This is a genomic window from Falsiroseomonas sp. (assembly GCF_030695085.1).
GTDB lineage: Bacteria > Pseudomonadota > Alphaproteobacteria > Acetobacterales > Acetobacteraceae > Falsiroseomonas.
The window spans coordinates 1-55,083 of record NZ_JAUYTS010000018.1 but is presented as its reverse complement, the minus strand read 5'-3'; the positions used below and the strand labels follow the sequence as shown (position 1 = coordinate 55,083).

The following is a 55,083-nucleotide window of genomic DNA, read 5'->3' as shown; positions in this document are numbered from 1 at the left end:
TCGACCCGGCGGCGAAGGGGGCGCTGGACGGGGTGCGGGTGGTGGATCTGTCCCGCCTGGTGGCAGGCAACATGCTCACCAAGGTGCTGGCCGACCATGGGGCGGAGGTGGTGAAGGTGGAGCCGCCGGCAGGCGACAGCCTGCGCGCCTGGAAGGTCGGCGGCATCGAGACCGCCTGGAAGACCTGCTGCCGCAACAAGCGCAGCCTCTGCCTTGACCTGCGGCAGGCGGAGGCTGTGGCGGTGGTGAAGCGGCTGGTGGCGGATGCCGCGATTTTCGTCGAGAGCTTCCGTCCCGGCGTGCTCGAGGAGATGGGTCTGGGGCCGGAGGAGTTGCTGGCGATCAACCCGGCGCTGGTCATCATCCGCGTCTCCGGCTGGGGCCAGACCGGGCCGTTCCGCCACAAGCCGGGTTTCGGCACATTGGTTGAGGGCTATGCCGGCTTCGCCGCGCTGAACGGCTTCGCGGACCGCGAACCGGTGCTGCCGCCGATGTTCATGGCGGATGCCTATGCGGGCCTCTACGGCGCCTCCGCCGCCATGATCGCGCTATGGCATGCGAAGGCGACGGGGCAGGGGCAGGTGGTGGACCTGTCCCTGTTCGAGCCGATCTTCGCGGTGCTGGAACCGCAGATGGCGAATTGGCGGATCAGCGGCCAGGTGAAGCCGCGCACCGGCAGCCGCAGCACCAACACCGCCCCGCGCAACGCCTATCGCACCCGGGATGGCGGCTGGCTCAGCCTGTCCACCAGCACCCAGGCGGTGTTCGTGCGTCTGATGGCCAGCATTGGCCGGCCCGAACTGGTGGACGACCCGCGCTTCCGCACCAACCCGGACCGCCTGGCGAATATCGAGGTGATCGACGGCGTCATCCGCGACGCCATCGCCGGCATGGATCGCGCCGAGGCGCTGGCGCAATTCGACCGGGATGGCGTGACCATCGGCCCGATCATGGATGTCTCGGAACTAGACCAGGATGCCTACATCGCGGAGCGGGAGGCGCTGATCGAGGTGCCGGATGAGGACATGCCGGATGGCTGGCTGCCCATGCATGGCGAGGTCCCGCGCCTGTCGGTGACCCCCGGCATCCTGCGCAACCCCGCCCCGAAGCTGGGGGCGGATAATGACGCGCTGCTCGGCCCGCTGCTGGGCGCGGCGGAACTGGCCCGGCTGCGGGCGGCCGGGGTTGTGCTGCACGGCAATTAGGCCCGCGCGGGGCTGCCATGCTGCGCCGCGGCGAGGGAGTTGGTGCGGAATCGCGCCGCCTGCGCTAGACACCCGTCACAATGCCCTTTCCCGATCTCCCCGAACGTCTCGCCCAGGCCCTGGCCGAGCGCGGCTACGCCGAACCCACCCCCGTCCAGGCCGCCGTGCTGGACCCCGCAACCGCTGGGCGAGACCTGCTGGTCTCGGCCCAGACCGGCTCCGGCAAGACCGTCGCCTTCGGCCTCGCCATCGCCGAGCAGGTGCTGGCCGGCGGGCGCAGCCAGGCGCCGCTGGCGCTGGTGATCGCGCCGACCCGCGAACTGGCCATGCAGGTGCGGGAGGAGCTGGCCTGGCTTTATTCCGGCACCCATGTCCGCGTCCTCGCCTGCGTCGGCGGCACCGATGTGCGGGCCGATCGCCGCGCGCTGGGCATGGGCGCCGAGATCGTCGTCGGCACGCCGGGCCGGCTGCGGGACCATCTCGACCGCAACAACATGGACCTGTCCCAGCTCCGCGCCGCCGTGCTCGACGAGGCGGATGAGATGCTGGACATGGGCTTCCGGGACGACCTGGAAGCCATCCTCGAAGGCGCACCTGAGACCCGGCGTACCCTGCTGTTCTCGGCCACCGTGCCGCGGGAGATCGTGGCGCTCGCCGCCTCCTACCAGCGCGGCGCGCTGCGGATCGCGGCGACGGTGGAGGGTGAGCGCCATGGCGACATCGCCTACCGCGCCATGCTGGTCGGGCCGCGGGAGGTTGAGGCCGCGGTTGTCAACGCGCTGCGCTGGTACGAATCCGGCGGCGCGCTGGTGTTCTGCAACACCCGCGAACAGGTGAACCGGCTGCATGGCAGCCTCTCGGAACGCGGCTTCTCCGCCGTGGCGCTTTCGGGCGAGCTGACCCAGGCGGAGCGCAACCGCGCCCTGCAGGCGCTGCGCGACCGCCGCGCCCGGGTCTGCGTGGCGACCGACGTGGCCGCCCGCGGCATCGACCTGCCGGATCTCGGGCTGGTCATCCATGCCGAATTGCCGCGCGACAAGGAAACGCTCCAGCACCGTTCCGGCCGCACCGGCCGGGCCGGGCGCAAGGGCGTTGCCGTGCTGCTGGTGACCCATGCGCGCCGCCGCCTGGCCGAACGCCTGCTCTCCAATGCCCGCATCCAGGCCGAATGGTCCGGCCCGCCCTCCGCCGAGGATGTCCGCGCCAAGGACCGTGAGCGCCTGGCCGCCCAGGCCCGCACCGCCGTGGATGCGGTGGCGGATGAGGACGACATGGAACTCGCCCGCGCTTTGCTGGTGGACAAGACGCCGGAGCAGGTGGCCGCCGCGCTGTTCCAGGCGCTCCGATCCTCCCTGCCCGCGCCGGAGGAGCTTTCCGCCCCGCCGCCCGCCGCCCCGCGCCCGCCGCGCGAACAGGGTGCGGAGGGTGTGTGGTTCCGCCTGTCCATCGGCCGCCACGACCAGGCCGATCCGCGCTGGATCCTGCCCTTCATCTGCCGCAAGGGCGACCTGACGCGCAAGGAAGTGGGCCGGATCGAGGTGATGGACCGCGAAACCCGCGTCGAGATCGCGCCCTGGGCCGCCGCGCGCTTCGCCGCCTCCGCCCAGCGCGTCTCCGGCGACGATGACGATCGCATCCGCATCGAGGCGATGCCCAATGCCCCGGCGCCGAGCCGCGCCCCGCCGCGGGAGCCGCAGCGCGACCGTCCGGCGCCGCCCCGGCCGGACCGGCCGGCTGGTCCCCCGCGGCCGGACCGGGCGCCGCGCGCCTATGCCGGACCGCCGCGTGGCGACAAGCCCCGGGCGCCTTATGCGGGTGACAAGCCTCGCGCGCCCTATGCCGGGGCAAAGCGCCGCCCGCAGAGCTGACCCTTCCTGCCCTTCCCCGAATGCGGGGAAGGGTTGGGTGGGGGCTCTTGGTGGGCCCCCTCAGTTCACCTGGATCCGTGCTTCCCGCACCACCCGGCGCCAGCGGGCCAGATCATCCGCGATCAGCTTGCCCAGCGCCTCGCGCGATGTCGCATCCACCGCGAAGCCGACATTGGCCAGGCGCTGCGTCACCTCCGGCGTCTTCAGCGAGGCCACGATCACCTCGTTCAGCCGCGCGAGCGCCGGCTCCGGCGTGCCGGTCGGGGCGACGATGGCGGTCCAGGAGCCGGAGACGTGGTCCGGCAGGCCCTGTTCGGCCATGGTCGGCACATCCGGCAGTTGCGGGAAGCGGTTCGGTCCGCAGACGGCGATGCCGCGCAGCCGGCCCGCCTGCACATGGATGCCCACCGTCGCCGCGTTCAGCACGGCGAAGGGCGCGGTGTTCTGGATCACGGCGGTGGCCGCGGCCGGGCCGCCGGCGAAAGGCACCGGCAGCGCCTCCGTCTGCGTCAGCAGCTTGAACAGTTCCATGCCCAACTGCTCCGAGGACCCGACGCCCGAGGAGGCATAGGCCGGGCCACCCGGGATGGTCTTCATCCAGGCCACCACCTCCGCCACCGTCGTCGCGGGGATGGAGGGGTGGACCACAAGCATGTTCGGCGCCGTCATCACCAGCGTGACCGGTACGAAATCCTTCTCCACATCGTAGCCCGGAGTCCGCAGCACCACCGGATTGATGGTCAGCGTGCCGCTGGCGGCCACCAGCAGCGTATGGCCATCCGCCGGCTGCTGCGCGACGTAGCGGGACCCGATGGCACCCGTGGCACCTGGTCGGTTGTCCACCACCACCGGCTGGCCGAGCGCCGCCGACATGCCCTGCTGCACCACCCGCGCCGCCAGGTCGGTCGGCCCGCCGGGCGGGAAGGGCACCACCATTGTCACCGGTCTGGTCGGGGCCCAGGCGGGTTGGGCGTTGGCTGCGCGGGGCAGCAGGAAGGGGGCGGCGAGCATGGTCAGGGCGTGGCGACGCAGCATGTTCTACCTCTGGAGCCTGTTTGACAGGACAATCTGGCCCGAACCGTACCGATGACGCCAGCCCCGTCGGCTTGACCACCCCGGCGCGCCTTCCGACACTCGCCGCATGGACAGATCCCCCGATGATGTTCGCCACGCATTGGAACAGATCCGTGCGGCGCGCGGCTTCGTGCTGCCGCATCACGGCGCCATGGCCGCCGCCCTGCCGGAACTGCACCAGTCCTATGAGGCGATGTACCGCGCGCTGACCTTGGAGCAGCGCCATCTGGCGCCGCTGGAGAAGGAGGTGGTGTGGCTCGCCATCCTCGCTGGCTGCGATGAACCGGTCGGCACCCACCACCTGCACAAATTCCGCCAGGCCGGCGGCGATGATGCGCTGGCCGCGGCGGTGTTTCGGCTGGCGGGCTGGGCCGCGGGTTCGGCGCGCTATGCCTGCATCGCCACGCATTGGCAGGCGCAATTCCCGGACCTGCCGGCAGCGCGCGAATATCTGCAGGGCTGCGATGCGCTGCTCCAGGGCACGCCACTTTCCCCCAGCCTCGCGCGGATCGCGCTGATCGGCGTGCACACGGCCTGCGAGGAGATGTGGGGCCTCGGCGCCGCACTCGAATCCGCCTATGCGCTGGGGGTGGAGGAGCCGCTTATGGCGGAGGCGATGAGCCTGGCGATCTGGCCGCGCGGCGTGAACCGCTTCGTCAAGGCGACTTCCGCCTGGCTCGACCTGCTGCGTTCCGGCCGGGTCACACCCTCGCCTTCCTTCCGGGCCTGGGCGGACGTGGCGGGGCAGGGGGCCTTCAAAACGCCGGTTTGACGCGGCGCGCCACGGCTTCCTATGCTCGCCCACAAGGAGTGCCCGATGGCCGAGGCTTTGCAGGTTCCCACGCACCTGACCGTGGCGAACGCGGATTTCAGCCGCGCCCTCGGCTATATCGACGGGGCGGTGGTGCCGCTGGCCGAGGCGAAGATCCCGGTCCGCGACCTCGGCCTGATGTATGCCGACATGACCTATGACGTGGTGCATGTCTGGCGGGGCGGCTTCTTCCGGCTGGAGGATCACCTGGACCGCTTCTTCGCCTCGATGGCCGGGCTGCGGCTGGATGCGGGGATGGGCCGGGATGCCATGCGGCGGCTACTGGCGGATCTGGTGCGGCAGAGCGGCCTGCCGGATGCGCTGGTCTATTTCGCCTGTACCCGCGGCATGACGGTGCCCGGCACGCGCGACCCGACCAAGGCGACCAACCGCTTCTTCGCCACCGTCACGCCGCTGATCCTGCGCGGCCAGCCGGCGGAGATGCAGCGCGGCCAGAACGCCATGCTGGTGCGCGACGTGGCGCGGATTCCGGCCAGCGCGGTGAATCCGGTGTGGAAGAACACCCATTGGGGCGATTTCATCCGCGCCGCCTTCCTGGCCAAGGATGCCGGCTGCGACGTGCCCATCCTGTGCGCCACCGATGGCGCGGTGGCGGAAGCGCCCGGCTTCAACGTGGTGGCGGTGATCGATGGCGGGCTGCTGGCGCCGGATGCCGGCGTGCTGGAGGGGATTTCCTGCCGCAGCATGTTCGAGATCGCGGCCGATCTCGGCATTCCCGCCCGCTATGGAAGGCTGATGCCGGAGCAACTGGCCGGGGCGGAGGAGGCCTTCCTGACCGCCACCTCCTGCGGCCTGTTCCCGCTGACAAGGCTGGATGGCGCGCCGATCGGGGATGGCGTGCCGGGGCCGATCACGACGCGCTTGCTCAATACCTACTATGCCCGGAAGAATGCCGGCTGGCACATCACGCCGATATCCGACATCCCGCCCATCTGACGATCGGAGACCCAGACAATGCGGCGCCTGCTCGCCCCCCTAGCCGCCCTTATCCTGGCTGCAACGCCCGCAATGGCGCGCGACCTGACCATCGTGGCCGGCGGCGGCGCGCTGCAGGACCATATGCGCAGCACGCTGTTCGCAACCTTCCCCGGCGGGCCGGTGGTGGATACGGCGTATGACTACAATGTCGGCCCGATCCGCGCGATGGTCGCCGCCCGCAACGTCACCTGGGATGTGGTGATGGTCGAGGCGCCGGACCTGGTGCGCGGCTGCGAGGATGGCATCTTCGAGCGTATCGACTGGTCCGTTGTCGATCGTTCGAAGTTCATGCCGGGTGGCGCCACCACCTGCGGCGCGGGCGCCATCGGCTGGGGTGTCTCGGTCTTCTACGACGAGGCGCGGCACCCGAACGGCCCGTCCAATTTTACCGAGTTCTTCGACACCGCCCGCTTCCCCGGCCGCCGTTCCATGCGGCGCGGCGCGCGGATGACGCTGGAGATCGCGCTGATGGGCGATGGCGTGGCGCCAGCCGATGTCTACAAGGTGCTGGCGACCCCACAGGGCCAGCAGCGCGCCTTCGCGGCGCTCGACCGGCTGCGCCCGCATCTGACCTTCTGGACCGGCGGGCAGCAGCCGATCGAGCTGGTGAACAGCGGGGAGGTCGCCTATGCGGTGGGCTTCGTCGGCCGTGTCGCCAACGGCATCCGCGCCGGGGCGCGCTACAATCTGCGCTGGTCCACCTTGCTGTATGCCTATGACAGCTGGGCGGTGGTGCGCGGCTCGCCCAATGCGGCGCAGGGCATGCGGCTGATCGAGCACATCACCAGCCCCGGGCCGCTGCTGGAATTGACGCGGCTGTGGCCGATCAACCCGGCGGTGCAATCCGTCGCCGACGACCCGGATGTGCGCGCGCGCAACCCGCTGATGATGACGAACCACCAGGCCGGCGGCCTTGAGATCGATACCGAGTTCTGGCTGGAGAACGGCCCGGATCTGGAGCAGCGCTTCGCCTCCTGGCTTAATCGTTGAGGCGCACGAACTGGCTGGCGGCGCTGCTGATCGCGCCGCTGCTGCTGTTGATTATCGGCAGCTTCCTGATGCCTGTGGGCCTCACGTTGTTCCGCGCGGTGGCGGACCGGGAGGTGGCGGCGGCCTTGCCGGACACCAGCACGATACTGGCGGCGTGGGACGGGCAGCGGCTGCCGCCGGAAGCAGCCTTCGCGGCGGTCGCGCGGGAACTGGCCGCGGCGCTCGAGGAACGCCGCATCGGCGATGTCGCGCAGCGGATGAATTTCGAACGCACCGGGCTTCGCACGCTGCTGCTGCGCACCGCGCGGGCCGGAGACCGGCTCCAGGCGCCCTACGTCGCCTCGCTGGTCGCGCTGGATGCGCGCTGGGGCGAAAGCGAGACATGGCTGATGCTGCAACGCGCCGGCGGGCCGACCACCTCGCTGTACCTGCTGCGCGCGATGGATCTGACTCGCGGGCCCGATGGCGCGGTGATGCAGGTGCCCGACGACGAAAAGCTGTTCCAGACGCTGTTCATCCGCACGCTCTGGGTCAGCCTGCTGGTCACCGCCATCTGCGTGCTGCTGGCCTATCCGGTGGCCTACACCATCACCCGGCTGCGCGCGCCCTGGTCCTCCGTGGCGCTGACCCTGGTGCTGATCCCGTTCTGGTCCTCCGTGCTGGTGCGCACCACCGCCTGGTTCGTGCTGCTGCAACGGGAAGGGCCGGTGAATGATGCGCTGATCGGCATCGGGATTCTGGAGGCGCCGGCGCAGATCCTCGGCACGCGCATCGCGGTGTTGCTGGCGCTGGTGCATGTGCTGCTGCCCTTCGCCATTTTGCCGATGCACAGCGTGATGACGCGGCTGGACGCCACCTATCTGCGCGCCGCCGCCTCGCTCGGTGCTAATGGGGTGCAGCGCTTCTTCCGTGTGTGGCTGCCACTCAGCCTGCCGGGTGTGGCGGCGGGCGGGGCCATGGTGTTCCTGTTGTCGGTCGGCATGTACACCGCGCCGGCGCTGGTCGGTGGCGACCGGGACCAGATGGTGACCTGGTTCATCGCCAATTTCATGACGCGCGACGTGAACTGGGGCATGGCCGCCGCGCTCTCTGCCTACCTTCTGGCAATGAGTGGCGCCGTCATCGCGCTGACCCGCATCCTGACCGGCGGCACCATCCAGGCCGGGGCGCGCGCCTGATGCGCGACCATCCGCTCGCGCGCCTGCTGCTGCGCGGCACCACGGTGCTGGTGCTCGGTTTCCTGATGGCGCCGATGCTGGCCGTGGTGGTGCTGTCCTTCTCCCCCACAGAGCTGATGGTGCTGCCGCCGCGCGGCTTTTCCCTGCGCTGGTATGAGGATTTCCTGACCGCCGGGCGCTGGGTGCTGGCCACGCGCAACAGTTTTGTCGTCGCCATCGCCACCACAATCCTGGCCACGCCGCTCGGCACGGCGGCGGCCATCGGGCTGCAGCTTGGGCGGTTTCGCGGCAAGGCGCTGCTGGTCACGCTGCTGACGCTGCCGCTGGTCACGCCCTACATCGTCACCGCGGCCTCCATGTATTTCGCCTATTCGCTGGCGGGCCTTTCCGGCTCGCTGCTCGGGCTGGTGCTGGGGCATACGGTGGTTGCGGTGCCCTTCGTGGTGATGGCGGTGCTGGCCACCTTGCAGACCTTCGATGCCAATCTGCTGCGCGCCGCCGCCTCGCTCGGCGCGGCGCCGCTGCCGGCGATCCTGCGCGTGGTGGTGCCGAACACCTGGCCGGGCATCGCGGCCGGCGCCGTGTTTGCCTTTGCCACCTCGCTCGATGAATTCGTCATCACGCTGTTCCTGGCCGGACCCGGGCAGTTCACCCTGCCGCGGCAGATGTATGCCTCGGTCCGCGAATTCCTCACCCCCACCATCCTGGCCGCCGCCACGCTGCTGTTCCTGTGCTCGCTGATCTTCCTGCTGGTGAGCGAGGCGCTGCGGCTGCGTGCCGCGCGGAAGGTGGTGCGATGACCGCCCCGCTGGTGCGCTTCCGTGACGTGACGAAGACCTATGACGGCCATACGCAGGTCGTGGCCGCGCTGAACCTCGATGTGCAGCGCGGCGAGTTCCTGACCCTGCTCGGACCCTCCGGCTCCGGCAAGACCACCACGTTGATGATGCTGGCCGGCTTCGAGGACCCATCCTCCGGCCGCATCGAGCTGGATGGCGCGCGCATCGACACGGTGCCACCGCATCGCCGCGGCATCGGGGTGGTGTTCCAGAACTACGCGCTGTTTCCGCATATGACGGTGGCGGAGAACCTCGCTTTCCCGCTCTCCATCCGCCGGATGCCGCGCGCCGAGATCGCCAGCCGCACGCAGCGCGCGCTGGAAATGGTGCGTCTGCCCGGCTTCGGCGATCGCCGCCCGCAACAGCTATCCGGCGGCCAGCAGCAGCGCGTGGCGCTCGCCCGCGCGCTGATCTTCGAGCCGAAGCTGGTGCTGCTGGATGAACCCCTCGGCGCGCTGGACAAGCAGTTGCGGGAGGAGTTGCAGACCGAGATCCGCCGCATCCACGCGCAGCTCGGCGTCACCATGGTCTATGTCACGCATGACCAGGCGGAGGCGCTGACCCTGTCGGACCGCATCGCCGTGTTCAACGAAGGCCGCATCCAGCAGCTCGGCACGGCGGAGGCGGTGTATGAGCACCCGGCCAACCCCTTCGTCGCCGGCTTCATCGGGGAGAATAACCGCCTTGCCGCGCGCGTGCTGGATGCGACGCGGCTGCGACTTGGCGATGGCAGCGTGCTGACCGCCACACCGCACGACCTGCCGGCGGGCGCTGCCGCGCTGCTCTCCATCCGGCCGGAGCGTGTGGCGCTGGGGGCGGCGGCGCAAGGCATGACGAATGCCGCCACCGCGCGGGTGGAGGAGGTGGTGTATCTCGGCGACCATTCGCGGCTGCGCCTGGCGCATGCCGGCCGCACGGATTTCATCGTGAAACTGCCGCGGCAGGATGCGGTGCCGCAGCCGGGCACAATGGTCGAGCTCGGCATTCCCGAGGCGGCCGTCACGGTGTTTCCCGCGGATTGAGCCAGATTGCGCTTGACAGGCGACGTCTTCCCGCGTGGCATTCGAGGTGAATTTGCTGCATCGCACCCGCCGAAGGGAAAACCCATGCCCCATCTGACCCGACGCACGCTGTTCGGTGCCGCAGCCGGCCTGGGCGCGGCACCGATGCTGACCAATCCGGCGCGCGCGCAGCAGCGGCCCGGCGTGATCCGCATGGGCCTCTCCGCCTGGCCGCCCAATCTCCAGCCCTGGCCCTCCACCGGCGCCTCCGCCGGCACGGTGAAGATGCTGATCCATCGCCGCCTGATGCGCTTCGATGAGAAGGGCGAATTGCAGGGCGAACTCGCCAGCGAATATTCGCGCGATGCCGAAGGGGCCTGGGTCTTCAAGCTGCGGCCCGACGCCGTCTTCCACAACGGGGAGAAGGTGACCGCGGAGGATGTGAAGTGGTGCATCGAGCAGATCGCCGCTGAACGCTCCACGGCCTACTACCGTACGCAGATGCAGCAGATCGAGCGTGTGGAGACGCCGGATCCGCACACGGTGCGGCTTGTGATGAAGGCGCCGAACGTCACCGCGCCGCTGTGGTTCGCCAATTACAACATGGCGATCGTCTGGCGCGGCTCCCGCGACATGGCGAACGCCATTGGCTGCGGCCCGTATCGCGTGGCGTCGCAGGAACGCGGCACCTGGATTCAGCTTGAGAAGGCGAACAACTACTGGGTGCCGGGCCTGCCGCGCACGCCGGTGATCCGCATGGTGGTCTATGCGGATGAGAACCTGCGCCTTGCTGCGCTGCAATCCGGCGATGTGGACATGGTCGAATATGTGCCCTGGTCCGGCATGGCGGCGGTGGAGAATGACCCGCGGCTGAAGCTGGACGCGCAGATGGGTCCGTTCATGGACATCCTGTTCAACGGCACCCGCCCGCCCTTCAACAACCCGCTCGTCCGCCGCGCCGTCGCCCATGCGGTGAAGCGTGAGGATATCGTGCGCGTCGCTTTCTCCGGCCGCGGCAAGCCGATCGAGGGCATGCCGATCGTCGAGGGGACGCCCTGGTACGACGCCGAACTCGCCAAGGGCCACGCCTATGATCCAGAACGTGCCAAGGCGCTGCTGACGCAGGCAGGTTTTCCGAACGGCTTCTCCACGACGCTGCTCGCGACCTCGCAATTCGGCATGCACAAGGACAGCGCCGAGATCAGCCAGCAATACCTCGCCGCCATCGGCATTCAGGCGGAGCTGCGGCTGACCGACTGGTCCACCCGCGTTTCCGCCGGCATCCGCGGGCAGTACGACATCGCGGTGCATGGCGTCTCGGCCGATTTCAACGATCCGGATGGGCTGACGGTGGTACTGGACACCTCGCTGTCCGACGCGCATGGCCGTTCCTTCCGCCTGTCCACGCCGCGCACGGTGGAGCTGCTGGCCAAGGGCCGCACCGAGTTCGACCAGGCGAAGCGCATCGAGATCTACAAGGACATGCAGCGCGCGGCGCTGGAGGAAGTGCCGGTGGTGGCGCTGGCCTGGCGTGAACAGGGTTACGGCTTCGACCGCCGCATCACCGGCTTCACCAACCTGCCGGGCGCGCTGACCACATCCTCGGGGGCGTTACTGGAGTTCGCGGCGTTCGGCTGATGTGGTGGCTGGCAAGACGGGTTGGGTTGTCGCTGCTGCTGATGTGGGTGGTGGCGAGCATTGTCTTCCTGGCGCTGCACATGGTGCCGGGCGATCCGGCGGAGATGCTGCTCTCCACCGGCGGCGCCATGCCGGATGCCTATGCCATCGCGGAGCTGCGCGAACGGCTCGGCCTGAACCGGCCGATCCTGGAGCAGTATGGCGCCTTTCTCTATGGCCTGACGCAGGGCGATCTTGGCACCTCCCTGGTCGATGATTATCCGGTCTCCGCCGAGATTGCGCTGCGCCTGCCGCGCACGCTGGAGCTGATCCTGGCCGGCACGCTGCTGGCCGTGCTGGTCGCGCTGCCGGCCGGCACCTTCGCCGCGGTGCGGCAGGGTGGCGCCTTCGACCGCATCGCGTCGTCGCTCGCCGCGGTGTTGCAGGCGGTGCCGGTCTTCGTGCTCGGCACGCTGCTGATCCTGGTGCTGGCGCAATGGCTGCGCTGGATGCCCGCGGGCGGCTATGTGCCGCTCGCGGAGGATCCGATGCGGCATCTGGTGCTGCTGTCGCTGCCCGCCATCGCGGTCGCCAAGGGGCTGGCGGCCACCATCTTCCGCATGACGCGCGCCTCCGTGCTGGATGCATTGTCGCGCGACCATGTCCGCACGGCGCGGGCCAAGGGGCTGACGCCACAACGGGTTCTGCGAAGGCATGTGGTGCGAAACGCGCTGATCCCGGTCACCACCGTGCTCGGCCTGCAGATGGGCACGCTGCTCGGCGGCACGGTGCTGGTGGAATATGTCTTCAACTGGCCCGGCCTCTCCACGCCGCTGCTGCGCGCGGTGGAGGCGCGGGATTATCCCATGGTGGTCGGCATCGTCATCACCGTCTCCGGCCTGTTCCTGCTGATCAACCTGGCGATGGATCTGATCTACGCCGCGCTCGACCCACGGATCACCCGCTCATGAGGCGGCTGTGGCTGCCTGCCGGATTCGTCGCGCTGATCGTGCTGATCGCGGCCGCCGCACCTTTGCTGCCGCTGATGGATCCGGTGCGGCAGGATGTGGCGAACCGCCTCGTCGCCTATCTGCCCGGCAGCCCGATGGGGCGCGATGAATTCGGCCGCGATGTGATGTCCCGGCTGATCTGGGGTGCGCGATCCTCGCTGGCCGTCGCCTTCGCCTCCGCCGCCATCGCGGCGGTGATCGGCACGGCGCTCGGCCTGCTGGGCGGCTGGTTCCGCGGGCTGGCGGAGGTGCTGGCGATTCGCGGTGCGGATGTGGTGCTGTGCTTTCCGCCGGTGCTGCTGGCGCTGCTGGTTGTCACGCTGCTCGGCCCGGGTACCGGCACGCTGATCCTGGTGCTGTCCGTGCTGTATCTGCCCGGCTTCATTCGCGTGAGCTTCGCGGAGGTGCTGTCGGCGCGCAGCCAGGATTATGTCGAGGCGGTGCGCGCCCTCGGCGCCCGCACACCGCGCATCCTGCTGCGCACGGTGCTGCCGAATATCGCCGGGCCGGTGCTGGTGCAGGTCTCCCTGGCGGTGGCCTCGGCCGTCGTGCTGGAAAGCGGTTTGTCGTTTCTCGGCCTGGGTGTAGTGCCGCCGACGCCGAGTTGGGGGCTGATGATCCGCGGTGCGCGTGCCACGATGGAACAGGCGCCGATGCTGCTGCTGTGGCCCTGCCTGGCGCTGACGGCGACCATCCTGGCCATGAACCTGCTGTGCGATGCGGTGCGCGACGTAGCGGACAAGCGCGGCGGCGGCGGCGCACCGAAGCTGCGGCTGGTGGACCGCCTGCTGCCCGGCCTGTTCCCGGCGCCGGCCGCGCCGCGGCCGCTGCTGGATGTGCAGGGGCTGACGGTGGAGATCGCGGTGCCCGGCGGCATTATCCGGCCGGTGGAGGACATGTCCTTCCGCCTCGATACCGGGCGCACGCTGGCGATCGTGGGTGAAAGCGGTTCCGGCAAGTCCATGGCCGCCACCGCCATCATGGGGCTGCTGCCACCAGCCGCGCGCGTGGCGGATGGCGTGGCGCGCTTCGATGGTGAGGATCTGCTGCGCATGCCCGAAGCCGCGCGGCGCAAGCTGCGCGGCGGCGCCATGGCGATGGTGTTCCAGGACCCGATGAGCAGCCTGAACCCGGTGCATCGCGTCGGCGATCAGGTGGCGGAGGCGATTCGCGCGCATCGCGACGTGCCGGCGGCGAAGGCGAGCGCGGAGGCGGTGGGGCTGCTCAAGCGCGTCGGCATCGCGGATCCCGATCGTCGCGCGCGGGCCTATCCGCACGAACTCTCGGGCGGCATGCGCCAGCGCGTGATGATCGCCATGGCGATCGCCAACAAGCCGCGCCTGCTGATCGCGGATGAGCCCACCACGGCGCTGGATGTGACGGTGCAGGCCGCGATCCTGGACCTGCTGGCGGATCTCAGGCGCGAGGAGGGGATGGGCCTGGTGCTCATCACCCATTCGCTCGGCGTCGTCGCGGAAGTGGCGGAGGATGTGGTGGTGATGTACGCCGCGCAGGTGGTGGAACGCGGCCCCGTTTCGCAGGTCTTTGCCAATCCGCTGCACCCCTATACGCGCGCCTTGCTGGCTGCGGTGCCAGATGGGGATATCGAGCCGGAGGGTATTCCGGGCGTGGTGCCGCGCCCCGATCGCTGGCCGCCCGGCTGCCGCTTCGCGCCGCGCTGCACCTTCGCGACCGAAGCCTGCGAGACGCCGCCGCCGCTGGAGGAGGTGCAGGGCCAGGCGGTGCGCTGCGTGCGCTGGCGGGAGCTGCGCGCATGAGTGAGCCGCTGGTGGTTGCCGAGCGCGTCGAGATGACCTTCGCGCCGCGCGGCATCTTCGCGCTCGGCAAGCCGGTGCGTGCCGTGGCTGGCGTGGATGCGACGGTGGCGCGGGGGGAGGCGCTGGGCGTCGTTGGCGAAAGCGGCAGTGGCAAGTCCACGCTGGGCCGCGTCCTGCTCGGCCTGCTGGCCGCCACGGGCGGTGCTGTGCGGTTCGATGGCATGGTGCTGCCGAAACCCGGCAGTGCCGCCTGGCGGGCGCTGCGCGCGCGCATGGGTATTGTCTTCCAGGACCCGTTCGGAAGTCTCGATGCACGGCGCACCATCGGCGCACAGGTGGAGGACGGGCTGGCCATCCACACCAGCCTCTCCGCCGCCGAACGCCGCGCGCAATTGACGGAAATGTTCGTGCGCGTCGGCCTCGATCCGCAGCGGCTGGATGCCTATCCGCATGAATTCTCCGGCGGCCAGCGGCAGCGACTCGGCATTGCGCGCGCGCTGGCCACCAATCCGGATTTCCTGGTGGCGGATGAGCCGGTCTCGGCGCTGGATGTCTCGATCCAGGCGCAGGTGGTGAAGCTGCTGGCGGAACTGCGGCGCGACCTCGGCCTCGCGATGCTGTTCATCAGCCACGATTTGCCCGTGGTGCGGCATCTGTGTGACCGGGTCATCGTCATGTATCTGGGCCGCGTCATGGAAGAGGGCCCGGTGGCGGAAGTCTTTGCCCGCCCGTTGCACCCCTATACGCGGGCGCTGCTGTCGGCCACGCCGATGCTCGACCCGGCGCGTCGGCTGACGCGCGAGATCCTACCCGGCGAGCCGCCCAGCCCCTCCGACCCGCCCTCCGGCTGCGTGTTCCGCACACGCTGCCGGCATGTGCGGCCGGAATGCGCGGAGACCGTGCCACCCCTTCGCGAATTCGGCAGTTTGGCCCACCGTGTCGCCTGCATCCGTGCCGATGAGATCAACTGAGGAACCGCCAGCATGACTGAGATATCGCCGACGAAAGTCCGCATGGGCGAGATCACGGGCGATGAGGCCCGCACGCTCTATCCGCAGAACCCGGTGATCCTGCTGCCGATGGGCAGCCATGAGGATCAGGGCCCGCATGCGCCAATGGGCGACTATTTTCTGGCCGAGAAGATGGCCGAGCTGATCGCGCTGCGCGCCACGGCGGAAGGCACGCGCACCGTGGTGGCGCCGGTGCTGCCCTTCGGCAAGGGGGATTTCTTCGGCCCGATGCCCGGCGGCATCGCGCTGTCCGCCGCCACCTTCCGCGCCGTGCTGGACGAGATGTTCGGCGAATTGCTGCGGCACAAGCTGACGAAGCTGGTCGTCATCAACGGCCATGGCGGCAACGTCAACGTCATCAACGAGGCGACGCGCGCGGTGATGCACAAGACGGGGCTGGTGATCCCGGCGCTGTATCTCTGGCGAATCGCCTATGCGGAAATGCCAAAGCTGCTGGGCGCGGAGAAGGCGAAGGCTGTCTCCAGCCACGGCGCCGATCCGCTGACCAGCCTCGGCATGCATCTGTTCCCGGAGCGCATCCGCACGGACCTCATTCCCGAACCGCGCAGCGGCAACCCCGAGGCGCTGGGCCTGCCCTTCCAGGGCTGGGGCTCGCTGAGCTTCCAGGGTGCCGAGGTGACGGTGCCGATCGAGTATGACGCCGTCAGCCCGAACGGCCTCGGCACCGGCGACCCGCGGCTGTGCAGCGCCGAATCCGGCAAGCTGATCGCGGACCGGCTGACGGAAATCGGCGCAGGCTTCTGCCACCACTACGCGAAGCAGTAGCTGCAGAAATTCAGGGCCGCGTCACACGACGCGGTCCTGCTCCGGAATCGGCTCGCCCTTCGAAACGCGCACCATGTTGCCCAGCCAATGCTGGATGCTGCGGCGGCTGTTCTCATAGGCCGTGCTGGCGCAATGCGGCGTGACGATCACATTGTCCATATGCAGCAGCGGGTGGTCGGCGGGCGGCGGTTCCTGGTCGAACACATCCACTGCCGCGGCGCGGATCGTGCCGGATTTCAGCGCCGCCACCAGATCCGCCTCCACCACCACCCCGCCGCGTGCGACGTTGATGATCATCGCGCTGGGCTTCATCTTCGCCAGCGCCGCGGCATTGATCATGCCGGCGGTCTCCGGCGTCAGCGGGCAGTTCAGTGAGAGGAAATCAACCTCCGCCAGCAGATCATCCAGCGCGCGATACTCCACGCCGAGTGCCTTCGCCTGATCCTCGGGCAATTGCGTACGGGAGTAGTACAGCACGCGGCAATCGAAGCCCTGCAGCCGCTTCGCCACGCCCTTGCCGATGGCGCCAAGCCCGATGATGCCGACGGTCTTGCCGGAGACCATCACCGATTGCTTCCACACCTCGTTCTTCGCCCAGCCGCCGGCCGCGGTGCTGTTATGTGCGGGTACGATGCGCCGTGCGAGGGCCAGCATCAGCCCGATGGTGAAGTCCGCGACCGGCGCGGCATTGCTGCCCGTGGTGCGCGCCACCTGGATGCCGTGCTTGCGGCAGTAATCCAGGTCGATGTTGTCGATGCCGACACCCCATTTGTGCAGCAGCTTCAGCTTCGGCCCGGCCGCCAGCACCTCCGCCGGCACCGGCACATCCCACCACAGCGCGTAATCGGCATCGGCGACCTCCGCCTTCAGATCCTCGACGCTGCGGCCCTTCACGGCGGTGGCGGAAAAGCCTTCGGGCAACAGGGACTGGATGATTTCGGCCATCTCGCCGGCGATGGGCTGCAACAGGGCGATCTTCTGGGTCATGTCCTGGTCCTGGGGAGGTTCAAGCAGGTTTGCCGGTTTCGAGCACGAAGCGCACGCCGGCGCGTGCCAGCCCGCCACCCAATGCCACCACCGATCCATCGGCGCGCCAGCAGGCCGCGCCGGTCATCGTGCCGTCGCCGTTGAAGGCGATGCCGTTCATGCCGCCGCCGATGGTCGCCACGCGCCGCACCGCATGGCCGCGCGCCGCGAGCGCGGCGGTCACATCCTCCGGCACCGCCGGCTCCAGCTCCAGCGCCAGGCCCTGCGTCCAGATGCGCGGCGCCTCGACAGCCTGTTGCAGCGTCATGCCGTGGTCGATCAGGTTCAACACGGCCTGGAAGGCAGACGGGAAAATCTTCAACCCGCCGGGCAGGCCGAGCGCGAAGGCGGGCCTGCCGTCCTTCAGCGCGATGGTCGGCGCCATGGAGGTATAGACGCGCTTGCCCGGCTGCACGGACAAAGCGAGGCCCGGGCGCGGGTCGAAATTATGCATGTAGTTGTTGGCGATCAGCCCGGTGCCGGGGATCGCGATGCGGGCGCCGAACAGCGCGTTGATGGTCTGCGTCGTGGCGACGATGTTGCCTGCCGCATCCGCCACCGTCACATGCGTGGTGCAGTTCGATTCCCCCAGCGAGGGATGCGCCGTCCAGGCCTGCGCCCGCGCCATGTCGATCTCGGCCCGGCGCAGATCGGCATAGGCGCGCGACGTCAGCTTGCCGACCGGCACGGTGACGAAATCCGGGTCGGCCGTGGCCACCGCGCGATCGGCGAAGGCCATCTTCAGCACCTCCGCCACCAGGTGCCAGGACTCGACCGTGCCGAAGCCCATGGCGGCGATATCGAAGCCGTCCAGCACGTTCAGCATCTGCGCCACATGCACGCCGGCCGAGGCCGGCGGCGGCGGCGCGAACACCTCAAAACCGCGATACTGTGCGCCGATCGGCGCACGCTCGATCGGGCGGCTGGCGCGCAGATCGGCGCGGGTGATGATGCCGCCGCCGGCCGCCAGCGCATCCGCCACCAACCCACCCAGCGCGCCGTCATGCAGCGCATCCGGGCCATGCCGGGCGATGGTCCGCAGCGTCTCCGCATAGGCGCCCTGCACCAGGCGTTCACCCGCCGCGCGCTTCACCCCACCGGGCAGGAAGCGCGCCGCCAGATCCGCATCGCGCGCCAAATCCGCCGCTGCATCGCCGATGCAGTCGGAGAGATAAGGCGTCACGCGAAAACCATTGGCGGCCAGGTGGATGGCCGGCGCCATCACATCGGCCAGCGACCAGGTGCCGAAACGCTCCAGCGTCTGCGCCCAGGCGCGCAGCGAGGCCGGCACGGCGACGGAGAGCGGGCCGATCGCATTGGCGCGGCCCTCCACCTCCCGCTCCTCCGGCGGCACATCCGTGCGGGGGCGGTACATGTCGGGCATGGCGGCGGCGGGCGCGGTGGACAGGCCATCCATCACCGCGTGCCGGCCATCGGCCATGCGGATATGGCCGACGCCGCCGCCCAGCACGCCGACCATCATCGGCTCCACCACCGTCAGCGCGAACAGCGTGGCGATGGCGGCATCCACCGCATTGCCGCCCTCCAGCAGCACCTGCGCGCCGGCGGCGGATGCCATCGGGTGATTGCTGGTGACCACGCCGCGGGACCCGGTGGCGGGCGTCTTCTCCAGCTTCAGGGGAAAGCCGTTCTGCCCTACGGAAACCGATGCCATCGCCGGACCAATCTGCTGCACGAAGCGCAGTCTGGTCCGCGATGGCCGATGCGGGAAGGGGGGCTACAGTGCCAACTGGACCTTCATGGCGCGCGTACGGTCCGCGGCCAGGTCGAAGGCGGCCACGGCGTCCTCCATCGGCACCACCTCGGTCAGCAGCTTCATCGGGTCGATCGCGCCGCGGGCGAGCGCATCGACGGCGAGAGCGAATTCCTCATGGAAGCGGAATGTGCCGCGCAGCGTGATCTCCTTCGCCACCAGCGTGTTCAGCGGCACGGAGGCATCGCCGCCGATGCCGACCTGCACGATGGTGGCGCCCGGCCGTGCCGCGGCAATGGCGCCGGCCAAAGCCAGGCCGCTGCCGGCACATTCGAACACCACGTCGAAGCTGCCCTTGTCTGCACCATAGGGCGCCAGCGCCTCCGGCTCCGCCCGCAGATCATGCGCGGCATCGGCGCCGAGTTCACGCGCCAGGGCCAGCGGCTTCGGTGCGAGGTCGGTCATCACCACCTGCCGCGCCCCGGCATGGCGCGCCACCAGCAGGCACAGCATGCCGATGGGGCCGGCGCCGGTGATCAGCACCCGCGCGCCCAGCAGCGGCCCGGCCTGGCGTGCGGCATGCAGGCAGACGGCGAGGGGTTCGGCAAAGGCGGCGCGTTGCAGGTCCATACCGGCGGGCAGCTTCACCGCCTGGGCGGCATCGCAGACAAGATGCTGCCGGAAGCCGCCATCGACATGCGGCATCCGCATCGCGCTGCCGTAGAAGCGCATGTCCAGGCAATGCTGCGCCTGCCCCGCCAGGCAGTAACGGCAGGCGCCGCAGGGGCGGGACGGGTTCACCGCCACCTTGTCCCCCACCACCAGCCCCGTCACGCCGCTGCCCAGGGCGGAAACCTCGCCGGCAATCTCATGCCCCAGCACCATCGGCTGGCGCACCCGCACCACGCCGAAGCCGCCATGCAGGTAATAATGCAGGTCCGACCCGCAGATGCCGCCCTGGCGGATCCGAACCGCGACCTCGCCTGGGCCGGGCGGCGCGGAGTCCCGTTCCTCCACGCGCAGATCGCGCGCGGCGTGGATGATGATGGCTTTGGCCGCCTGCATGTCCGGTCCTCCCGATGCCTGATGCTTGGCGCTTTCCCGGGCCGCGATCAAGCGTGGCCCGCATTGACGCTGCCGGGGGCAGGCGGCAGGTTCGGCGCAACACGCCAGCGCAAAACCCTCGATGCCAGGAGAACCGCGCCATGTCGCGTCCCGTCCTTTCGCTTCTCGCCGCCGCCCTGCTTGCCGCCACCCCCGCGATGGCGCAGCAGCCGGACCGCGCGCGCACCCTGCGCGTGGCGCCGGAGACGCTGACCACGGTGCTGGACCCGCATTTCACCACCAGCTTCACAACCCGCGACTTCGCCTATCTGGTCTTCGACACGCTGGTCGCGGTGAATGACCAGTGGCAGCCGACGCTGCAGATGCTGGAGCGGTGGGAGCGCAGCGATGACGGCATGACCTGGACCTTCGTGCTCCGCGACGGCCTCGCCTGGCATGATGGCAGCGCCGTCACCGCGGAGGATTGCGTGGCATCCCTGCGCCGCTGGGGCGCGCGGGATGCGCTGGGCGGCGCCATGATGCGCGCCTCCGCCAGCCTCGACGTGGTGGATGCCAGGACGTTCCGCCTGGTGCTGCGGGAGCCGTTCGGTCTGGTGCTGGAAGCGCTCGGCAAGCCCGGCGCCATGGTGCCGATGATGATGCCCGCCCGACTGGCCGCCACGCCGCCGACACAGCAGGTGACGGAGGTGATGGGCAGCGGCCCCTATCGCTTCGTGCGCGAGGAATACCGCCCCGGCGATCGCATTGTCGTCACCCGCAACGCAGCCTACCGCCCCCGCCCGGAACCCGCGGTCTGGGCCAGTGGCGGCAAGGTGGCGCGGATGGAGCGGGTCGAGCTGATCGCGATGCCCGATGTCTCCACCCAGGTCTCCGCGCTCACCACCGGGGAGATCGATTATGTCGAGCGCCTGCCCGCCGACGTGCTGCCGATCCTGGAGCGCAACCGGTCGGTGACCGTCGCCACCGTCTCCCCCTATGGCTACCAGGGCATCCTGCGCTTCAACCACCTGCACCCGCCCTTCGACAATCCGCAGGTGCGGCGCGCGGTGATGCTGGCGGCGAACCAGGCGGACTACCTGGCCGCCGTGGCCGGGCGGCCGGAGTATGCCCGCGAATGCCGTTCGATGTTCGGCTGCGGCACGCCGCTGGAGACCACCGCCGGCATGCCGCCGGCGACCGACCTCGAAGCCGCCCGCCGGATGCTGCGCGAAAGCGGCGCGGACCTGTCGCGGCCCGTCGCCATTATCCACCCGGCCGATGCGCCGGGCATCGCCGCACTCGGGCTGATCTCGCAGGGCCTGCTGACCCAGCTCGGCTTCAATGTCGATCTCCAGACCATGGACCTGAACACCTATTTCGGCCGCCGCGCCCGGCAGGAAGGCTGGAACCTGGCGCACACCACCAACACGGTGCCGGACATGCAGTCCCCGCTGCTGAACCCTTTCGTGAATGGCGCCGGCCGCACCGGCGGCTTTGCCGGATGGCCGGAGAATGCGGAGGCGGAGCGCCTGCGCCGGGAATTCGCCCGCGCGCAGGATGATGCGGCGCGCAAGCGTATCTCGGACGAGATCCACCGGCTGGCGGCGGAGGATGGATTCTACATGCCGCTCGGCCAGTTCACCGCCGCCAGCGCCTGGCGGTCCGACCTCAACGGCGTGCTGCGCGGCCCGGCGATGTTCTTGTGGAACCTGGAGCGCCGCTGATGCTGTCCTTTTCAGACTATCTCGACGCCGTGCCGAAGGTGGAGTTGCACCTGCACATTGCCGGCGCGATCCGGGCGGCGACGCTGGATGAGCTTGCGGCCAGGAACGGCGTGCGCCTGCCGAAGCCTGCGGCCGAGATGTACCGCTTCGAGACTTTCTATGAGTTTCTCGACATCCTGCGCCTGGGCGCGCTGGCGGTGCGGACGCCCACGGAATTCGCCCGCATTGCCTTCGAATGCATCGAGGATCTGCACCTTCACGGCAATGTCCGTCACACCGAGATCTTCTTCAATCCGCACTACTTCACCCCGAATGGCGTGACCTATCCGGAAATTGTCGATGGGTTGCTGGAAGGGCTGGCGCGCGGGCGGGCGCAGTACGGGGTGTCCTCCGCGCTGATCGCCTGCATCGACCGCAGCGTCTGCCTGCCCTCCGAATCCCTGCAGATGGTGGAATGGATGGCGAAGTGGCAGCGGCCGGAGGTGATCGGCATCGGCCTGGACGGCGCCGAACGCGCCGGCCCCGCGCATCTCTGGGTCGAGGCCTGGCGCCAGGCAGGCCGGGCCGGCTACCGCCGCACCGCCCATGTCTGCGAGGACAACCAGGCGCAGTTCGAGGCGCCGCCGATGCATTACAGCCTGTGCCGGGACATGCTGGGCTGCGACCGGCTGGACCATGGCTACAACATGCTGGCCGACCCTGCCGTGGTGGCCCGCGCGGCCAAGGACCAGACGCCCTTCACCATGGCCTGCTGGTCCGGCATGTCCTGGAACCGCGCGCCACGCCGCCAGCGCATCAAGGCGATGTTCGACGCCGGGCTGAACATCAGCCTCGGCACCGACGACCCGACCATCTTCGGCACCACCATGGGCCATAGCTGGCGCACGGTTTTCGCCGATCTCGGCTGGGGCGTGGCGGAGGCCCGCAGGCTGAGCCTGGCAGGGCTGGAAGGCTCCTGGCTGCCGGAGCCGGAGAAGGCGGCGATGCGGGCCGAATTCACCGCGACTCTGGATGCGCTGGAGCGGGATCTGGACCCGGCGGATCGCGCGCTGGACCTCGCCGTCACCCGTCGCTGACGGGACGCCACCAGCGGTTGATGGTCTCGGCCGTGATCTCGGCGCCGCGGCCGCTGGCATAGGCGGCGGTCAGCGGCACGCGGCGCTGCTCCTCCCCCAGAACCAGGACAGGGCGATGGGTACTGCCGGCACCTTTCCGGGAGCCGCGCCGTGTCTCCACCTCCACGCGGTGCAGCGCGTCCAGGGGAAAGCTCTGTTCCGTGGTGCCGCTGGCCTTGATCCGGCGCAGCCGGATCAGCCCCTCGGTCCGGTCGAGACGCAGCTGGGAAACCTGGATCAACACGCCGAAGGCCAGGGCGGCGACCGCGATGGCGATCGCCAAGGCGCCGAAGCCGCTGGCCAGGTCACCGGCGAGCAGCGCGGAAATGCCATTCCAGGCGAAGGCCAGGATGAAGAAGCCCGCCATGAAGCCGAGGAAGACCGGACGGTCTTCCAGAGTCAGGCGATCGGCTGTCTGCTCGATGACCTTCATGCGGCGCCGCGCCCGCGGAACGGGCGGCCCGCCTGGCCACCCACCCGCGGCTGCTTGCCAAACATCAGTCGGCGTACTGGCCCGCCGCCTGGATCAGCGGCCGCCACTTGGCGATGTCCGCCTGCCAGAATTCGCGATGCGCTTCCGGCGTGGCGCGCGCCACAGGCACCGGCGCGGTGCCCAGCGCGGCGAAGCGGGTGCCGACATTGGCATCCTGCAGTGCCGCCACCAGCGCCCGGTTCAGACGGGCGATGACCGGTGCCGGCGTGCCCTTCGGCGCATACAGCCCGTGCCAGACGCTGACCTCGAAGCCCGGCAGGCCGCCCTCGGCGGCGGTTGGCAGGTCGGGCAGCGCGGCGATGCGCTCCGGCGTGGTCACGGCGAAGCCGCGCACGCTGCCGGCCTTGATCTGTTCCGTCGTGTTGGTGGTCTGGTCGCACATCAGGTCGACCGTGCCGGCCAGCAGGTCGTTCATCGCAGGCCCGGTGCCGCGATAGGGTACCGTGGTCATGCGGGTGCCGAGGGCCTGTTGCAGCAGCAGGCCACACAGATGGCTGGCCGCGCCGATGCCGGCATTGGCGTAGTTCAGCTTCTCACCCTCGCGGCGCACCAGCGCGATGAGTTCGGCCATGTTCTGCGCCGCCAGGCTGCTACGGCCGACCAGCGTCATCGGCACCTCGGTCACCAGGCCGATGGTCTCGAAGCCGTTGATCGGATCATAGGCGACGCGGCGATACAGCGTCGGGATCGTCGCCATGCCGATATGGTGCAGCAGGATGGTGTAGCCATCCGGCCTCGCCTGGGCGGCACGCTGCGCGCCGAGCGTGCCACCGGCGCCGCCGACATTCTCGACCACCACGGTCTGACCGAGAGAGGTGCTCATCGCCTGGGCGATCAGCCGCGCCACCGTATCGGTCGGCCCGCCGGCGGCGAAGGGTACGATCATGTTGATCGTGCGCGACGGAAATGCCGCTTGCGCGAAGGCGGGTGCGGCGAGCGCGGCGCCGGCGAGGCCGAGCAGGCCCCGCTTTCCAATCCTGGTCATCTCGGTCTGTTTCCTCAGGCGTCCATTTTCAGCGCAGCGATGAAGGCGCTTTGCGGAATTTCGACCTTGCCGAACTGCCGCATCCGCTTCTTGCCTTCCTTCTGCTTGTCCAACAGCTTGCGCTTGCGGCTGATGTCGCCGCCATAGCACTTTGCCGTGACATCCTTCGACATGGCGCTGATCGTCTCACGCGCAATCACGCGCCCGCCGATCGCGGCCTGGATCGGGATTTTGAAAAGCTGGCGCGGAATCAGCTCCTTCAGCTTCTCGCAGATCTGCCGGCCGCGGCGGTCCGCCTGGGTGCGGTGCGCCATGAAGGACAGCGCATCCACCGGTTCCGCATTCACCAGGATGGAGATCTTCACCAGGTCGCCCGGCTGGTAGCCATCCACCGTGTAGTCGAAGCTGGCATAGCCGCGGGAGACGGATTTCAGCCGGTCGTAGAAGTCGAACACCACCTCATTCAGCGGCAGGCGATAGACCGCCATCGGGCGGGTGCCGACATAGGTGAGTTCCACCTGTTCGCCGCGCCGTTCGTTGCACAGCGTCAGGACGGAGCCGAGATACTCCTCCGGCACCATGATGGTGGCCTTGATCCGGGGCTCGCTGATTTCCTCGATCACGCTGGGGTCCGGCATGTCGGCCGGGTTGTGCAGCTCGGTCTCCTCGCCGTTCGTCTTGCGGATCTTGTAGACGACGGACGGCGCCGTCGCGATCAGGTCGAGGTCGAACTCGCGCGAAAGCCGCTCCTGCACGATTTCCAGATGCAGCAGCCCGAGGAAGCCGCAGCGATAGCCGAGGCCGAGCGCGGCGCTGTTCTCCATCTCGTAGTGGAAGCTGCTGTCGTTCAGCCGCAGCTTGCCGACCGATTCGCGCAGCTTCTCGAAATCATCCGCATCCACCGGATACAGGCCGCACCAGACCACGGGGATGGAGGGCTTGAAGCCGGGCAGGGCCTCGGTGGCCGGGTTGCGGTCATCGGTCAGGGTGTCGCCGACATTGGTATCGGCCACGGTTTTGATCGCGGCGGTGACATAGCCCATCTCGCCCGGGCCGAGGCTTTCCACCGCCACCATCTTGGGGGTGAAGACGCCGACCTGCTCCACCGTGTGGGCGGTGCCGTTCGACATCATGCGGATCTTCATGCCCTTGCGCAGATGGCCGTCCCGCACGCGCACCAGCACCACCACGCCGAGATAGGCGTCGTACCAGCTATCCACCAGCAAGGCGGTCAGCGTCTTCTCGGCATCGCCGGTCGGCGGCGGCAGGCGGGTGACGATGGCTTCCAGCACACCCTCGATGTTCAGGCTGGTCTTGGCCGAGATCATCACGGCGTCCGAGGCGTCGAGGCCGATCACATCCTCGATCTGCTGCTTCACCCGGTCGGGCTCGGCGGCAGGCAGGTCGATCTTGTTCAGGATCGGCACGATCTCGTGCCCGGCGTCGAGCGCCTGGTACACATTGGCCAGTGTCTGCGCCTCGACCCCCTGGGAGGCATCGACCACCAGCAGCGAGCCCTCGCAGGCGGCGAGCGAACGGCTCACCTCATAGGCGAAGTCCACATGGCCGGGCGTGTCCATCAGGTTGAGGATATAGGTCTCGCCGTCATTCGCCTTGTATTGCAGGCGGACGGTCTGCGCCTTGATGGTGATGCCGCGCTCCCGCTCCAGCTCCATATTGTCGAGGAGCTGTTCCTTCATCTCGCGCAGCGCGACCGTGCCGGTGGTCTGGATCAGCCGGTCGGCGAGCGTGGACTTCCCATGGTCGATATGGGCGATGATCGAGAAGTTGCGGATGCGGGAGAGGGGTGTGTCGGTCATCTGGTTCCGGGCGCCGGCCATGGCGGAAAGGCCCGCCTGCGTTACCCGGGAGATAGGGCAGAACCCGCATAAGTCCAAACTTTTCCGGGCACGGCGCGTGCCCTGGCTGTTCGGTCCGGGTTACTCGATTCGGGCGCCGCTGATCTCCACCATCTCCCGCCACCTGGGGCGGTCGGCCAGGATGCGGGCGCGGGTGGCGGCCGGGTCCAGCGGCGGCAGCGGCAGCAGGCCATTGGCCCGCAGCCGGTCCTCCAGCCCCGGATGGGCGGCGGCGCGGCGCAGGAGTTCGACGGTGCGTTCGGCCAGCTCCGGCGACAGGCCGGCGGGGCCGGCCAGGATGTTCCAGCTTTGCAGGTCGATCTCGCCAATCCCGTGGCTGGCGAATTCGCCGAGGCCCGGCACATCCGGCAGGAACGGCACCCGGGCGCGGGACCCCACGGCCATCGGCTTCAGCGTGCCGGCGGCGACATGCGGCAGCAGGGCGGGCATGAAGTCGAAGGCCATGTCGATATTGCCGGCCAGCAGATCATTCAGCGCCGGCGCGCCGCCCCGGTAGGGCACCACGAGGATGGAGGCCCCGCTGCGCCGGGCGATGGTCGCCGTCAGCAGATGGGATGCGCCGCCGCTGCTGGCCGCGCCATTGGTCAGCTCATTCCCCGGCCGCCTGGCCCAGTCGAGCATCGCGCCGAAATCCGTCCAGCCGCGCTGTTCCGCCCGGTCCGCCCGCACGCAGCACAGCGTGGTGGAGGTGACGACGCTGGTTATGGGCAGGACGTCCTGGTCCACATCCAGCGGCATCCGCGTCATCATGGCGGGCAGGGAGGTGAACAGGGTGATGCTGAACAGCCCCGTGGTCAGCCCATCCGGCGTCGCCTTGGCCACCGTATCCATGGCGATCAAGCCATTGGCGCCGCTGCGATTTTCGATGACGACGGCCTGGCCGGATGTGGCCTGGATCGCCTCCCCATACAGCCGGGCGATGGTGTCGGATTGCCCGCCCGGCGGGTTCGGCACGATCAGCCGCAGCGGCCGGCTGGCCGAGATCTGGGCGAGAGCCGGGGCTGCCAGAGGCAGGGCGGCGGCGGCGAGCAGCGTGCGGCGGGCGATCATGTCGAAAAGGTGCCGTGTCTATCGCGGCCGCGAAAGAGCAAATATCAGACCTGTCGGATCAGCCCGAAGGAGCCAAACGCCATGCCCAAACGCGCCATCGCATCCCCCAAGGTGTTCAAATCCAGCCGCCCCTTTGCCCAGGCAACCATCGCCGGCGGCTTCATGTTCGTCTGCTCCACCGGGCGGGATGTGCAGGGGAACTTCGCCGTTGGCGACGTCCGTGCCCAGACCCAGCAGACGCTGGACAATATCCGCGCCCTGATCGAGGAGGCCGGCGGTACCATGGATGATGTGGTGAAATGCACCGTCTACGTGACGGACCGCGCCAATTGGGAGCCGATGAACGAGGTCTACTTCGCCAATTTCGTCGAGAACCCGCCGCACCGCGTATCCTGCATCGTCAGCGGGCTTGGTTCGGTCGATTGCCTGGTGGAGATCGACGCGACGGCCTATCTCGGCAAGGACTGATGGCGCGCCCGGTCCCGCAGGCTGCGGGACCGGGCTCGATCCTCACCCCCGCAGCACGGCGCCGGTCGCCTTTGCCACCGCGGCGACGATCTTTGCCGTCACGGCCTCGATCTCCGCATCGGTCAGGGTGCGTTCCCTTGGCTGCAGGATGGCCTGGATCGCCAGGCTGATCTTGCCTTCCGGCAGTTTTTCGCCGGCGTAGCGGTCGAACAGCACCACATCCGCCACCAGTGTCTTCTCCGCGCCACGGGCGGCACGCAGCAGTTGTTCGGCCGGCACGGTCGCATCGACGATGAAGGCAAAATCGCGCCGCAGCGGCTGGAAGGCGGGCAGGTCGGGCAGGCCCTTCTTGCGGCGCTTCGGCTCCGCGATCGCGTCCAGGAACACCTCGAAGGCCACCACCGGCCCGGCCAGGCCGAGCGCCTTCACCGCCTGCGGGTGCAACTCCCCGAAGGTGGCCAGGATGGTCTTCGGCCCCTGGCGCAGCACGCCGGAGCGCCCGGGGTGGTAGAAACCGGGCGCATCCGTGGTCAGCATGATGGCCGCCATCGGCACGCCGAGCGCTGCCAGCACCGCCAGCGCATCCCCCTTCGCATCCAGCGCATCCACCGGCCGCGCGGGGGCGGCCCAATTGGCCGGCGTCTGACCCGCCCGGACGCCGGCCGCGACGGCCAGCTGGCTCGCCCCCGCCGACGGGTCGCGATAGGCGCCGCCGATCTCGCCCAGCGCCACATCGGCAAAGCCGCGCGCGGCATTGCGGGCGGCTGCCATGGCGAGCGAGGCCACCGGCGTCGGCCGCATCTGGTCCAGGTCGCTGGCGATGGGGTTTTCCAGATGCAGCCCTGCGGGCGTTTCGCCGAACAGCGCCGCCGTGGCGCGATCCAGGAAGCCGTAGGTCACGCAATCCTGCATCCCGCGCGCGGCCAGCACCCGCCGCGCCAGCGCCGCGCGTACCTGCTTCGGCGACAGCGCCGGGCGCGGTACCGCGGAGGTCACGGGCAGCGACACCGCCGGCACCGCATCCAGCCCGCCGAGGCGCAGCACTTCCTCCACCAAGTCGCATTCCGGCTCGATCTCGGCGCAGCCCTCGGCGGCGATGCGGGCGCGGTCGGCGGGCAGGGAAGGGTCCTGCGCCAGCGCGCCATGGCCGGCGATGTCGTTGCGCCAGGACGGCACGGCCACCGTGACGCGGTTCGCATCGCGCTGCGTCACGGTGAAGCCGAGCCGTTCCAGTCGGCCCACAACCTCCGCCTCGTCCAGTTCCAGCCCACCGAGGTCGCGCACCCGGGCGAAGCGCAATGTCGCCTCGCGCTGCCAGGCCGGTGCCGCGCCGGCTTCGGAAATCTCGGAGGCCTCGCCCCCGCACAGCTCCTGGATCATCCGCGTCGCGGCTTCCAGCGCCGTGGGCAGCAGCGCCGGGTCGATGCCGCGCTCGAAGCGGGACCGCGCATCGGTCCGCACATCATGCCGGCGGCCGGACAGCGCGATGCGCACCGGGTCGAACAGCGCGCATTCGATGAAGCATTCGGTGGTGGTCTCGTCGCAGCCGGAATGCTCGCCGCCGATGACGCCACCCAGTGCTTCCGCGCCATTGGCATCGGCGATGACGCCGTCATCCTCGGTCAGCGCGTAGGTCTTGCCGTTCAGCGCCAGCAATTCCTCGCCCGGCCGGGCCATCCGCATGGTGAGTTCGGTGCCCGAGACCTTCGCCACGTCGAAGACATGCAGCGGGCGGCCGATGGCGAAGGTGAAGTAGTTGGTGATGTCGACCAGCGCGCTGATCGGTCGCAGCCCGATCGCCACCAGTCGGTCCTGCAACCACTGCGGCGAAGGCCCATTCTTCACGCCGCGCACGGCGCGCCCGAGCACCCAGATGCAGGCGCGCGGATCGGCGATGCGCCAATGCAGCGGCGCCGGATAGGCCGCCGTCACCGGCGCCACATCCCACGGCTTCAGCGTGCCCAGCCCCGCCGCCGCCAGATCCCGCGCAATGCCGCGGACGGACAGCGCATCGCCACGGTTCGGCGTGACCTTGATCTCGATCACCGGATCATCGAGGCCGGCCCACTTCACATAGCTCTCGCCGACCGGCGCATCCTCCGGCAGGTCGACGATGCCCGAATGGTCGTCGCCGAGGCCCATCTCACGCGAGGACAGCATCATCGCCTCGGACTTCACGCCGCGGATTTCGCCCAGCTTGAGCGTGATGCCGGTGCCCGGGATGAAATCGCCCGGCACCGCCAGCACGCCCTTCATCCCCGTCCGCGCATTCGGCGCGCCGCAGACCACGGAGAGTTCGCGTCCATCGCCGACATCGACGCGCAACTGCCGCAGCCGGTCCGCATTCGGGTGCTGCACCGCCTCGATCACCCGGGCGATGCGGAAGCTGGAGAGCGCCGCGGCCTTGTCCTCGATCCCCTCCACCTCGATGCCGATGGCGGAGAGGGTGGTGGAAATGGTTTCCAGCGTCGCATCCGTCTCCAGATGCTCGCGCAGCCAGCTCAGGGGGAATTTCATCGGATCAGATTCCCTCGTGCAGGCTGGCCGGGGCGAGCGGGTCGGCGGCCCAGTGGCGCAGCCAGCGCAGGTCGCTTTCGTAGAAGGGGCGCAGATCGGGCATGCCGTGCTTCAGCATGGTGATGCGCTCGATGCCCATGCCGAAGGCGAAGCCCTGCCATTCGCGCGGGTCCAGCCCGCAATTGGCCAGCACCTTCGGGTGCACCATGCCGCTGCCCAGGATCTCCAGCCAATCGCCGCCGCCGCCGAGTTCGCCGGTCTTCTTGTTCCAGCCGATATCCACTTCCATGGAAGGCTCGGTGAAGGGGAAGTAGGACGATCGGAACCGCACCGGCAGGTCGGAAATGCCGAAGAAGGCCCGCAGGAAATCCGTCAGGCAGCCCTTCAGATGGCCGAGCGTGATGCCACGGTCGATCACCAGCCCCTCCACCTGGTGGAACATCGGGCTGTGCGTCGCGTCATGGTCGGCGCGATAGGTGCGGCCCGGCGCGATGATGCGGATCGGCGGCGCCTCGCCCAGCATGGTGCGGATCTGCAAGGGCGAGGTCTGCGTCCGCAGCACCAGGCGCTGGCCTGCGGCATCCGTGCCCGGCATGTAGAAGGTGTCGTGGTCCTGCCGCGCCGGGTGATGGTCCGGGATGTTCAGCGCGCCGAAATTATACCAGTCGCCCTCGATATCCGGCCCCTCGACCACCCGGAACCCCATGGTGCCGAAGATCGCCGTCAGCTCCTCGATGGTCCGGCTGATCGGGTGGATGCCGCCCTCGGCGGCCGTGCCCGGCGCGAAGGGGCGGGGCGGCAGGGAGACGTCAAGGCGTTCCGCCTTCAGCCGGGCCGTCAGCGCCTCCGCCTCCAGCGCCGACTTGCGGGCTTCCAGCAGCGCCTCGACCTCGCCCTTCAGGCGGTTCAGCGCAGCACCACGCTCCTTGCGCTGGTCGGGCGGTACGGCGCCCAGCCCCTTGAGCAACCCGCTCAGGCTGCCCGCCTTGCCGAGCACCGCCACCCGCACCGCATCGAGCGCCCGGAGATCCGCGGCGCCGGCCAGCGCCGCCTCCGCCTCTTGCCGCAGCGCCGTCAAATCGTCCGTCATCATGCCAGCATCCGGATACGGAAAAGGCCGCCCCCTGCGGGACGGCCCTCCTGTGTCAGTCTCAGTCCGAACCGAAAGGTTCAGGCCTGCGCGGGGAGGGCGCCCTTCGCCTTCTCGACGATGGCCGCAAAACCTGCCGCGTCGTCGAAGGCGAGCGCCGCCAGCATCTTGCGGTCGATCTCGATGTTCGCCGCCTTGATGCCCGCCATGAAGCGGGAATAGGTGATGCCGTGCTCACGCACCGCGGCATTGATGCGCTGAATCCACAGACCGCGGAAATCACGCTTCTTGTTGCGACGGTCGCGATAGGCATACTGCAGCGCCTTCTCGACCCGCTCGAGCGCGGGGCGATAGGCGGTAGACGACCGACCGACATAGCCCTTGGCGAGCTTGAGGATCTTCTTGTGACGGGCGTGCTTGGTTACGCCCCGCTTCACACGTGCCATGTTTCAGATCCTCCCTTACCGGCTCGAACCGTAAGGCATCCACTGCTTCACCGTGTCGCTGTCCTGCTTCTCCAGCAGGAAGGTGCCACGGTTCTGCCGCTTCATCTTGTTCGTCTTCGCCGTCAGCATGTGGCGCTTGTTGCCAACACCGGCCTTCACTCGGCCGGACGCCGTCAACGTGAAGCGCTTCTTCACGCTCGACTTGGTCTTCATCTTGGGCATTTGGACCTCCAAGGTCTGGCCGGTCCCACCTCACCCCAACCCCCCTCTCGAGAAGTCAGACCGCACCATGCGGCAGGGACACGTATCCGCGGCCAGGCATGCCCAACCAGAGGCCATGACACGCGGAGCGCGGCTTGTAGCGGCGCGAGGGCGGCGGCGCAAGTTGCGGTTGCGCTTGGTGATTGCAGGAGGGGCGCTGTCCCTCTCCACTCCTGCTCATGATTCAAGGGTGCCAAGGGTCCACTGACCCTTGGCAGGGATCGGACGCATGCGTCCGATCGGGGACAGCGTCCCCCTGCAGGCCACCCGCGCCAAACCCTCACGCTGCCGCCGAAAGCGCCTCGCGACGCAGCAGGGCGGTCAGGTGGGCGGCGATGGCGCCCATGCCGGTTTGGGTGCCGGTGCGGCCGGCGCGGGTTTCGGCTTCGGCGTTGTAGTTGGTGTTGGTGTTGACGTCGTAGGCGAAGGTGTTGCCGTGCACATCGGTGATGAATTCGATGGCACCGACGCCGATGCCGTTGGCCAGCAGGAAGGCTTCCATGCGGTGGATCAGCGGGTGCTGGAAGCCTTCCTGGATGCTGAACTTATGGGTGGCCGCGACGGCGGGGCAGGCGGCGCCTTCCTCGATGTTGCAGGCATCCGCCGGGCAGAGTTCGAAGCCTTCGGAGGTGTCCACCTTCACCGCATACAGGAAGCGCCCGCCGACGAATTCGGCGCGGGTGATGAAGGGGTCCGCCGCTTCGATGTAGCGCTGCACCAGCCAGATGCCGTCGCGCGGATGCGCCTCCGAGTCCGTGGTGATGTCGAGCAGCGCCAGCGCCTCTCGCAGCCCGGCCTCGCTGCGGACCAGACGCACGCCGAGGCCCTTGCCGGCACGGTTGTGCTTCAGGATCAGCGGATAGCCGAGTTTTTGCGCGGCCTCGGGGATATTCTCCCGCCCCACCACCGCCAGCGTCGCGGGCACCGGGATGCCGTGGATCGCCAGCGCCTGGTACTGCGCGACCTTGGAGAGTTCGAGTTGCAGGGCGCGGCGCCCATTCACCAGCGGGCGCTTGTGCCGCTCCAGCACCTCGATCACCGCGCCGGCATATTCCGGGGCATAGACATGCCCGCGGGTGTGGGAGGAGGCGCTCATCCGGTTGTAGAACACGCCGGGCGGCGGCGGCCGGTTCAGATCCAGCACACCGCGATCGAGGAACCACTCCTCGAAGGGCGTGCCCAGGCTGTCGAAGGCGGTGCGCAGCGGCGCCACCCAGGCGTCGTTTTCATGGATCACATGGACCTTGGTCATGGCAGCGGCCCCTCTCGGCAGGCTGATTTGTCGCCGAAAGAAGAGGATTATTCCATGTCAAGGCAATAGAGTCGGGACAGAAAGATTTTTTATCTACCATTCGGCAAAAAATAGCAAAAATTGTTCTCCATCCCGTGGCGTCGCCGAGCACGGCCTGCTGCATCTCCGGCGGCTGTTCCGGTTCAGGGGTGGCGATCGGGCTCGACCGGACCGGCTGGCGGGCCGGCGGCATGGGCGGGACTTCCCTGGTTCGCGCCGCAGGCCGGGACGGCTCGGCGCCTGACCCATCTGCCGGTGCTGCCCGCGGGTTTCACCGCGCTGGCGCGCGCTCTATATCCAGGGGGTGACCATTCCCTTCCGCAAGATGCACGGCCTGGGCAACGACTTCGTCGTGCTCGATGCGCGTGCCCACCCGCTGCCCATCACCGCAGCCGGTGCGGCCGCGATCGCCGACCGGCATTTCGGCATCGGCTGCGACCAGTTCATCGTCATGGAGCCCGGCACGGATGGCGCCGATGTCTTCATGCGCATCCGCAACCCGGATGGCTCGGAGGCCGGCGCCTGCGGCAACGCCACGCGCTGCATCGCCTCCCTCGTCGCGGATGAGGCCGGGTCGGACCGCGTGGTGGTGCGGACCATCGCGGGCGATCTGCCGGTGGAACGCCTGGCCGGTGGGCTGTGGCGGGCGGATATGGGGCGGGCCAGGCTCGGCTGGCAGGATGTGCCGCTGGCGCGGGAGATGGATACGCTGCACCTGCCGCTGGCCCGCGGCGATGTCGCGGACCCGGCGGCATGCTCCATGGGCAACCCGCACGCGACCTTCTTCGTGCCGGAGCTGGACCGCGTGCCCATGGCCGAGATCGGCCCGGGGCTGGAGACCGACCCGATCTTCCCCGACCGCGCCAATATCGGCTTCGCGCAGATCCTCTCGCCCGAGCATATGCGGCTGGTGATCTGGGAACGTGGCGCCGGCATCACGCTGGCCTGCGGCTCCGGCGCCTGTGCCGCCATCGTCAACGCGCATCGCCGCGGCCTGACGGGGCGCCGCGCCACCATCACCATGCCGGGCGGCGATCTGCAGATGGAATGGCGCGCCGATGGCCATGTGCTGATGACCGGGCCGGTCGCCACCGCCTTCACCGGGACGCTGCCCGCCTCGGCCATCGTATGAGTGTCCGGACGCTGAATTTCGGCTGCCGGCTGAATGCCTATGAGACCGAGGCGATGCGCGGCCTGGCCGATGCCGCCGGCCATGATGCGACCACCCTCATCGTCAACACCTGCGCCGTGACGGGCGAGGCCGAGGCGCAGGCGCGCCAGGCGATCCGCCGCGCGGCGCGCGAGACCCCGAACGCCCGCATCATCGTCACCGGTTGCGCCGCGCAGATCGCGCCCGAGGCCTGGGCCGCGCTGCCCGGCGTAGCGCGGGTGGTGGGCAATGCCGACAAGCTGCGCCCCGAGGCCTGGGCGCCGGATGCGCCGGCCGGCCCGGTCTCCGACATCATGCAGGCGGAGGCCGCACCGCCTTTGCCCGTGACGGAATTCGCCGGTCGTGCCCGGGCGCTGGTGCAGGTGCAACAGGGTTGCGACCATCGCTGCACCTTCTGCGTCATCCCCTATGGCCGCGGCCCCTCCCGCTCCGTGCCGCTCGGTGTGGTGGTGGAGCAGGTGCGGGCGCTGGTGGCGCAGGGGTACCGGGAGGTGGTGCTGACCGGCGTCGATATCGCGAGCTATGGCCCGGACCTGCCCGGCCAGCCGCGCCTCGGCCAGATGGTGCGGCGGCTGCTGGCGCTGGTGCCGGAATTGCCGCGGCTGCGGCTGTCCTCGCTGGACCCGGCCGGGATGGATGACGACCTCTGGCGGCTGCTGGCGGAGGAACCCCGGCTGATGCCGCATCTGCATTTGTCCCTGCAGCATGGCGCGGACCTGATTCTGAAGCGCATGAAGCGCCGCCATTCGCGGGCGCAGGCCCTGGCGCTCGCCGCCCGCGCCCGCGCCCTGCGGCCCGACATCGCGCTCGGCGCCGACCTCATCGCCGGCTTCCCGACGGAGGAGGAGGCGCATTTCGCCGAGATGCTGGCCCTGGTGGCGGAGGCCGGGCTGAGCTTCCTGCACGTCTTTCCCTTCTCCGCCCGCCCCGGCACGCCCGCCGCGCGCATGCCGCAGCTTCCGGTGGCTTTGCGCCGCGAACGCGCCGCAAGGCTGCGCCAGGCCGGTGCGGCGGCGCGCCAGGCGCTGTTCGCCAGCCGGCTCGGCCGGGTGGAATCGGTGCTGCTGGAACAAGGTGGCCGCGGCCATACGGAACAATTCGCCCCGGTCCGGGTGGCGGGCCACGCGCCCGCCCCCGGCAGCCTGCGCCCGATGCGGGTGCTGGCCGCCGACGACCAGGGCCTGATCGCGGAGGCGGCCTGACCATGGCACTCAAGGGATTCTGGGACCGCCTGCGCGGCCGCGAGCCAACCCCCGAGCCGGCCCCGGAGCCGCCCCCCCAGCCAGCGCCGCCACCGGAACAGGTCGCGCCGGCGCCGATGCCGCCGCCGGTCGCCCCGCCTCCGATCGCGTCACCGCCGGTCGCGCCACCCCCGGTCGCGCCACCCCCGGTCGCGCCGTCGCCCGCGCCCGAGCCGGTTCTGCCGGCCCCCGTCAGTCTCGATCCGGCGCCGGAGGCCCCAGCCAGCGAGCCGGAAACGGCCGCGCAGGCCTCCGGCGGCTGGTTCTCCCGCCTCAAGACCGGCCTGTCCCGCTCCACCGCGCGGCTGACCGATGCGCTGACCACCGTCTTCCGCAAGCGCCGCCTGGATGACGCGGCGCTGGAGGAGCTGGAGGATACGCTGATTGCCGCCGATCTCGGCGTCGCCGCCGCGCGCCGCATCGTCGAGGGCTTCCGCAAGACCCGCTTCGGCAAGGAAGTCTCGGATGAGGAGGTGAAGGCGGCGCTGGCGGAGGCGATCGCGGAGATTCTGGCCCCCGTCGCGATGCCCCTGGATATCCAGCGCGATCGGGCCCCGCATGTGGTGCTGGTGGTCGGCGTGAACGGCACCGGCAAGACCACCACCATTGCCAAGCTGGGCCAGCAGTATCGTGCCCAGGGCCTCAAGGTGATGTTCGCGGCGGGGGACACCTTCCGCGCCGCCGCGGTGGAACAGCTGCAGATCTGGGGCGATCGCACCGGCTGCCCCGTGGTGGCACCCGCCAAGATGGGCGCCGATGCCGCGGGGCTGGCGCATGACGCGTTGGCCCGGGCGCGGGCGGAGGGGATGGACCTTCTGCTGATCGACACCGCCGGCCGCCTGCACAACAAATCCGCCCTGATGGAGGAGCTGGCCAAGATCATCCGCGTGATCCGCAAGCTGGACCCCTCCGCGCCGCATTCCGTGCTGCTGACGCTGGATGCCACCACCGGTCAGAACGCGCTGCAACAGGTGCGGACCTTCAAGGAGATGGTGGCGGTCTCCGGCCTCGCCGTCACCAAGCTGGATGGCAGCGCCAAGGGCGGGGTGGTGGTGGCGCTGGCGCAGGAGATCGGGCTGCCGGTGCATTTCGTCGGCGTCGGCGAGAAGGCGGCGGATCTGCGGCCCTTCACCGCGGCGGACTACGCGCGGGGGTTGGTGGGGCTGGGCCAGTAACCCCCACCGCGGGTTGCGCGATTGCTGTCAAGTTTTGCGACGCGATCATCTGGATACGGTTTCTCAACTTTTTGTCATACGTTTTACCCTTCTTGTAGGGTTCGGTCGCGTCTAGTTTCCTTGTCGTGAGCGCAATAATTTCGCCGGCGCGACGCAGGAGACGACGCAAGATGCGCCGAACGTGGTTTGCTTTCGCCCTTCTGCTTCTTCTGCCAACTGTCGCGCAGGCACAGTCGGGCAACCCGCTGCATGATCAGGTCACCAACCTGACGGAACAGGCCCGGCAGGCGGAGGTCTTCCGCGTGCTCTCCGGCGGCGGCATGGGCTGCCAGGCGGTGATCGCAAGCTATTTCGCCGGGTTCGACCAGGGCCGCACCGCCTATTGGGATTTCCGCTGCCGCGAGGGCGCGCAATACCGGATGTCGCTGCCGCCCCAGCGCTTCGCACGGCTGAGCGTTTCGGTCTGCGGTGCGCTCGGCGGCGGCGTCGCGGCCGGCCCGTGCTTTCAGCCTGTGGGGCGCGCGCCGGCGGCGCCGGGCGGTACCGGCATGGGGGTGCAGGTGGCCGGCGGGCAGGCGGCCGCGCCGGCCAATAGCCGCTTCGGCGCCGTCTATGCCACGGATGCGCCATTGCCCGCCTTCGGCTTCGGCAATGGCTCCGCCGACCGGCTGGCGGTGAACACCGCCGCGGTGCGCGCCTGCCAGGCCCAGGCCGGGCGCGTTCCCTGCAAGTTCCAGGGCGAGATCGTCAATCGCTGCGGCGCCCTGGTGCAGGCTGTCACGCGGCATCCGAATGCGGTGGTGATGACCGGCGACATCAGCACCATGGTGCTGGCCCGCAACTTCCCCGGCCTCGGCGAGACGGTACAGGCGGCGGAGGCGGAGGCGATGGAAGCCTGCCGCGGCCTTCCGGGCGTTACCTGCCGCCTTGCGGCCTCCGGCTGCTAGGCGGACATGAAAATGCGCAACCTCCTCTCCGCCACCCTCCTTGCCGTCTGCCTGGTGGCGCCTGCCATCCAGGCGCAGCCCGCCGGCGACGCACTGGCCAGCATCCGTGCCCGGGGCGAACTGGTCTGCGGCGTGAACGGCGCACTGCCCGGTTTCTCCGCGCCGGACGCGCAGGGCGCCATGCGCGGCTTCGATGCCGATTTCTGCCGCGCCGTCGCTGCCGCCGCGCTGGGCGATGCTGCCCGCGTGCGCTTCGTGCCGATCGAGACGCCGGAGGTCGGCATGACGGCACTCGGCGCGCGGCAGATCGACCTGCTGGCCCGCAACACCACCTTCACCTACTCGCGGGAGACGATGCACCAGGTCGCCTTCGCCGGCCTGACCTTCTTCGACGGCCAGGGCCTGCTGGTTGGCCGCGATTCCGGCATCGCCGGCCTGTGGCACCTGGATGGCAAGCGGGTCTGCGTCACCGGCATCACCGGCACCGCGGGGCGGGAGGTGGTGGAGAGCGAGGCCGCGCGGCGCGGGATCAGCGTCACCGTCATCGAGGCCGGTGGCGGCCCGGCACTGCTTCAGGCCTTGGTCGATGGGCGCTGCGAGGCGGCCTCCACCGATGCCTCCCAGCTTGCCATCCGCCGCGTGACGGAACTGCCGAACCCGGATGACTTCATCCTGCTGCCTGAGATGCTGAGCCGCGAACCGCTCGGCCTGCTGGTGCGGGAGGGGGAGGAGAAACTGCGCCAGGTGGTGTTCTGGGTGGTGCAGGCGATGCTGGAGGCCGATGAGTTCGGTGTCACCAGCACCAACCTGATCGACATGGTGCAGTCGAACGACCCGGTGCTGCGCCGGCTGATCGGGGTGGATGAGGGGCTGGGCCGGAATATCGGCCTGGACGGCGACTGGTCGCAGCGCGTGCTGTCGCAGGTCGGCTCCTATGCCGAGGTGTTCGACCGCAACCTGGGCGCGGGCAGCCGTTTCGGCCTGGATCGTGGCGCCAATGACAATTGGCAGCGCGGGGGGCTGATGTTCCCCCTGCCGCTGCGCTGAGGAGCAAGCCGATGCGACAGACGCTGATCCTCGGCCTGCTTGCCGCCCTCACGGCCCTGCCGGCCACCGCACAGACCACGCTCGAACAGGTGCGCGCGCGGGGTGAATTGCTGTGCGCCACCAATGCCGGCCTGCCCGGCTTCGCCCAGGCCGATGTTCAGGGCATCGTCCGTGGCCTGGATGCGGATACCTGCCGCGCCATCGCGGCCGCCGCGCTGGGCGATGCGAACAAGGTGCGCTTCATCGGGCTGACCACGCCGCAGGCCCTCGCGGCGCTGCGTGAGGGAAGCGTGGATGTCGCCAGCCGCAACCTGACCCAGACCATGGGCCGGGATACAGATCTCGGCCTGGCGCCGGCCGGAACCAACTTCAATGATGGCCAGGGTTTCCTGGTGCCGGTCGCCTCCGGCATCACCGATCCCAAGGCCCTGGATGGCAAGCGCGTCTGCGTCGTCGCCGGCAGTTCGAACGCACAGGCGCAATCCGACGTCGCGCGCCGCCTGGGAATCCGCACCACGCCGGTGGAGGCCCCCGCCTTCACCGGGCTGCGGGATGACTATGCCGCCGGGCGCTGCGATGCGGTCAGCGCCGACATGTCCGGCCTGATCGTGCTGCGCCAGACCGGCACCGCGGACCCCGCGGCGCATCGCCTGCTGCCGGACATCATCAGCCGCGAGCCGCTGGGCCCCCTGGTGCGCGATGGCGACCCGCATTGGCGCAGCCTGGTGTTCTGGGTGGTGAATGTGATGCTGGAGGGCGAGGCGCAGGATATCGGCACCACCAATGCCGCCGCCCGCCGCGCCGATCCATCCCCGCTGGTGCGCCGCATCCTCGGCGTGGAGCCTGGTCTGGGCGCGCCGCTGGGCCTGCCGGATGATTGGGCGTTTCAGGTATTGAGCCAAGTCGGCCATTATGGCGAGGTGTTCGAGCGCAGTCTTGGCCAGGGTTCGGCGCTGAAGCTGGATCGTGGGCTGAACGCGCTGTGGAACCGCGGCGGGCTGATGTACCCGATCCCGATGCGCTGAGGCCCGTCGTTACTCGATCGGGATTCTGAGCCGCGCGCCGGGCGCCAGGTCCTTCAGCAGCACATCCTGCCGGTCCGACAGATGTTCGCGGCCGAAGGTGAAGCCCCGCTGCTGTTCACGCTCGTCGATGATCATCGGCTCCAGCCGCGGCCCGACCGGATTGCCGAAGATGTCGGGTGGGGCCTGGATGTTCCGGTTGGGCATCGGCGCCAGGTCGCCCAGCACCACCGGGGGGCGCATCATGCCGGGCAGGGGCGGGGCCGGAGGCGGTGGTTCCGGCAGGGGAAGCGCATCCGCCGCGCCGCGCCGCTGCGCCAGCGCCGATGCCGGCGCCAGCAGCGCGAGGCCGGCGCTCAATAGGAAACGGCGCCTCATAGCGCCGCTTCCGCCAAGGGCGTGATACCGCGGCGGTCCTCCGGCGGGTTGCCCCGCGGCGCGCCAAGCGGGCCGTCCCCGGCCTCCCGCCACGCCCGAAGCACCCAATGGACCGAGGGGAAGGCCAGCTCCGCCCAGGGGATTTCGTCCCAGGCGAACAGTCGCACCTCCAGGCTCTCCGGCCCCGCGGCGAAGCCGGGGCTGGCGAGGGCCGCGCGGAACAGGATCTGCACCTGGCCGATCCGGGCGATGGAATAGACCGCCAGCACGCCATCCAGCCGCAGATCGGCGCAGGCTTCCTCCTGCGCCTCGCGCCTTGCGCCTTCCTCCACCGTCTCGCCGAGTTCCATGTAGCCGGCCGGGATGGTCCAGAAGCCACGGCGCGGTTCGATGGCGCGGCGGCAGAGCAGCACCTTGCCCTCGACCCCGACAACGGAGCCGACCACGATCTTGGGATTTTCGTAGGCGATATAGCCGCAATCGCCGCAAGTCAGCCGTTCACGGTCTTCCCCTGGGGGCGTTATGCGGGTGAATCGGGCCGTGTCATGCGCCATGGCACAAGGGTGGCGCTGGCCGGGCCGCTTCGCAAGCCGTGGCGGATCACGCCCTGGCTAGCCTAGCCTTTTCGCGCCAGCAGCACGAAGGCCAGCGAATCCTCCGGCCCGGCGCGGCGGCCCAGGCGGCGGGCGGCCTCGATGAATTCCGGGTCCTCCTCCAGCGCCGCCAGGCCGGGCGCGGCACCGGGCAGGGACCAGCCGGGGGACAGGAAACAGCCATCGCTGCGCGTCACCACCAGCCCGGCGGCGCGCAACATGCCGGTGACCTCGCCCGGCGTGAAACCCAGCGGTGCCACCTCCGCCCCCAGGCGGCGCAACGCGCGCAGCGCCAGGCTGTCGCGGTTCATGGCGGAGAGCATCAGGCGGCCACCCTGGGCCAGCACGCGGGCGGCTTCGGCGAAGGTGGCGGCGGGGTCGGCCAGCGTCTCCAGGCTGTCCAGCAGCAGGGCGGTGTCGAAGCTGGCATCGGGGAAGCTGAGCCGCGCGGCATCCATGCGGGCGAAGTCGAAGCGTGCATCGCCGCCATGGCGAATCGCGGCCGCATCCAGCGCGGCCTGGGAGATGTCGATGCCGGTGATGCGCGCCGCGCCCGGCAGCAGCCCACCGAGGCGACCCGCCCCGCAGGCGATGTCGAGCACCGCTTCCGCCCGCGCCTCACCCAGGTATTCCGCCACCAGCCGGTCCAGCTCGGCCTGGAAGGCGGCCTCCCGCGCCGGGCCGGGGGTGCCGCCGGGCAGCAGCCAGGGGCGCGGCGGCACTTCGCTCCGCCGTGGCGGGGTGCGCGGCGGGCGCGGCCGGGCAGGGGGGATGAGCGCGGGCAGGGGGCGTGGGGCGGACGCCTCGGCCACCATGGGCGCGGGTTCCGGTTCCGGCTCCGGCTCCGGCTCTGGCGGCAAGGCGAGGCGGTTCACCTCGAAGGCGCGGACATGGTCGGTTTCGGTCAGGTCGGGCAAATCCGGGCTGGCGGTGGGGGCGAAGACGACGAAGACCGGGTTGGCGAAAACCGGCACGCCCTGCCGCGCCAGCGCATCGAGGAAGCCGCGCGGTATGCGGTCCAGCTCGCCCTTATGCGCCACGACCCAGGCAAAATCGGCCGGCGCCCGGCCGGTGGCTGCGGCGAAGGGCTCGGCGCGGGGGATCGCCCAGCGGAACGGGTCCGGCGCCACCACGCGGTCCGCCGGCGCGAGGCGGCCGCGCAGGAACTGGGCCGTCTCGGCCCAGACGGTGTCGTCATGCGGGAAGGACATGCGGTCTCGGGCGCCTGCTGCGATGCGGGGCAGTTAAGCGGGCCGCCTCATGCGGGGCAACCGAGCTGGTCGGCCAGCGCCGGGAAGCTGGGCGCGACGAAATCCCAATCCTGCTCCGCCACCAGATCCTTCGCCTGGTCCGGGCCGTATTCGGTGGGCCGGGCGATGAAGGCGGTGCGGAAGCCGCAGCGCCGGGCGGCGGCCAGGTCGCCATTATGGGCAGCCACCAGCATGCAGGCCTCCGGCGCCAGGCCGAGGATCTCCGCGGTCCGCAGATAGGCCTCCCGGTTCGGCTTGTAGGCCTGCGATGCCTCGGCGCCGAGGATCGTGTCCCAGGGCAGGCCGGCCCGCTTGGCCATGTTCAGCAGCAGCGCGATGTTGCCGTTGGACAGCGGCGCGATGATGAAGCGGGTCTTCAGCCGGTGCAGCCCGGCCACGCTGTCCGGCCAGGGGTCAAGCCGGTGCCATAGGCGGTTCAGTCCATCCAGCTCCGCCTCATCCAGGCTGGCCGGGTCCAGCCCGTGGTCGCGCAGCACGCCCTCCAGGTTTTCCCGGTGCAGGATGTCGAGCCTGGTGAAGGGCCGCGCCTCGGTTCGCACTGCCTCCATCGCAGGCTGGTAGCGCCGGCGCCAGGCATCGGCGAAGGCGGCGCCATCCACGCCTGGTAGGTGGCGCGCCAGGAAGGGCGCGGCGTCGCGGGCGATGGAGGACCGCCAATCGACGACGGTGCCGAAGACGTCGAACAGAAGCGCCTGAACCGGCGGCATCATTCGGCGGCCTTGGGCAGGTTGCCCGCCTCCGCCGCCCATTTCTTGTCGAACTCCCAGACATCCGGGAAGCCCATCAGCTCGCACATCCTGGCAAAGCTGTAGGCGTCATTGACGCCCATGTTGTTGGAGTGGCCATCGGCCTTGAGCTGGCCATAGGCCTTCTGCAGCGCCGCCGCGACCGTCAGGAAGCCCACCGCCGGGTAGATCGCGATGCGGTAGCCCATGGCATGCAGCCGGTCCGCCGGGACGATCGGGGTGCGGCCGCCCTCGACCATGTTGGCGAAGAGCGGCTTCTTGATCTGGCGGCCGACCTCGGCCATCTCGGCCTCGCTTTCCGGGCTCTCGATGAAGATCACATCGGCGCCGGCCTCGGCGAACATCTTGCCGCGGCGGATCGCCTCATCCAGCCCGAGGGTGGTGCGGCTGTCGGTGCGCGCGATGATCAGGAAATCGGCGCTGCGGCGGGTCTCGGCGGCGACGCGGATCTTCAGCGCCATTTCCTCCGCCGGAATCACCTTGCGGCCGGGCGTGTGGCCGCATTTCTTGGGGACTTCCTGGTCCTCCATCTGGATGGCGGTGACGCCCGCATCCTCATAGCCGCGCACCGTGTGGCGCACATTCAACAGGCCACCATAGCCGGTATCGGCATCGGCGATCACCGGGGTGTTGCAGCCGCGGGCGATGGTGCCCATGCGGCTGACCATGTCCGTGTAGGTCGCGATCCCCGCATCCGGCAGGCCGAGATGGGATGCGGTGACGCCGAAGCCGGTGGCGTAGAGCGCCTTGAAGCCCATGCCATCGGCCACCTTGGCGGAGATCATGTCGAACACGCCGGGGGCGAGGACGAATTCATCGGCGGCAAGCGCCTGGCGGAGCGAGGGGTGCGGCATGGGGCGGGTCCTTCAGGCGTTCGTCAGCAGGAAAGGCACATTGGCACGTTCCGCGATGCCGCGGATCTGCGCCTCCAGCGCGGGCGGAATCGGGATGCCATGCGCGCTGCGCTCGGCATGTTCGGCGCGTTCCGGGTCGCCGGGCACCAGCACCGGCTGGGCCGGGTCGGCGGGCAGCGTGGCGCGCAGCACATCCACCGCCTGGTCCAAATCCTGCTGGAAATCGCCCTCCGGCCGGAAGGCGCAGGGGTCGATCGCCAGCATGAAATGGCCGATATCGTCCGGATCCTCCGGCCGCTGGGTCTTCACCCGGATCGGGGAGAATGAGGCACCGGACAGGGTGGCGCCCAGGATATGCGCCATCAGCGCCAGCCCGTAGCCCTTGTGGCTGGCCATGTCCGGGGTGCCGCCGACCGGGGAAAGCCCGCCCTCCGGCTTCTCGAACACCTGCGCCACGGCGGCGGCGCCCTCCGTCACCGGGTTGCCGGCGCCGTCCATCACCCAGCCGGCCGGAATCGGCTTGTTGCGGAGTGCCCGGGCGCGAACCTTGTTGGCCGCCGCGGTGGTGGTCGCCATGTCCAGCACCACCGGCGGCTGGCGCTGGCCGGGGGCGGCGAAGGCGATTGGGTTGGTGCCGAGCACCGGCACCGCGCCATGCGTCGGCACCATCGCCATGGTGCGGGTGCCACTGGTGACCAGGCCGATGCAGCCGGATTTGGCCGCCAGCTTCACATACCAGCCGGCGGCGCCGAAATGGTGGCTGTTGCGGACGGCAACGGCGCCGATGCCGTGCTGCTTGGCGCGCTGGATCGCCAGCCGCATCGCGTAGCCGGCCGCCGGGTGGCCCAGCCCCGCGCCGCCATCCACCAGCGCCACCGCGCCGGTTTCGCTCTGGATGCGGGGCCGTGCATTCAGCTTCACCTGGCCGACCTGGCGCATGCCCTCATAGCTCGCCAGCATGCCGATGCCGTGGCTGTCCACGCCCGCGAGGTCGGTGTCCAGCATCACCTCCGCGGTTTCCGCCGCCAGATCCCCGGGCATGCCCCAGGCCTCCAATATGGCCAGGATCTGCGCCCGCACGCTGTCCGCACTTGCCCGCATGTCTTCGCCGTTTCCACTTTACCAGTTTTGCAAGGGGTGCACCCGGGCGGGCGAGGCGTCAATCACGGGTCCGGCCTGGCTGAAAATTGCATTAGAATCAATGTGATTGTGCCGGTGCGGTTGCCGCTGTTAGCCTCCGCCGCGGTATTGGACTCTCCCCCCTCGGAACGACTGCGGAGGCTCCCCGACATGTCCGGACGAAATTCCACCGAAGCGGCGCGCGACGCGGAGGCCCCGGCCGTCCAGCGCCTCCATCCCACCGCGCCCCTGGCCGAGAAAGCCACCGTAAGCCGGCGGAGGGATCCCTTCGCCCATGGCGAATTGCCGCAGCGACCGAACTACCTGCCCGAGGAAGCGGAAACGGTCGGTGATCGCTCCGAGATCTGGGCAACCTTGAAGGGGCTGGCGCTCGCGGCCGCGGCGATTATTTTTCTCGGCTGGCTGCTCACCGCCGGCTGATCGGCGCGTTGGTCCTGGCGCCGGGTCGTTGCCCGGGACGGAGCCAGGCGATGACCGAACGTTCCTACCCCCTCGACGCCGATCGCGGTGCGGTGCGGGCCGCGCCCGGTCTGGCGCCCTCGCGCCCCAATCCCTTCACCCCGCGGGGCGCACTGCCACCCTCGCGCCCGATCGCCAAGCCGGAGGAAGGCGCGCGACGGGGGGAGGGTCTGGCCGCCATCGGCTCCGGCCTTCTGGTGCTGGCGCTCGCGGCGTTGCTGGCCTGGGTCCTGTATCTCGCCCTCGGCTGAATTTCGTGTGCCCAGCGTGCGGCGCCAGCACGGACCGCGGCCTGGACCGCCTCGTCAGGCCAGCGCGCGAGGGCCGTGGCACGTGCAAGTGGATCGTTCACGATCCGAACGATTCGCTGTTAAGCATTGCCACGAAACGACTGAAACGAACGCGGTGTTTGCAACCCGGCCCCCGCTTCGGTATTTCAGGACGATGCAGATCGAACGCCGGCCGCTCCTCGCCGCAGCCCTCGCCCTGGTCGCAGCCCCGGCGTCAGCCCAGCGCGCCCAGCCCGTGAACCTGCCCGTCGCCATGCCGGCCAATGCCTCGCCCGGCTTTGCGCCGCTGCCGGCCACGGATGCACTACTCCGGCTGGTCGACCGCCTGCTGCGGCTGGAGGAGGACGGGCTCGACCCGCGCCACTATGGCATACCGGACAGCACCCTGGCGGCCAGCAACCCTGCCGGCTACCGGGCAGCCCTGCATGCGGCCTCCGCCGCCGCGCTGTCGGACCTGCTGCTGGGCCGCGTGCGCAGCCTGCCGGACCGGCCGGACCTGCGGCGGGACCATTCCGCCGTGGGCCTCCAGGCCTGGCTGACGGAACTCGCCAACACGCCGGACCCGGCCGCGCTGATCGACCGTGCGGCGCTGCGGCCACAGGGGGCGGCGGCGCTGAAGGCCGAGCTCGCCCGCCAGCGGCAGATCGCCGCCACGCCCTTCACGCCGATTCCCGGCGAGGCGACGATCGACCCGGGCATGGTCGATCCCGTCCGCGTGCCGTTGCTGCGCGCCCGCATCGCGGTGGAGGACCCGGTGCTGGCCGCCGCGCCGGATGCCGGCGCATTGTACGACGCGGTGCTCGAGGAAGCGGTCCGCCGCTGGCAGGCCGACAATGGGCTGCAGGTGGATGGCCGCGTCGGCCGCATTTCCCTCGGCCTGCTGAACCGGCCGCTGACCGCGCGGGTGGACCAGCTGCGCGTGGCGCTCGACATGCGCCGCGCTGCCGCGCCGCCGCCGGCGGAACGCCGGGTGGAGGTCAACGTGCCCGACTACCGCCTCCAGGTGATGGAGGGGGAGCGGGAGGTGCTTTCCATGGCCGTCATCGTCGGCCGGCCGGACCGCGCCACGCCGATGATGGCCGTGCGGCTGACTGCCATCCAGTTCAACCCGCCCTGGGGCGTGCCGGAGCGCAATGCGCGGGAAGACCTGCTGCCGCGCTTCCGCCGCGACCCCCAGGCGATGATGGAACGCGGCTTCCGCGTCTTCACCATCGTCGGCGGCGAACGCATGGAGATCGACCCGCGCACCATCGACTGGTCCAGCATCAACGGCCAGCGCTTCCCCTATTTCGTGCGGCAGGATGCCGGCGACAGCTCGGCGCTGGGCCGGCTGAAATTCATCATGCCGAATACCGAGGACATCTTCCTTCACGACACGCCGGACCGCCATTTGTTCCGCCGCCCCGACCGCGCCTTCTCCTCCGGCTGCATCCGCCTGGCGGAGCCGAACGCGCTGATGGAGGTGATGCTGGAGGGAACGCCCGGCTGGAACATGGCGCGTGCCGAACGGGCCCTGGCCAGCCGCACCACCAGCGGGGTGTCGCTGGGCCGCAGCCTGCCGGTGCGGCTGCACTACAACACGGTGATCGTGGAACCCGGCGGCCGGGTGCGGATCCGGCCGGACATCTACCGCCTCGATGCGGCCTATGCGCGCGCCATGGCCGCCGCGCCCAGGCCGCTGGTGGCGGGGCTGGCGCGCCAGTGATGCGGAAGCCCTTTGGCCATGGCGGCCTGTGGTCCGGCGCCTGCCCGTGCTGCGGCCCGGAATCGCTGGTGCCGGTGGAGGCCGTGCCGCGGCGCGGGGTGCTGGCGGCGGTGCTGGCCGGGGTGGGCGTGGTCGCATCCGGCCCGGTGCTGGCGCAGGGCGCCACGCGCAGCCTGCGGGTGCGCCGGCAGGTGACCCTCGAAAGCTTTTCCGGCGTCTATTTCCGCGATGGCCGTTATGACCGGGATGCGCTGCGCCGGCTGGATTATGTGTTCCGCGACCTGTCCCGGGCCGAGACCACGCCGATGGACCCTCGGCTGTTCGACGTGATGTCCACCGTCGCCCGCCAGATGGACAGCGACGAGCCCTTCGAGGTGGTCAGCGGCTACCGCACGCCGGAGACCAATGCCGGTAATGCCAGCCGCAGCCGCCGGGTCTCCCGCGTCTCGCTGCACATGTCGGGCATGGCCGCCGACTGCCGCCTGCCGGGGCGGAGCGCCGTGCAACTCGCGCGGCTGGCCTCGGAGATGCGGCTGGGCGGCGTCGGCCTGTATTCCCGCGATGGCTTCGTCCATCTGGATTGCGGGCCGGTTCGTCGCTGGTAGGCGTTCGTCGCTGGTAGCCGTCAGGCGGCGATCGTCGCAGCCGCCGGCAGGGCCAGGGTGCCATCGCTGGCACGCAGGAAGCCCTCCGTTATGTGTTCGGCCAGCGTATCCACCGCGGGCACGCCGCGTGCCGCGGGCTGGCGCAGCAGCAGGATGCCCATATCCGGCAGGGGCGGCAGGCCCTCGGCCTCACCCATCCAGGACAGGCCGAGCGGCAGGGTGGTGGGCGTGCTGACGGTCAGCGCGAGGCCTGCCAGCGCTACGGTGAAGCAGCCGGTCTGTGTCGCGGAATTGTAGGTGACGCGCGCCGGTCGCCCCGCCGCCTGCAACGCCTCCAGCGCCGCGCTGCGCCAGGCGCAGGCATGGTCGGGGCGGGCGGGGTTCTCGTTCGGCCGGGACAGGGCGAGGGGCAGCGGGTCCCGCCGGTGCAGGCCATGCGCCGGGCTGCCGACCCAGCGCAGCGGGCCGCGCCAGATGCGCTGCGCCTGAACGCCTGGCGGTTCCTGACCCTCGCTGACCAGGGTGAGATCGAGCTGTCCGTCGCGAAACTTGTCCACAAGCACATCGGAGTTCAGGCAGGTGACATCCAGCTCCACCGCCGGATGCGCCTCCGCGAAGCGGGCCAGGATGGTGGGCAGCCAGTTCAGCGCATAGTCATCCGGCGTGCCGAGCCGGACCGAGCCGACCATGGGCGGGGCGCGGAAATTTCCGATGATCTCGTCATTCAGCGCCAGCAGATCGCGGGCACGGTCCAGCAGCCAGGCGCCCTGCGGCGTGGCCTGCACGCCGCGCGGGGTGCGGACCAGCAGCGGATGGCCGAGCAACTCCTCCAGCCGCCGGATCTGCATGGAGACGGCGGATTGGGTGCGGCCGAGCCGGTCCGCCGCGCGCGTGAAGGACCCGCCTTCGGCGATCAGCACGAAGGCGCGCAGCAGATCGGGGTCGAGGCCGAGGGTCCGGGGGGCGAGGGGTGCCATGCGGAGAGCATCAAGGATCTTGATGCGCTACGTCAATATAACTCGTTTTACTGATGGCGGGGCGCGTCCGATGCTGGCGGTGGATCGACCAGCAGAAGGAATGCGCTCCATGTCCGGCTTCTTGCTCTCGCCCGGGGGCGTGCGGCGGAACCTTGCCCCCCTCGCGCGGACCGCAGCGGCGGCCCACGGGTTGCTGGGCTGGCTGGCCCTGACGCTGCGAACCATCGCCACCCGCCGGTACCTGGCGGAGATGGATGACCGGATGCTGAAGGATATCGGCATCAGCCGCGGCGAGGCGCTGACGGAGGCGGCGCGCGCGCCGTGGGATGTCGGCCCACGGGGGAATATCCATCCGCGCGGCTTTTAGACTTTCCCGGGGCACCGCGCCCCGGGGGCTCAATCCATCTGTTCGGCAAGCTCGATCATCGGCTGGCGGCTGTTATAGGCCTCCATCAGCCGGTCGGCTTCGCTGATCGGCCGTACTTCGACCCTGGCGAGGCCGGCTTCCCGCATGCCGAGTTCATCCGCGATGCGGGGCGAAAGGTCGATGATCCGGCCGTCGATGAAGGGGCCGCGGTCTTCGATCACCACGGTGCGGGTGCGGCCGTTCCGCAGATTGGTCACTTCGACGACGGTGCCGAAGGGCAGGGTGCGGTGCGCGGCGGAGTTGGAATTGGGATCGAAACGGTCGCCGTTGGCCATGGGGCGGCCGGTGAAATAGGTGGGGTGGTAATAGGAAGCGATGCCGCGTTGCGGCGAGAAATCACTCGCTTCCGTCGGCATCGGAGCAGCGGCGGCAAGGGCCAGGCAGGCCAGCAGCGCGAGGCGCCGCATCGGCAGGTATGGCAATCCAGATCCTCCTTCACGCCACCCTAAATCAGGAGCGGCCTCGGTGGCACGCGGTTCCAGGGGGCCGGGTCACGGCCGAACCGATGGCACCCCGGACGGAAGCCGAGGTTGCATGTGCCTTATGGCGACGAGGCGGCGCGCCGGGGGGTGCGTCGCGGTGGTGATGCCGCCGGGTCGGGGGCGGCACCGTGTTAGGGCCGCAGGTGGCCCATCGGGTCAAGCACGGACTTTGCTCGCCTCACTCCGGCGGGGCGATCCGGTTGGATTCGTGTAATGCGGCGCCGATGGATAGGACAAAAACCTCACGCCTCTCACGCGAAGGTGAGAAGCCGCCAGGGTCCATCCCGGTCAGGGCGGTAAGTGCAGGGGTGAGGCCGTCGCTCACCAGGGCGGTCACCAGGCCGCGCAGGCGTCCATTTTCATCCAGCGCCGGCCCTCCAGAATACCCCATCAGGGCACCGATTCGGGCGGTGAAGCCGGGGCCGCGTCCGGCCAGGGCCGTATTGGTCTGCTCCACCCGTCCGCTGGCCAGCGCCGGCCCGGCGGAGGGGGCGCCGATGGCCCAGATTCGCTGGCCCGGATCCGGTGCGGCCGAATCCAGCGGCACGGGTTCGAAAACGCCCGGCGGAACACGCAGAACGGCCAGATCCAGCGCCGCGCTGCGCGCCACCACCACGGCCGGGACCGTCATCGCGGCGTCGCCGCGCTGCGCCTGGAGATGAACCATTCCCTCCGGCAGCACATGGGCGTTGGTCAGCAGCCGGCCAGGCGCGACCGCCACGGCGGAGCCGAGCGGTATGCCGTGGCTCGACAGCGCGGCGAAGCCGCAGCTGGCGGCCGCGGCGGCCGGCCCACCGCGGGCTTCTTCCGCCGGCAGCCGGGTGCAGGCACCGAGCACCAGGGCGAGGCCGAGCCCCGCCAACAGGAAGCCAAGGGTGCGGGCGGCCTCCGCACAAAGGCGTGGCAGGCGCTTGAGGCCCGGTAGGCGCGTGGATCGCATGGGAACATCCTGGACCGCATGTCGCCACAGGCTGCGCAGCCTGGGGTTTCGGCTTCCTGAATCGCCCCGGCCCGCATATCGTTTGCGAATGACTCGCAACTACGCTACCGATGACCCATCAGGCAGGAGCGATTCCATGGCAACAACCGGCCTTCCCAATTGGCCCTGGACCGGCGCGGAGGCCGATGCGCTGCCGGTGGCGGAGCGGATGCTGATCGATTCCGCGCGCGCCTGGGCCGCGGCCGCCCGCCAGGGGCAGCCCGCCCTGCTGGCCGTGCGCCGCCTGCTGGCAACCGAGGATGCGATGGGGGCGGCCGAACCACTGGATGCGCTGCTGCGCACCCTGGCGCAGCACCCGCTGACGCTCGGCTGCCCGCTCTGTCCCCGCCTGGTGGGGGAGGAGCCGGCGCTGCTGCTGGCCGTGTCCTGCGCGCAGCGCGGCCCGCGGCGGGAGGCCCTGGCCTGCCTGCTGCGGCGCCTGCCGCCCTACCAGGCCTATGCCGCCACGGCTGCCGCCATCGCGCTGGGCTGCGCCTTTCGGCGGGCCGGGCTGAAGCTGGGCGATCCCTGGTCCGCCTGAACCGCCCCTGACGCTCGCGGTCCCACACATATATAGGTGGCCCGGGCAGGAGTGAGCATGGATCGCCGAGTCTGGTTGCTGACGGGCGCGCAATTCGCGGCGGCGACCGGGGCCTATGCCTTCACCGGCCTGATTGCCCGCATGGCGGAGGATCTGGGCGTCAGCCTGGCGACCGCAGGGCAGCTCGCTGCCATCTATGCGCTGACCTTCGCCATTGCCGGGCCGCCGATTGCGGCGCTGACCGCGCGGGTGGACCGGCGGCTGTTGCTGACCCTGGGCCTCGGGCTGATCGCGCTGCTCAACCTGGCCACCGCGCTGGTGCCGGATTTCACGACCGCGCTGGCGCTCCGGGTGGTCACGGCGCTGGCGGCGGCGCTGGTGCTGCCTGCGGTCGCGGCCTCGATGCTGGTGCCGGCGGCGCAGCGCGGGCGGGCCATCGCGATGGTGATGGCGGGGCTGACGCTGGCCTTTTCCTTCGGCATCCCGCTCGGCACCGCGATCGGCGGAGCGCTGGGCTGGCGTGCCACCTTCGTCTTCGCCGGCAGCCTGGCGGCGGTGGCGGCCCTGGCCGTATGGGTCGGCCTGCCGCGTCTGCCGAGCACGGATCGTGGCGGCGCGGCCTCCCTCCGCATGGCGCTGCGGCCGGACATCCTCGCGGTGCTGGGCACCAGCCTGCTGGCCTTCGCCGGGCTGTTCTGCATCGCCGCCTATCTCGGCCCCATCGTCACGGCGACGACGCGGATCGAGGGGTCCGGCATCGGTGCGGTGCAGGTCTTTGTCGGGCTGGGAAGCCTGCTGGGGATTGGCCTGGGCGGGCGGCTGGCCGATGGCGGCGGGGCGCGGGTGCCGGTGGCGCTGTTCCTGGTGCTGACGCTGGCGCTGCTGGGCTATTCCCTGCTGCTGACGCAGCCGCCGGCCTTCTGGCACGTGGCGCCGCTCAGCCTGCTGGTTTTTGCCGGATCGGCCTCCCTTTTCGCCTTGGCGCCGCTGGTGCAGGCGCGGTTGATGCGCCTGGCGCCGGAGGACCGATCGGTGGCGCTGGCACTGAATGGCGGCTTCATCCTGGCCGGGCAGGGCGTGGGCGCGGCCTATGGCGGGGTGGTGATCGCGGCCGCGGGCCTGGCCTGGACCGGGCTGGCGGGAGCCATGCTGGCCCTGGCCGGGGCGGCCCTGGCACGGCGCGCCTATCGAGCGGTGCCATAGGCGTTACCTATGGCCGCCATGGCGATCAATGCTTGATCGTTGCGCTCTGGCATGCGGCAATACGCTTAGGGAAACGGAGACAATACGCGATGCAACGTCGCACTCTGCTGGCCGTACCGACTGCCGCGCTGCTCGCCACACCCTGGATCGCCCGCGCCCAGGGCGCCTGGCCGGACCGGCCGGTCCGGATCATCGTGCCGTTCCCTCCCGGTGGGTCGAATGACACCGTGGCGCGCATCCTCCAGCCGAAGCTGACCGAATTGCTGGGCCGTCCGGTGGTGGTGGAGAACCGGGCCGGCGCCTCGGGCTCGGTCGGGTCTTCGGAAACCGCGCGGGCGGCGCCGGATGGCCATACCTGGCTGCTGGCGAATGACACGCTGGCCACCAATGAAACGCTGATGAGCCTGCCCTACCGGGTGATGGAGGCGTTTTCCTTCTGCACCCTGGTCGGCACCTGTCCCTATGCGCTGGTTACCCATCCCTCCACGCCATTCCAGAATTTCACCCAGATGGTGGAGGCCGCGAAGGCGCGGCCGCAGACCCTGAACTACGCGACCACCGGAGTCGGCAGCGGGGCGCATATCGCCACGGTGCTGCTGCAGCAGCGCGGTGATTTCCGGCTGGAGCATGTGCCCTATCGCGGTGGCGGACCCGCCCTGCAGGATTCCCTGGCAGGCCATGTGCCGCTGTTCATGTCGAACATCGTCATCATCCTGTCCCACATCCGCGCCGGCGCGCTGCGGCCGCTGGGCCTGACCCAGCAGACCGACAGCCGCTACCTGCCCGGCGTGGTGCCCTTCACCCGGCAAGGCTTCCCGGGCTTCGAGGCGCTGACCTACTGGCAGCTTTGCGGCCCGGCCGGCATCCCGCAGCCGATCCTGGCGCGCATGCAGCAGGCCGTGAAGCGGGTGCTGGCGGAGGAGAATGTGCAGGCGCGGATGGCCGAGCAGGGCGCCGACATCGTCGGTTCCACCCCGGCCGAGACCGAGGCCTTCGTCCGCGCCGAGATCGAAAAATGGGGCGCCGTGATCCGGGAGAACAACATCCGCGCCGATAGCTGAGGGCCAGTCCTCGCCGCGGGCCCGACAGCAAAGGCTTGGCGAAGCGGGGCCGCCGCCCTTAGTTTGGCGGAGAAACGTATAAAGGGAGGAGTTCTGCAGATGATGCAGCGTCGCAATCTGATGACCCTGGCGGCCCTGGGCCTGGCCGCGCCCGCCGTGGCGCGCGCCCAGGGGAACTGGCCGGACCGGCCGATCCGGCTGATCGTGCCGTGGGCGCCGGGCGGCTCGACCGACACGGTCGCCCGTCTGTTCCAGCCGCGGCTGGCCGCGCTGCTTGGGCAGCCGGTGGTGATCGAGAATCGCGGCGGCGCTTCCGGCTCGATCGGCGCCACCGAAATGGCGCGGGCGCCGGCGGATGGCAGCACCTGGATGCTGGCCTATGACAATGAGGCGCCGAACCAAACCCTGCTCCGGCTGAACTACCAGACGCTGGAGGCGCTGGTGCCGGTCAGCCTGGTGGCGACCGGCCCCCTGGTGATGACGGCGCACAAGGATACGCCGTTCCGGAATTTCCAGGATGTGGTGGCGGCGGCCAAGCAGGACCCGGATCGCCTGAACTACGCGACCTCCGGGGTCGGCGGGCTGGCGCATATCGCCACGACCCTGCTGCAGCAGCAGAGCAGCTTCCGGATGACCCATGTGCCCTATCGTGGCGGCGGACCTGCTGTGCTGGCCGCGATCTCGGGGGAGGTCCCGCTGTTCATGACCAACGTGGTCATCGTCTCCCAGCACATCCGCGCCGGCACGCTGCGGCCGCTCGGTGTGACGACACGGGGGGAGACGCGGCATGTGCCGGGAACCCAGAGCTTCGCGCAGCAGGGCTTCGGCGATTTCGAGGCACCGACCTGGTGGGCCTTCTTCGGCCGGGCCGGCACGCCGCAGCCGATCGTGGACCGGATGCACGCCGCGCTGACGCAGGTACTGAACGAGCCGGAGGTGAAGGCCCGCATCGAGGAACAGGGCTGCGACATCGTCGCATCCTCGCCTTCCGTTGCGCGGTCCTTCGTGGCGTCGGAGATCGAGCGCTGGGGCAAGGTGATCCGCGACAACAACATCCGCCTGGACAGCTGAAACTTTTTCCAAGGAAAAATGCAGCCTGATGACAGGGGCGGCCCGCCGGGGCCGCCCCTTTTCCATGCCGAGGCCAGGGAAAGCCTGGGGTTTCGGGGCGGGCAGGGGGGCCTGAGGGGCCATTTGACAGGAGGCCACCCCGCCATTAGAAAGCGCCCACCGACGACGAGGCAGCCACTTGAACCCGAGCGAGACACTCGCTAAGTTCATCGGCCCGCTGAGGCGGAGGTAACGGGACAAAGAAGCTGGTACCCTACGGGGTGCCGGCCCATCGGTCCCACCGCTCATTCAATCTGTATATCTGTTGAGGGAAGAGTATTTGGTTTGCTCTTTGGCTCTTGCGCTGTGGCTGTCTCACTGAGGTGGGGTGGTTGATGGATGCGGGGGGAAGGGTGGCCGGATGGAATTGTGTTTTTGATGGTTAGATG

Annotated in this window: 53 protein-coding genes (1 of these 53 only partly in view); 31 read left to right on the top strand and 22 right to left on the bottom strand. The window is 69.8% G+C overall.

Annotated features, from left to right (window positions below):
• Together Q8S40_RS01810 and Q8S40_RS01805 are read left to right on the top strand one after the other, a co-directional pair.
• Positions 1 to 1,205: the 3' portion of a CaiB/BaiF CoA-transferase family protein gene (locus tag Q8S40_RS01810; RefSeq protein WP_305669070.1), read on the top strand. 46 nt of this gene lie to the left of the window's left edge; only the last 1,205 of its 1,251 coding nucleotides appear in the window; its start codon lies beyond the left edge, outside the window; it ends in the stop codon at positions 1,203 to 1,205.
• 80 nt (positions 1,206 to 1,285) lie between these two features.
• Positions 1,286 to 3,073 carry a DEAD/DEAH box helicase gene (locus Q8S40_RS01805; protein WP_305669069.1) on the top strand — a complete coding sequence of 596 codons (1,788 nt, stop codon included), beginning with the start codon at positions 1,286 to 1,288 and terminating at the stop codon, positions 3,071 to 3,073.
• 60 nt (positions 3,074 to 3,133) lie between these two features.
• On the opposite strand, the gene Q8S40_RS01800 is transcribed toward Q8S40_RS01805, so the two are convergent.
• A complete protein-coding gene (locus tag Q8S40_RS01800; RefSeq protein WP_305669068.1) occupies positions 3,134 to 4,108 on the bottom strand; it encodes a tripartite tricarboxylate transporter substrate binding protein in 975 nt (324 codons plus the stop codon).
• A gap of 106 nt (positions 4,109 to 4,214) precedes the next feature.
• On the opposite strand from Q8S40_RS01800, the gene Q8S40_RS01795 reads away from it, so the two are divergent.
• From Q8S40_RS01795 to Q8S40_RS01745, 11 genes are all read left to right on the top strand, one after another.
• Positions 4,215 to 4,919, top strand: coding sequence for a hypothetical protein (locus tag Q8S40_RS01795; RefSeq protein ID WP_305669067.1), 705 nt, complete (start codon positions 4,215 to 4,217; stop codon positions 4,917 to 4,919).
• A 45-nt stretch (positions 4,920 to 4,964) separates the two neighbouring features.
• Entirely contained in the window at positions 4,965 to 5,915 is a 951-nt protein-coding gene (locus Q8S40_RS01790; RefSeq protein WP_305669066.1) for an aminotransferase class IV, read from the top strand.
• Between the two features lie 18 nt (positions 5,916 to 5,933).
• Positions 5,934 to 6,947: an extracellular solute-binding protein gene (locus Q8S40_RS01785; RefSeq protein WP_305669065.1), complete on the top strand. Its 1,014-nt coding sequence runs from the start codon at positions 5,934 to 5,936 to the stop codon at positions 6,945 to 6,947.
• Positions 6,944 to 8,125, top strand: a complete 1,182-nt coding sequence (locus Q8S40_RS01780) for an ABC transporter permease (protein WP_305669064.1) — start codon at positions 6,944 to 6,946, stop codon at positions 8,123 to 8,125. The genes Q8S40_RS01785 and Q8S40_RS01780 overlap by 4 nt, the downstream gene beginning before the upstream one ends.
• On the top strand, positions 8,125 to 8,925 hold the full coding sequence (locus tag Q8S40_RS01775; RefSeq protein WP_305669063.1) for an ABC transporter permease: 801 nt from the start codon (positions 8,125 to 8,127) through the stop codon (positions 8,923 to 8,925). Before Q8S40_RS01780 ends, Q8S40_RS01775 begins: the two co-directional genes overlap by 1 nt.
• Positions 8,922 to 9,986, top strand: a complete 1,065-nt coding sequence (locus tag Q8S40_RS01770) for an ABC transporter ATP-binding protein (RefSeq protein ID WP_305669062.1) — start codon at positions 8,922 to 8,924, stop codon at positions 9,984 to 9,986. The genes Q8S40_RS01775 and Q8S40_RS01770 overlap by 4 nt, the downstream gene beginning before the upstream one ends.
• A gap of 84 nt (positions 9,987 to 10,070) precedes the next feature.
• Positions 10,071 to 11,603 (top strand): ABC transporter substrate-binding protein, encoded by a 1,533-nt coding sequence (locus Q8S40_RS01765; RefSeq protein ID WP_305669061.1) that lies wholly within the window; start codon positions 10,071 to 10,073, stop codon positions 11,601 to 11,603.
• Positions 11,603 to 12,553, top strand: coding sequence for an ABC transporter permease (locus tag Q8S40_RS01760; protein WP_305669060.1), 951 nt, complete (start codon positions 11,603 to 11,605; stop codon positions 12,551 to 12,553). Before Q8S40_RS01765 ends, Q8S40_RS01760 begins: the two co-directional genes overlap by 1 nt.
• On the top strand, positions 12,550 to 14,370 hold the full coding sequence (locus tag Q8S40_RS01755; protein ID WP_305669059.1) for a dipeptide/oligopeptide/nickel ABC transporter permease/ATP-binding protein: 1,821 nt from the start codon (positions 12,550 to 12,552) through the stop codon (positions 14,368 to 14,370). Before Q8S40_RS01760 ends, Q8S40_RS01755 begins: the two co-directional genes overlap by 4 nt.
• Positions 14,367 to 15,341, top strand: a complete 975-nt coding sequence (locus tag Q8S40_RS01750) for an ABC transporter ATP-binding protein (RefSeq protein WP_305669058.1) — start codon at positions 14,367 to 14,369, stop codon at positions 15,339 to 15,341. Before Q8S40_RS01755 ends, Q8S40_RS01750 begins: the two co-directional genes overlap by 4 nt.
• A gap of 12 nt (positions 15,342 to 15,353) precedes the next feature.
• A complete protein-coding gene (locus Q8S40_RS01745; RefSeq protein WP_305669057.1) occupies positions 15,354 to 16,166 on the top strand; it encodes a creatininase family protein in 813 nt (270 codons plus the stop codon).
• Between the two features lie 21 nt (positions 16,167 to 16,187).
• Here the strand turns inward: Q8S40_RS01745 and Q8S40_RS01740 are convergent, their stop codons facing one another.
• Genes Q8S40_RS01740 through Q8S40_RS01730 form a run of 3 tightly spaced genes read right to left on the bottom strand, consistent with a single transcriptional unit; the run spans position 16,188 to position 19,971 of the window.
• A complete protein-coding gene (locus Q8S40_RS01740) occupies positions 16,188 to 17,153 on the bottom strand; it encodes a 2-hydroxyacid dehydrogenase (RefSeq protein ID WP_305669056.1) in 966 nt (321 codons plus the stop codon).
• A 19-nt stretch (positions 17,154 to 17,172) separates the two neighbouring features.
• Positions 17,173 to 18,888 (bottom strand): gamma-glutamyltransferase, encoded by a 1,716-nt coding sequence (gene ggt, locus Q8S40_RS01735; RefSeq protein ID WP_371136787.1) that lies wholly within the window; start codon positions 18,886 to 18,888, stop codon positions 17,173 to 17,175.
• A gap of 42 nt (positions 18,889 to 18,930) precedes the next feature.
• Entirely contained in the window at positions 18,931 to 19,971 is a 1,041-nt protein-coding gene (locus tag Q8S40_RS01730; protein ID WP_305669055.1) for an L-idonate 5-dehydrogenase, read from the bottom strand.
• 140 nt (positions 19,972 to 20,111) lie between these two features.
• Between Q8S40_RS01730 and Q8S40_RS01725 the strand changes: the two genes are divergently transcribed.
• Complete coding sequence (locus Q8S40_RS01725; protein ID WP_305669054.1) at positions 20,112 to 21,674, top strand: ABC transporter substrate-binding protein; 1,563 nt, start codon at positions 20,112 to 20,114, stop codon at positions 21,672 to 21,674.
• On the top strand, positions 21,674 to 22,750 hold the full coding sequence (gene add, locus Q8S40_RS01720; protein ID WP_305669053.1) for an adenosine deaminase: 1,077 nt from the start codon (positions 21,674 to 21,676) through the stop codon (positions 22,748 to 22,750). The genes Q8S40_RS01725 and add overlap by 1 nt, the downstream gene beginning before the upstream one ends.
• Here add and Q8S40_RS01715 read toward each other — a convergent pair.
• The 4 genes from Q8S40_RS01715 to Q8S40_RS01700 form a co-directional block, all read right to left on the bottom strand.
• Positions 22,737 to 23,222, bottom strand: a complete 486-nt coding sequence (locus tag Q8S40_RS01715; protein WP_305669052.1) for a hypothetical protein — start codon at positions 23,220 to 23,222, stop codon at positions 22,737 to 22,739. The genes add and Q8S40_RS01715 overlap by 14 nt on opposite strands.
• Before the next feature lie 64 nt (positions 23,223 to 23,286).
• Positions 23,287 to 24,267 carry a tripartite tricarboxylate transporter substrate-binding protein gene (locus Q8S40_RS01710; protein WP_304815138.1) on the bottom strand — a complete coding sequence of 327 codons (981 nt, stop codon included), beginning with the start codon at positions 24,265 to 24,267 and terminating at the stop codon, positions 23,287 to 23,289.
• A gap of 14 nt (positions 24,268 to 24,281) precedes the next feature.
• A complete protein-coding gene (lepA, locus tag Q8S40_RS01705) occupies positions 24,282 to 26,087 on the bottom strand; it encodes a translation elongation factor 4 (protein ID WP_305669051.1) in 1,806 nt (601 codons plus the stop codon).
• A 120-nt stretch (positions 26,088 to 26,207) separates the two neighbouring features.
• Complete coding sequence (locus Q8S40_RS01700) at positions 26,208 to 27,197, bottom strand: tripartite tricarboxylate transporter substrate binding protein (RefSeq protein WP_305669050.1); 990 nt, start codon at positions 27,195 to 27,197, stop codon at positions 26,208 to 26,210.
• Positions 27,198 to 27,278: 81 nt separating this feature from the next.
• Between Q8S40_RS01700 and Q8S40_RS01695 the strand changes: the two genes are divergently transcribed.
• A complete protein-coding gene (locus Q8S40_RS01695; protein ID WP_305669049.1) occupies positions 27,279 to 27,665 on the top strand; it encodes a RidA family protein in 387 nt (128 codons plus the stop codon).
• A 42-nt stretch (positions 27,666 to 27,707) separates the two neighbouring features.
• Here Q8S40_RS01695 and pheT read toward each other — a convergent pair whose 3' ends face one another.
• The 5 genes from pheT to Q8S40_RS01670 all read right to left on the bottom strand — a co-directional run bounded on the left by pheT (position 27,708) and on the right by Q8S40_RS01670 (position 33,231).
• The gene (gene pheT / locus Q8S40_RS01690; protein ID WP_305669048.1) at positions 27,708 to 30,182 is read right to left on the bottom strand and encodes a phenylalanine--tRNA ligase subunit beta; all 2,475 of its coding nucleotides are present in this window, start codon (positions 30,180 to 30,182) and stop codon (positions 27,708 to 27,710) included.
• A gap of 4 nt (positions 30,183 to 30,186) precedes the next feature.
• On the bottom strand, positions 30,187 to 31,272 hold the full coding sequence (pheS, locus tag Q8S40_RS01685) for a phenylalanine--tRNA ligase subunit alpha (RefSeq protein ID WP_304815133.1): 1,086 nt from the start codon (positions 31,270 to 31,272) through the stop codon (positions 30,187 to 30,189).
• Positions 31,273 to 31,352: 80 nt separating this feature from the next.
• Positions 31,353 to 31,718: a 50S ribosomal protein L20 gene (gene rplT / locus Q8S40_RS01680; RefSeq protein ID WP_168054450.1), complete on the bottom strand. Its 366-nt coding sequence runs from the start codon at positions 31,716 to 31,718 to the stop codon at positions 31,353 to 31,355.
• 15 nt (positions 31,719 to 31,733) lie between these two features.
• A complete protein-coding gene (gene rpmI, locus Q8S40_RS01675) occupies positions 31,734 to 31,940 on the bottom strand; it encodes a 50S ribosomal protein L35 (RefSeq protein WP_304815130.1) in 207 nt (68 codons plus the stop codon).
• Between the two features lie 319 nt (positions 31,941 to 32,259).
• A complete protein-coding gene (locus Q8S40_RS01670) occupies positions 32,260 to 33,231 on the bottom strand; it encodes a RimK family alpha-L-glutamate ligase (protein WP_305669047.1) in 972 nt (323 codons plus the stop codon).
• A gap of 343 nt (positions 33,232 to 33,574) precedes the next feature.
• Between Q8S40_RS01670 and dapF the strand changes: the two genes are divergently transcribed.
• From dapF to Q8S40_RS01640, 6 genes are all read left to right on the top strand, one after another.
• The gene (dapF, locus tag Q8S40_RS01665; protein ID WP_305669046.1) at positions 33,575 to 34,402 is read left to right on the top strand and encodes a diaminopimelate epimerase; all 828 of its coding nucleotides are present in this window, start codon (positions 33,575 to 33,577) and stop codon (positions 34,400 to 34,402) included.
• Positions 34,399 to 35,643 carry a tRNA (N(6)-L-threonylcarbamoyladenosine(37)-C(2))-methylthiotransferase MtaB gene (gene mtaB / locus Q8S40_RS01660; RefSeq protein WP_305669045.1) on the top strand — a complete coding sequence of 415 codons (1,245 nt, stop codon included), beginning with the start codon at positions 34,399 to 34,401 and terminating at the stop codon, positions 35,641 to 35,643. The genes dapF and mtaB overlap by 4 nt, the downstream gene beginning before the upstream one ends.
• Before the next feature lie 2 nt (positions 35,644 to 35,645).
• The gene (gene ftsY / locus Q8S40_RS01655) at positions 35,646 to 36,857 is read left to right on the top strand and encodes a signal recognition particle-docking protein FtsY (RefSeq protein WP_305669044.1); all 1,212 of its coding nucleotides are present in this window, start codon (positions 35,646 to 35,648) and stop codon (positions 36,855 to 36,857) included.
• A gap of 170 nt (positions 36,858 to 37,027) precedes the next feature.
• Positions 37,028 to 37,804, top strand: a complete 777-nt coding sequence (locus tag Q8S40_RS01650; RefSeq protein ID WP_305669043.1) for a hypothetical protein — start codon at positions 37,028 to 37,030, stop codon at positions 37,802 to 37,804.
• Between the two features lie 12 nt (positions 37,805 to 37,816).
• Complete coding sequence (locus tag Q8S40_RS01645; RefSeq protein ID WP_305669042.1) at positions 37,817 to 38,851, top strand: transporter substrate-binding domain-containing protein; 1,035 nt, start codon at positions 37,817 to 37,819, stop codon at positions 38,849 to 38,851.
• Positions 38,852 to 38,862: 11 nt separating this feature from the next.
• Positions 38,863 to 39,876, top strand: a complete 1,014-nt coding sequence (locus Q8S40_RS01640) for a transporter substrate-binding domain-containing protein (protein WP_305669041.1) — start codon at positions 38,863 to 38,865, stop codon at positions 39,874 to 39,876.
• 9 nt (positions 39,877 to 39,885) lie between these two features.
• On the opposite strand, the gene Q8S40_RS01635 is transcribed toward Q8S40_RS01640, so the two are convergent.
• The 6 genes from Q8S40_RS01635 to Q8S40_RS01610 all read right to left on the bottom strand — a co-directional run bounded on the left by Q8S40_RS01635 (position 39,886) and on the right by Q8S40_RS01610 (position 44,816).
• Positions 39,886 to 40,251, bottom strand: coding sequence for a hypothetical protein (locus Q8S40_RS01635; protein ID WP_304808152.1), 366 nt, complete (start codon positions 40,249 to 40,251; stop codon positions 39,886 to 39,888).
• Positions 40,248 to 40,805 carry an NUDIX hydrolase gene (locus Q8S40_RS01630; RefSeq protein WP_305669040.1) on the bottom strand — a complete coding sequence of 186 codons (558 nt, stop codon included), beginning with the start codon at positions 40,803 to 40,805 and terminating at the stop codon, positions 40,248 to 40,250. Before Q8S40_RS01630 ends, Q8S40_RS01635 begins: the two co-directional genes overlap by 4 nt.
• A 62-nt stretch (positions 40,806 to 40,867) precedes the next feature.
• Positions 40,868 to 42,055, bottom strand: coding sequence for a class I SAM-dependent methyltransferase (locus Q8S40_RS01625; protein ID WP_305669039.1), 1,188 nt, complete (start codon positions 42,053 to 42,055; stop codon positions 40,868 to 40,870).
• A gap of 47 nt (positions 42,056 to 42,102) precedes the next feature.
• Positions 42,103 to 42,825: a haloacid dehalogenase type II gene (locus Q8S40_RS01620; RefSeq protein ID WP_305669038.1), complete on the bottom strand. Its 723-nt coding sequence runs from the start codon at positions 42,823 to 42,825 to the stop codon at positions 42,103 to 42,105.
• Positions 42,822 to 43,715, bottom strand: coding sequence for an oxaloacetate decarboxylase (locus tag Q8S40_RS01615; RefSeq protein WP_305669037.1), 894 nt, complete (start codon positions 43,713 to 43,715; stop codon positions 42,822 to 42,824). The genes Q8S40_RS01620 and Q8S40_RS01615 overlap by 4 nt, the downstream gene beginning before the upstream one ends.
• A 12-nt stretch (positions 43,716 to 43,727) precedes the next feature.
• A complete protein-coding gene (locus Q8S40_RS01610) occupies positions 43,728 to 44,816 on the bottom strand; it encodes an Ldh family oxidoreductase (protein WP_305669036.1) in 1,089 nt (362 codons plus the stop codon).
• Between the two features lie 189 nt (positions 44,817 to 45,005).
• Between Q8S40_RS01610 and Q8S40_RS01605 the strand changes: the two genes are divergently transcribed.
• From Q8S40_RS01605 to Q8S40_RS01590, 4 genes are all read left to right on the top strand, one after another.
• Positions 45,006 to 45,275, top strand: a complete 270-nt coding sequence (locus Q8S40_RS01605; RefSeq protein WP_305669035.1) for a hypothetical protein — start codon at positions 45,006 to 45,008, stop codon at positions 45,273 to 45,275.
• 50 nt (positions 45,276 to 45,325) lie between these two features.
• Positions 45,326 to 45,565, top strand: coding sequence for a hypothetical protein (locus tag Q8S40_RS01600; RefSeq protein ID WP_305669034.1), 240 nt, complete (start codon positions 45,326 to 45,328; stop codon positions 45,563 to 45,565).
• Positions 45,566 to 45,758: 193 nt separating this feature from the next.
• On the top strand, positions 45,759 to 47,309 hold the full coding sequence (locus Q8S40_RS01595) for a murein L,D-transpeptidase (protein ID WP_305669033.1): 1,551 nt from the start codon (positions 45,759 to 45,761) through the stop codon (positions 47,307 to 47,309).
• Entirely contained in the window at positions 47,309 to 47,914 is a 606-nt protein-coding gene (locus Q8S40_RS01590) for a DUF882 domain-containing protein (RefSeq protein WP_305669032.1), read from the top strand. The genes Q8S40_RS01595 and Q8S40_RS01590 overlap by 1 nt, the downstream gene beginning before the upstream one ends.
• A gap of 20 nt (positions 47,915 to 47,934) precedes the next feature.
• Here Q8S40_RS01590 and Q8S40_RS01585 read toward each other — a convergent pair whose 3' ends face one another.
• Positions 47,935 to 48,891: a LysR family transcriptional regulator gene (locus tag Q8S40_RS01585; protein ID WP_304808138.1), complete on the bottom strand. Its 957-nt coding sequence runs from the start codon at positions 48,889 to 48,891 to the stop codon at positions 47,935 to 47,937.
• Positions 48,892 to 49,000: 109 nt separating this feature from the next.
• On the opposite strand from Q8S40_RS01585, the gene Q8S40_RS01580 reads away from it, so the two are divergent.
• Positions 49,001 to 49,258: a DUF1127 domain-containing protein gene (locus tag Q8S40_RS01580; RefSeq protein WP_305669031.1), complete on the top strand. Its 258-nt coding sequence runs from the start codon at positions 49,001 to 49,003 to the stop codon at positions 49,256 to 49,258.
• Between the two features lie 29 nt (positions 49,259 to 49,287).
• On the opposite strand, the gene Q8S40_RS01575 is transcribed toward Q8S40_RS01580, so the two are convergent.
• Both Q8S40_RS01575 and Q8S40_RS01570 read right to left on the bottom strand, forming a co-directional pair.
• Complete coding sequence (locus tag Q8S40_RS01575; RefSeq protein WP_304808134.1) at positions 49,288 to 49,740, bottom strand: septal ring lytic transglycosylase RlpA family protein; 453 nt, start codon at positions 49,738 to 49,740, stop codon at positions 49,288 to 49,290.
• Positions 49,741 to 49,978: 238 nt separating this feature from the next.
• Entirely contained in the window at positions 49,979 to 50,740 is a 762-nt protein-coding gene (locus Q8S40_RS01570) for a serine protease (RefSeq protein ID WP_305669030.1), read from the bottom strand.
• A 136-nt stretch (positions 50,741 to 50,876) separates the two neighbouring features.
• Here Q8S40_RS01570 and Q8S40_RS01565 point away from each other — a divergent pair, with 136 nt between their 5' ends.
• The 4 genes from Q8S40_RS01565 (at position 50,877) to Q8S40_RS01550 (ending at position 54,655) form a co-directional block, all read left to right on the top strand.
• Positions 50,877 to 51,320, top strand: a complete 444-nt coding sequence (locus tag Q8S40_RS01565; RefSeq protein ID WP_304808131.1) for a hypothetical protein — start codon at positions 50,877 to 50,879, stop codon at positions 51,318 to 51,320.
• A gap of 57 nt (positions 51,321 to 51,377) precedes the next feature.
• A complete protein-coding gene (locus Q8S40_RS01560; RefSeq protein ID WP_305669029.1) occupies positions 51,378 to 52,523 on the top strand; it encodes an MFS transporter in 1,146 nt (381 codons plus the stop codon).
• Positions 52,524 to 52,612: 89 nt separating this feature from the next.
• On the top strand, positions 52,613 to 53,584 hold the full coding sequence (locus Q8S40_RS01555) for a tripartite tricarboxylate transporter substrate binding protein (RefSeq protein ID WP_305669028.1): 972 nt from the start codon (positions 52,613 to 52,615) through the stop codon (positions 53,582 to 53,584).
• Between the two features lie 99 nt (positions 53,585 to 53,683).
• The gene (locus Q8S40_RS01550) at positions 53,684 to 54,655 is read left to right on the top strand and encodes a tripartite tricarboxylate transporter substrate binding protein (RefSeq protein ID WP_304808125.1); all 972 of its coding nucleotides are present in this window, start codon (positions 53,684 to 53,686) and stop codon (positions 54,653 to 54,655) included.
• Positions 54,656 to 55,083: the final 428 nt, after the last annotated feature.

Bases quoted from the DNA above. Each gene is read 5' to 3' on its own strand.
- Q8S40_RS01805 (WP_305669069.1), top strand. From the start codon at position 1,286: ATGCCCTTTCCCGATCTCCCCGAACGTCTCGCCCAGGCCCTGGCCGAG.
- Q8S40_RS01800 (WP_305669068.1), bottom strand. From the start codon at position 4,108: ATGCTGCGTCGCCACGCCCTGACCATGCTCGCCGCCCCCTTCCTGCTG.
- Q8S40_RS01795 (WP_305669067.1), top strand. From the start codon at position 4,215: ATGGACAGATCCCCCGATGATGTTCGCCACGCATTGGAACAGATCCGT.
- Q8S40_RS01790 (WP_305669066.1), top strand. From the start codon at position 4,965: ATGGCCGAGGCTTTGCAGGTTCCCACGCACCTGACCGTGGCGAACGCG.
- Q8S40_RS01785 (WP_305669065.1), top strand. From the start codon at position 5,934: ATGCGGCGCCTGCTCGCCCCCCTAGCCGCCCTTATCCTGGCTGCAACG.
- Q8S40_RS01775 (WP_305669063.1), top strand. From the start codon at position 8,125: ATGCGCGACCATCCGCTCGCGCGCCTGCTGCTGCGCGGCACCACGGTG.
- Q8S40_RS01770 (WP_305669062.1), top strand. From the start codon at position 8,922: ATGACCGCCCCGCTGGTGCGCTTCCGTGACGTGACGAAGACCTATGAC.
- Q8S40_RS01765 (WP_305669061.1), top strand. From the start codon at position 10,071: ATGCCCCATCTGACCCGACGCACGCTGTTCGGTGCCGCAGCCGGCCTG.
- Q8S40_RS01760 (WP_305669060.1), top strand. From the start codon at position 11,603: ATGTGGTGGCTGGCAAGACGGGTTGGGTTGTCGCTGCTGCTGATGTGG.
- Q8S40_RS01755 (WP_305669059.1), top strand. From the start codon at position 12,550: ATGAGGCGGCTGTGGCTGCCTGCCGGATTCGTCGCGCTGATCGTGCTG.
- Q8S40_RS01750 (WP_305669058.1), top strand. From the start codon at position 14,367: ATGAGTGAGCCGCTGGTGGTTGCCGAGCGCGTCGAGATGACCTTCGCG.
- Q8S40_RS01745 (WP_305669057.1), top strand. From the start codon at position 15,354: ATGACTGAGATATCGCCGACGAAAGTCCGCATGGGCGAGATCACGGGC.
- Q8S40_RS01740 (WP_305669056.1), bottom strand. From the start codon at position 17,153: ATGACCCAGAAGATCGCCCTGTTGCAGCCCATCGCCGGCGAGATGGCC.
- Q8S40_RS01730 (WP_305669055.1), bottom strand. From the start codon at position 19,971: ATGCAGGCGGCCAAAGCCATCATCATCCACGCCGCGCGCGATCTGCGC.
- Q8S40_RS01725 (WP_305669054.1), top strand. From the start codon at position 20,112: ATGTCGCGTCCCGTCCTTTCGCTTCTCGCCGCCGCCCTGCTTGCCGCC.
- add (WP_305669053.1), top strand. From the start codon at position 21,674: ATGCTGTCCTTTTCAGACTATCTCGACGCCGTGCCGAAGGTGGAGTTG.
- Q8S40_RS01715 (WP_305669052.1), bottom strand. From the start codon at position 23,222: ATGAAGGTCATCGAGCAGACAGCCGATCGCCTGACTCTGGAAGACCGT.
- Q8S40_RS01710 (WP_304815138.1), bottom strand. From the start codon at position 24,267: ATGACCAGGATTGGAAAGCGGGGCCTGCTCGGCCTCGCCGGCGCCGCG.
- lepA (WP_305669051.1), bottom strand. From the start codon at position 26,087: ATGACCGACACACCCCTCTCCCGCATCCGCAACTTCTCGATCATCGCC.
- Q8S40_RS01700 (WP_305669050.1), bottom strand. From the start codon at position 27,197: ATGATCGCCCGCCGCACGCTGCTCGCCGCCGCCGCCCTGCCTCTGGCA.
- Q8S40_RS01695 (WP_305669049.1), top strand. From the start codon at position 27,279: ATGCCCAAACGCGCCATCGCATCCCCCAAGGTGTTCAAATCCAGCCGC.
- pheT (WP_305669048.1), bottom strand. From the start codon at position 30,182: ATGAAATTCCCCCTGAGCTGGCTGCGCGAGCATCTGGAGACGGATGCG.
- pheS (WP_304815133.1), bottom strand. From the start codon at position 31,272: ATGACGGACGATTTGACGGCGCTGCGGCAAGAGGCGGAGGCGGCGCTG.
- rplT (WP_168054450.1), bottom strand. From the start codon at position 31,718: ATGGCACGTGTGAAGCGGGGCGTAACCAAGCACGCCCGTCACAAGAAG.
- rpmI (WP_304815130.1), bottom strand. From the start codon at position 31,940: ATGCCCAAGATGAAGACCAAGTCGAGCGTGAAGAAGCGCTTCACGTTG.
- Q8S40_RS01670 (WP_305669047.1), bottom strand. From the start codon at position 33,231: ATGACCAAGGTCCATGTGATCCATGAAAACGACGCCTGGGTGGCGCCG.
- mtaB (WP_305669045.1), top strand. From the start codon at position 34,399: ATGAGTGTCCGGACGCTGAATTTCGGCTGCCGGCTGAATGCCTATGAG.
- ftsY (WP_305669044.1), top strand. From the start codon at position 35,646: ATGGCACTCAAGGGATTCTGGGACCGCCTGCGCGGCCGCGAGCCAACC.
- Q8S40_RS01650 (WP_305669043.1), top strand. From the start codon at position 37,028: ATGCGCCGAACGTGGTTTGCTTTCGCCCTTCTGCTTCTTCTGCCAACT.
- Q8S40_RS01645 (WP_305669042.1), top strand. From the start codon at position 37,817: ATGCGCAACCTCCTCTCCGCCACCCTCCTTGCCGTCTGCCTGGTGGCG.
- Q8S40_RS01640 (WP_305669041.1), top strand. From the start codon at position 38,863: ATGCGACAGACGCTGATCCTCGGCCTGCTTGCCGCCCTCACGGCCCTG.
- Q8S40_RS01635 (WP_304808152.1), bottom strand. From the start codon at position 40,251: ATGAGGCGCCGTTTCCTATTGAGCGCCGGCCTCGCGCTGCTGGCGCCG.
- Q8S40_RS01630 (WP_305669040.1), bottom strand. From the start codon at position 40,805: ATGGCGCATGACACGGCCCGATTCACCCGCATAACGCCCCCAGGGGAA.
- Q8S40_RS01625 (WP_305669039.1), bottom strand. From the start codon at position 42,055: ATGTCCTTCCCGCATGACGACACCGTCTGGGCCGAGACGGCCCAGTTC.
- Q8S40_RS01620 (WP_305669038.1), bottom strand. From the start codon at position 42,825: ATGATGCCGCCGGTTCAGGCGCTTCTGTTCGACGTCTTCGGCACCGTC.
- Q8S40_RS01615 (WP_305669037.1), bottom strand. From the start codon at position 43,715: ATGCCGCACCCCTCGCTCCGCCAGGCGCTTGCCGCCGATGAATTCGTC.
- Q8S40_RS01610 (WP_305669036.1), bottom strand. From the start codon at position 44,816: ATGCGGGCAAGTGCGGACAGCGTGCGGGCGCAGATCCTGGCCATATTG.
- Q8S40_RS01605 (WP_305669035.1), top strand. From the start codon at position 45,006: ATGTCCGGACGAAATTCCACCGAAGCGGCGCGCGACGCGGAGGCCCCG.
- Q8S40_RS01600 (WP_305669034.1), top strand. From the start codon at position 45,326: ATGACCGAACGTTCCTACCCCCTCGACGCCGATCGCGGTGCGGTGCGG.
- Q8S40_RS01595 (WP_305669033.1), top strand. From the start codon at position 45,759: ATGCAGATCGAACGCCGGCCGCTCCTCGCCGCAGCCCTCGCCCTGGTC.
- Q8S40_RS01590 (WP_305669032.1), top strand. From the start codon at position 47,309: ATGCGGAAGCCCTTTGGCCATGGCGGCCTGTGGTCCGGCGCCTGCCCG.
- Q8S40_RS01585 (WP_304808138.1), bottom strand. From the start codon at position 48,891: ATGGCACCCCTCGCCCCCCGGACCCTCGGCCTCGACCCCGATCTGCTG.
- Q8S40_RS01580 (WP_305669031.1), top strand. From the start codon at position 49,001: ATGTCCGGCTTCTTGCTCTCGCCCGGGGGCGTGCGGCGGAACCTTGCC.
- Q8S40_RS01570 (WP_305669030.1), bottom strand. From the start codon at position 50,740: ATGCGATCCACGCGCCTACCGGGCCTCAAGCGCCTGCCACGCCTTTGT.
- Q8S40_RS01565 (WP_304808131.1), top strand. From the start codon at position 50,877: ATGGCAACAACCGGCCTTCCCAATTGGCCCTGGACCGGCGCGGAGGCC.
- Q8S40_RS01560 (WP_305669029.1), top strand. From the start codon at position 51,378: ATGGATCGCCGAGTCTGGTTGCTGACGGGCGCGCAATTCGCGGCGGCG.
- Q8S40_RS01555 (WP_305669028.1), top strand. From the start codon at position 52,613: ATGCAACGTCGCACTCTGCTGGCCGTACCGACTGCCGCGCTGCTCGCC.
- Q8S40_RS01550 (WP_304808125.1), top strand. From the start codon at position 53,684: ATGATGCAGCGTCGCAATCTGATGACCCTGGCGGCCCTGGGCCTGGCC.